The sequence below is a fragment of the Massilia scottii genome, assembly GCF_030846495.1.
In the GTDB taxonomy this organism is placed as follows: domain Bacteria; phylum Pseudomonadota; class Gammaproteobacteria; order Burkholderiales; family Burkholderiaceae_D; genus Telluria_A; species Telluria_A violaceinigra.
On record NZ_JAVCWM010000007.1, the window covers coordinates 230,687 to 285,390 of the forward strand.

The window sequence follows — 54,704 nt, forward strand, 5'->3', positions numbered from 1 at the left end:
TTACGGCCGCCGGGGCTGACTTAAGTGTGACTTATTTAGTACTACAACATCTTAAACCGTCATTTCTGCCATTGGCAGAAATGACTTCCCGCCTGCGCGGGAATGACGGACTTGAGGAAGACGCTTAAACCGCCGGCCCGGTATACCCCAGCGTCGCCGAAATCTGGCTCGCCGTCGTCACCAGATCCTCCAGCCATTCCTCCTGCAAGCGGTCAGCCGGCGCCGATATCGACAAGCCCGCAATCAGCTTGCCCGAATCGTCATGGATGCCCGCCGCCATGCAGCGCACGCCCAGTTCCAGCTCTTCGTTATCGCGCGCATAGCCGCGCGACCTGACCAGGCTCAATTCGCGTTCCAGCTTGCTCAAATCGGTAATCGAATTCTTGTTATGCCCCGCCAGCCCGGTGCGGGTGGCGTACGCCCTGATCGCCTTGGGCTCGTCCACCGACAAAAACAGCTTCCCGGTCGAGGTCAGATGCAGCGGGCCGCGGCCGCCGATCGCGCGCACCACCTGCATGCCGGAGCGCTCCGAAAACGCGCGGTCGATATATACGATCTCATCGCCCTGGCGCACCGACAGATTGATGGTCTGCTGGGTCTTCTTGTGCAGCGAGCGCATGAAGTCGAGCGCCGCTTCGCGCACCGACAGCCGGCTCTTGACCACATTGCCCAGTTCCAGCAAGCGCATGCCAAGGCGATAGGTCCCCGGTTCGACCCGGTCCACGAAGCGCGTGATGACCATGTCATTGAGAATCCGGTGCGCCGTCGAGGGATGCAGTCCGGATACCTTGGACAATTCTTTCAGACTCACAGGATCGGTATAGTTGGCCAGCGCGTCGAGCAGGGCCACCATGCGCTCGATCACCTGAATCGAGGTTTTGGGCGCGTCAACGGTGTCGATTTTCATGATGTGGTTGGTGCAGTGCAGTATATGTCCTTACTTTATACCACAATGTGAAAAGGATTGGCAATTTCCCTGAGACGCGCCGCAAAGATGGCGCATCGGCGGCGGGGCGGGGCATAATGTGCATTACCTGTTATTTTGAAGAGTATCCATGACCCAGCCTGTCAGTGATTTTAAAAGTAAAAGCGGCTTCAAGCGCATTCTGGCGGCGACCAGCTACTCGATCGACGGTTTCAAATCCGCCTGGGCATCCGAACACGCTTTCCGCCAGGAACTGATGGTCGTGGTGGTCGGCGCCATCGTCGCCCTGGTGCTGCCGGTGTCGGCTTTCCAGAAACTGTTCCTGATTGCCGTGCTGGTGCTGGTGCTGATCGTCGAACTGATCAACTCGGCCATCGAGGCCGTGGTCGACCGCGTCTCGCTCGAACGCCATCCGCTGTCGAAGAACGCCAAGGATTTCGGCAGCGCCGCCGTCATGCTGGCGGTCCTGATCGCCATCGCCGCCTGGACCGTGGTGCTGTTCAACCGCTTCTACTAGTTGTAACGACCTGCATTTGAAACGGGGCCGACCAGCATTCCAGCCGATTCTCGGCCGGGAATAACTGCGGCTGAAGGCCCCATCAAACCAGCATTAGCTGCAAATGAACCTGCATTCATCCACCTCGACCTGCTACAGTACGGTTATCCGCGCGCGGTGCCTACAGCGCCAAGTCGTTCACGATGCACGAAGGTCCCGCCGCCGCGATGGCCGCGGTCGCTATGGCACTGACAAGCTCGTCGATGGCCGCCTGGCTGCGCATGGCACGGGCAAGGTTCAGGCCGCCGATTAGGACACCGAGCATCGCCCATGCCCTCGCGCGTGCCGCGGCGTGGTCCTCGGCCTGCAGGCCGCGAGCGACGATGTCGACAATCACATTCATCTTTTCTTCGAACACAGTCTGCATGGCCGAGTCCGCACGGACAAGCTCTGGCGTCAGGGAGGCCATCGCGCACCCGCATTCGAGGTCTTCCCGGTGGGCCTTGCCCATGTAGTAATCGACAAACGCCTTCAGCCAACCGGCGCCGAACTCACGCTGATAGTACGGAATACCGCTGATCACTTCGTCAAGTCCGACACCGAGCGCGACCTCGAAGGCGCCGATCTTCGAGCCGAAGTGCGCGTAGAAGGCTCCCGACGTGACGCCCGCCCCCTTTGCCAGCGCATCCACACCGACACCGGCAAAGCCGTGCTTGCGGAAACCGCGACTGATCGCCTCGGTCACTCTGAACCGCGTTTCGTCCTTGTTTACACCTTTATGTCGCATCGCATCCCTCAATGAATATATCGATCGCTATTTAGCGATTGACAATATAACGATCGTTATTTAATATCCGCATCAACGATCGTTATGTAGCGATCGTTATTTTAACTTAACAGAGAGCCCGTATGCCTATGAAAATTCGCATGGTGTCCGTGAACAGCACGTTCAAGCTAGCCGCCGTCACCGTCCTCGCGACGGTTTTCGGCGCCTTCAATGCCGCCGCCCAAACTACCCCCATTCAACAGGAGAAAAGCATGACCCACAAAGCGTATGTCTATACTGAACTACAACTTTCCATCCCGTTCGAAAACGTGCCGTGGAAGCGCATCAACGACAGCATCAAGAAGCAGCCGGGCTTCATCAACAAGACCTGGCTTGCGGGCGTCGGCAACCATTCCGCAGGGGGACTGTATGCCTTTGATACGATCGACAACGCGCAGAAGTTCGTGACGGGCTACTTTCCGGAAGAAGCACGCAGTTTTGGCGTCGCACAAACGACACGGGTATTCGACGCCGCAGCGACCGAAGCGGCGAGCCGGGAAATGAACTCGGTTCACTATGATGGCAAGATCGACGTCAAGCCCGGCGCCTACGTCTATACGGAAGTGCAGCTGCATGCCATCCCCTTCGACCAGGCTGTGCCCTGGCGCAAACTCAATCCGGTCCTGAAGCGCCAGCCAGGCCTGTTGTCGAAGACCTGGCTGTCCGGTGTGCATAGCGGAACCCCAGGAGGGCTGTACGCGTTCGACACGGTCGAGAATGCCCGCAAGTTCGCGGTGGACTACTTCCCGACGGAGGCGAGCGCTCTGAACGCCGCTTTCTACACCCGAATATTTGATGCGAACGTGACCGAAATCGCGAGCCGGGACATGCACTCGCCGTACTACCGCTAGCCAACTGCAGGTGAAGCCCAGCCTGTGCGCGGGGCTTCTTTTACGCTTACCCATACCGCCAAAGATTGGAGGAACACATGTCGCTCGCCCGCGGGAGGGCGCCGCCGACTATCACAGTCAATTCAGCGCCGGCGTCCCAGGCCGCATGTTGCACACAATGCTAAGGGTGCGGGACGTGGACGTCTCGCCCGATTTCTACCAGCGCATTTGCGGCATGCGGCTGTTGCGGCGCATGGACTTCAGCGAGGGACGATTCACGCTGGCCTTCGTCGGCTAGGGCGAGGAGAACGACAGCACGGTGCTGGAGCTCACGCACAACTGCGACCAGCGTGAATATGCAATAGGAACCGCATGTGGGCATATTGCGATCGGCGTAGCAGATACATTCGCTGCCACGCAGGACGCAGCGGCCGCCAGGCTTCGCACACCGCTGCAGGTCCAACTGCACCTGACACCGGCACTGGAAGCGGGCTACCAGACGGGCGAGAAGCCTGTCATGGCCGCGCTGGTGGAAACCGTGCTGTCTCGCCAGCTAGACGATCTGGAGCCGACCCTGACCCGCCACGGGTACGGGCTGAAGGACATGGTCGAACAGTTCGACGCCAAGCCGGCGGAAATCCGTGCGCTGTTCAACAACAAGCTCGAACCGGCGCGCACTGCGGAGCTGCGCGACCGGATGCTTGCCGCTGGCCTGCCCATCTGATTCTGCCCATGAAATTCAAACAATTTACGATCGCGTCCTGCTTTTCGTCCTTCATGCTGCCGCTCGACTGCCCTGGCATATTAATCAGCAGCGCCAACGATCCGTGGATGAGCGCGCCGCTGGCGCAGCGAACTGATCGAGGAGGGCAGGCTGGGACACATCAATGCGGACTCGGGCCTGGGCGACTGGCGCGCCGGCCAACAATATTTGCAGCGGCTGGCCGAATTGGCGCACAATAGGTTGCTGGCCTTTTCGCCATGATTGACATCCGCCTACTACTTTTGACGAACGATTGGAGATCACAATGAGTTTACGTTTGGGCGATACCGCTCCGGATTTCGAGCAGGATTCTTCGCTGGGAACGATCAAGTTTCACGAATGGGCAGGCGACTCCTGGGTGGTGCTGTTTTCGCACCCGGCCGACTTTACGCCCGTCTGCACCACCGAGCTCGGCCTCACCGCCAGGCTCAAACCTGAATTCGACAAGCGCAACGTGAAAGCCATCGCCCTGTCGGTCGATCCGGCCGAACTGCACAAAACCTGGATCAAGGATATCGAAGAGACGCAAAAAACCGTGGTGGGCTTCCCCATCATCGCCGATGCCGATAAAAAAGTGGCATCCCTGTACGACATGATCCACCCCGAACAGTCGGCCACGGCCACGGTGCGTTCGCTGTTCGTGATCGACCCCAAGAAAAAGATCCGCCTGTCGATCACCTATCCGATGAGCACCGGGCGCAACTTCGATGAAGTGCTGCGCGTCATCGACGCCCTGCAGCTGACCGATGCCTACACCGTGGCCACGCCCGGCAACTGGCGCGATGGGGACGATGTCATCATCCCGCTGAGCGTGCAGGATCCTGAACTGATCAAGCAAAAGTATCCGAAAGGCTACACGGCCGAGCGTGCTTATCTGCGCGTCACGCCCCAGCCGAACAAGTAAAGCCGGCCGCCGCGCGTGCCTTGCGCGGCGAAACGCATAAGCAAATAAGCTTTCCGTTGTTTGAATAACGGCCGAGTCCCTATACCCTTGCGGGTATTCTAGGGACTCATCCATGCAACTTACGTACATCATTTCAGGTTTCGGGGTCGGCCTGCTGGTCGGCATGACCGGCGTCGGCGGCGGATCCCTCATGACTCCGCTGCTGACCTTGCTGTTCGGCGTGTCGCCTTCGGTCGCCGTCGGCACCGACCTCGCTTTTGCCTCGATCACCAAAGCGGCCGGTACCTTCACCCACCGCCTGCGCGGTACCGTGCGCTGGGATATCGTGCGCCACCTCTGCTTCGGCGCCTTGCCGGCCGCCGTGGTCACTACCCTGGCGCTCAAGCAATTCGGCGCCCTGGACAAGGACATCGGCCAGATCATCCGTTACTCGATCGCCGGCTCGGTCATGCTGACCGTGGTTGCGCTGCTATTCAAAGGCAAGATGCTGGCCTGGGTCAACGCCAAGCCCGGGCGCCAGCTGCAGGGCAGGCCGCTGGCGGCCGCCACCATCTTTTCCGGCGCGGTGCTCGGCGTGCTGGTCACGGTCTCGTCGATCGGCGCCGGCGCCATTGGCGCCACCTTGCTCGTCATGCTGTATCCACGCTTGAGTGCGGCCGAAGTGGCCGGCACCGATATCGCCTACGCCGTGCCGCTGACCGCGATTGCCGCCTTCGGCCACTGGTGGCTGGGCTCGATCGACTGGGCCCTGCTCGCCATGCTGCTGATCGGCTCGCTGCCGGGCATTACCCTCGGTTCCTGGGTGGCCAAGTCGGTGCCGGAAGGCTTCCTGCGCGCCTTGCTGGCGACCACCCTGACCCTGGTGGCAGCCAAACTGATCTATTAATCCATGTCCGGACCGCTCTTGCACGGCCACGCCTGCGCCACGCGCGCGCGCAGGGCCGGGTCGGCGGCGACGATCGGGGCCAGCCAGCGCAGCACCGCCGCCGCTTCGTGGCGCAGTTCGGTCCACAGCGCAAACTCGCAGTTCAGCGCCGCGTTGACATACACCCGCACCAGCAGCTCGCGCTCGACCGGTGCCGCCTGCGTGGCGGCGCCCAGGCGCACGTAGGCCGCCACCAGCGCCTGCATGTCGCCGCCGCGCGGCAGCATCGGCGCCGGATCGCACACCTGCGCCCAGACGTGAAAGATGGCGCGCAGCGCCGGCGGCACCCGGACACTGAGCAACGCGTCCGGTGCCCGGCAACTGCCTGCCGCAGCCCGCGCCCCGGAACTCACCTGCAAACGGTCATGTAGGTCCATGCTTCCTCCTGGTCTGTGTCAGTCAGACCGCGCCGGCCCTCACCGGGTTCAGCCGTTCTGGATGGCGTTTGCGTCCGCTCAAACCGCGCATGTCCATGGACTGGCGAACCCGTCGGCCAAATCCTAATAGCCAATCGATCTATGCAAATAAGAAATCCTTCGTTTGCGTTATGAGGTTCAAGTGCGATTATTCCCGCCTATTAGACGATTTTGTAATAAGAGGCCCCATGTCCGCCGTCCATCCCCTTCCGAGAAAAGCGCCGCGCCGGGTCCTGCCCGGCTTCGGGCTGACCCTCGGGTTCACCGTTTTTTATCTCTGCCTGATCGTCCTGATCCCGCTGTCGTCGGTCTTTCTCAAGACCTTCGCCATGACCTGGGAAGCGTTCTGGGAGGTGGTCGCGTCGGAGCAGGCGGTGGCCTCGTATCGCTTGAGCTTCGGCGCTTCCTTCGTTGCGGCGCTGATCAACACGGTCTTCGGCGGCATCGTCGCGTGGGTGCTGGTGCGCTACGAGTTCCCGGGCAAGCGCTTCATGGACGCCCTGGTCGACCTGCCGTTCGCCCTGCCCACCGCGGTGGCCGGCATCACCTTGACCGCGCTGTACTCGAGCAATGGCTGGATCGGCAAGTACTTCACCGAACTTGGCATCAAGGTCTCGTACACGCCGCTCGGCGTGGTGGTCGCGCTCACCTTCATCGGCCTGCCTTTTGTGGTGCGCACGGTGCAGCCGGTGCTGGAAGACCTGGAAAAGGAACTCGAGGAAGCCGCCGCCAGCCTGGGCGCCAACGCCTGGCAAACCTTCACGCGCGTGGTGTTCCCGGCCGTGATGCCGGCCGTGCTGACCGGCTTCGCGCTCTCGTTCGCGCGCGCCACCGGTGAATTCGGCTCGGTCATTTTCATCGCCGGCAACCAGCCGATGATTTCCGAGATCACGCCGCTGCTCATCTACATCAAGCTCGAAGCGTACAACTACGCCGGCGCCACCGCCATCGCCGTGGTGATGCTGCTGGCCTCCTTTGCGCTGCTGTTGGCCATCAATCTGCTACAGGCGTGGACCCGCGCCAGGACGGGGAAAAAATGAGCACCGTGTTCAACCAGGCGGCGTCGCCCGCCGGCAAAGGCGCCGCGCCCAAGCGCCGCTCGCTCAGGGACTGGTTCCTGCGCCGCTCGCACCCGCTCGAACCGGTCTGGGTCAGCCTGCTGCTCAAGCTGGTCGCCTTTGCGTTCCTGACCCTGTTCCTGTTCATTCCGCTGGCCGCCGTGTTTGCGGAAGCGTTCAAGAAGGGCATCGAGGTCTACGTGGCGGCCATCACCGACCCGGACGCCATCGCCGCCATCAAGCTGACCCTGATCGTCGCCTTCATCTCGGTGCCGTTCAACCTGGTGTTCGGGGTGTGCGCGGCCTGGTGCATCGCCAAGTTCGAGTTCCGCGGCAAAGCCATTTTGCTCACCCTGATCGACTTGCCGTTTTCGGTCTCGCCGGTGATCGCGGGCCTGATCTATGTGCTCATGTTCGGCGCCCAGGGCTGGTTCGGCGGCTGGCTCGCCGCCAACGACATCAAGATCCTGTTCGCGGTGCCGGGCATCGTGCTGGCCACCGTCTTCATCACCTTCCCGTTCGTGGCGCGCGAACTGATTCCGCTGATGCAGTCGCAGGGCAACGAGGAAGAAGAGGCCGCGCTGGTACTGGGCGCCTCCGGCTGGAACACCTTCTGGCGCGTGACGCTGCCGAACATCAAATGGGGCCTGCTGTACGGCGTGATCCTGTGTAATGCCCGCGCGATGGGCGAGTTCGGCGCGGTGTCGGTGGTGTCGGGCCACATCCGCGGCGAGACCACCACCATGCCGCTGCACGTGGAAATCCTCTACAACGAATACAACTTCGCGGCCGCCTTTGCCGTCGCCTCGCTGCTGGCAATGCTGGCGCTGGTGACCCTGGCGATCAAAACCTTTGTCGAATGGCGTTTGCGCGAAACGATCGCGTTTCACGCCGAAGCACGCAACATGGAGCACGGATCATGACGATCGAAGTCAGTAATATCAACAAGCGGTTCGGTGACTTTGTCGCCCTCGACAACGTGTCGCTGCAGTTCCCTTCGGGCGAACTGACCGCGCTGCTCGGCCCTTCCGGCTGCGGCAAGACGACGCTGCTGCGCATCATCGCGGGCCTCGAGCATCCGGACAGCGGGCGCGTGCTGCTCGACGGCCAGGATGCGTCGGACCGCCACGTGCGCGAGCGCCAGGTCGGCTTCGTGTTCCAGCATTACGCGCTGTTCAAGCACATGACCGTGTTCGAGAACGTCGCCTTCGGGCTGCGCGTCAAGCCGCGCAAGGACCGTCCGAACGAACAGCAGATCCGCCACAAGGTGCAGCAGCTGCTCGAACTGGTGCAGCTCGACTGGCTGGCCGACCGCCATCCGCCGCAGCTCTCGGGCGGGCAGCGTCAGCGCATTGCGCTGGCGCGCGCGCTGGCGGTGGAACCGCGCGTGCTGCTGCTCGACGAGCCGTTCGGCGCGCTCGACGCCAAGGTGCGCAAGGAACTGCGGCGCTGGCTGCGCCGCCTGCACGACGACCTGCACGTGACCAGCATCTTCGTCACCCACGACCAGGAAGAAGCGCTGGAAGTGTCGGACCAGGTGGTGTTGATGAACAAGGGCCGGGTCGAGCAGCTCGGTTCTCCCGAGCAGGTGTACAACAATCCGGCTTCGCCGTTCGTGTACGGCTTCCTCGGCAATGTGAACCTGTTCCATGGACGCGTGAACGACGGCATCATGGCCAGCGGCGACGCCAGTTTTTCGGTACCGGGCAATGCGTCGGCCACCAACGGGCAGGGGATCGCCTATGTGCGCCCGCACGATCTTGACATCGACCGCTACACGCCGGGCGCCGAGGGCATCGTCGTCAAGCTGCGCCGCGCGCATGCCATCGGTCCGCTGGCGCAGCTCGACCTGGAGCGCGCCGACAATGCCGAATTGATCGAAGCGGTGATCCCCAACGAGCGGTACCGCCAGTTGCAGCTGAAGGAAGGCGAAACCCTGGTGGTGCGTCCGCGCCGGATGCAGGTGTTCGTCGACCAGGGAGCGGCGATATGAATTTCCAACAACTGCGCTCCATCCGCGAAGCGGCCCGGCGCGGCTACAACCTGACCGAGGTCGCCAATGCGCTGTTTACGTCGCAGCCGGGCGTGAGCCGCCAGATCCGCGAACTCGAAGACGAACTTGGCGTGGTGATCTTCGAGCGCAACGGCAAGCGCCTGACCGGGCTGACCGATCCGGGCAAGGGCATCTTGAAGATCATCGACCGCCTGCTGGTGGAGGCCGAGAACCTGCAGCAGGCCAGCATGGAATACGCGGGCCAGAACAGCGGCACGCTGACCATTGCCGCGACCCACACCCAGGCGCGCTATGCCTTGCCGAAGGTGGTGCAGTCGTTCCGCAACGATTTTCCGGACGTGCGCATCGCGCTGCAGCAGAGCGCTCCCGATCATATCGCCGAGTGGGTCCTGTCGGGCAAGGCCGATATCGGCATCGCCACCGAAGGCTTGTCGCAGTTCCCCGACCTGGTGTCGTTCCCGTGCTACCGCTGGAGCCACCTGATCGTGGTGCCGGACGGTCATCCGCTGCTCAATTGTTCGCCGATCCGGCTGGAAGACCTGGCCGGGTATCCGCTCATTACCTACGATGTGGGCTTCACGGGGCGCGGGCATATCGATGCGGCGTTCGCCAAGGCCGGGGTGCGCACCGACATCGTGCTCACGGCGATGGATTCGGACGTCATCAAGCAGTATGTGAGCCTGGGGATGGGCGTGGGGATCGTGGCCTCGATGGCGTTCGATCACGGCCGCGACAAGGGGTTGCGCGCGGTCGAAGCGTCGCATCTGTTCGCGCCCAACGTGACGCGGCTGGCGGTGCGGCGCGGCGCCTATCTGCGCGCGTATGCGTATCACTTCATCGAGCAGTTCGCGCCGGATGTGTCGCGCGCCGACATCGAGCGCGCGCTGGACGCCGACGCCCCGCGCGAAGTGATGTAGCGCGGGAACGACGAGTTACTGATCGCTTGCAAATGCGAATGATTCTCGTTTATACTTGATTTCAGCAAGCCATCCACCCCACGCATAGCCCGCCGCCGTTGCCAGCCACTGCATACCGTCAAGGAAGCATCGTGCCGAGCAAACATCCACAGAATCCAGGCGAACCTTGCCAGCATGTGACGATCGCCGACAGCACCATCGGCCACGTCAGCATCTGCCCCGAGTGCAGCGTATTGCACCTGTCGTTGAACCATGTCTCGGTGCGCTTCACGCCGGAAGCGTTCCGCGCGCTGTCCGGCATGGTCGGCGACGCCCAGGCGCGGCTCGACCACGTAGCCCAGTCCAATGCCGCCGCCGCCGCTGCCGCCGTCATCGACGAAGCGCGCCACGGCCCCAAGCTGCACTAAGGAGACGCGTATGTGCGACCACGATGCCAAGAAGCCGCTCGCGCGGTTCTTTCCCCCTGATGGCGAACCGGCTTCGCGCACCTCGTCGTCGCGCCGCCAGCGCCTGTGGGAGCTGCCGGCCAATACCCACTGTCCGGTGATCGGCGTGTGCCTGCCGCTCGGCGTGCTGCGCAAGCTGGTGAACAAGGGCGTGCGCGGCCAGGCGCTGGCCGATGACTACGAAATCCACGTCGGCGCGGTGGCCGAATGCGCCACCCGCAACCGCATTTCGAACCTGCTGCAGGATGCGCTCGACCAGCGTTACGCGCTGGTGCTGCTGCGCTTTCGCGATGCCCGCAGCGGCGACGCCGTCATGCTGATGTGGCGCCAGGCGATCGCGCAGGGCGACGTGGCCGGTGCCTTCTGGGCCGCGCTGACGCACCCGCGCAGCGACTTCCTGGTGCAGGACACGGTGCTGCGCGAGATGCACATGATCCAGCATCAGGCCGGGGCCACCACGCGCATCGACCATGCGCGTTACCTGGAACTGCAGGAAGAGAATGCGGCGCTGGGGGCCGAACTGGCGCAGGCGCAGCAGCGCCACGTGCGCACGCTGGCGGAGAAGGCGCGCGAGCTGGAACAGGTGCAGGCGCAGTTGATGACTGCGCGCGCCGAGCTGGTGGCGCGCGACAGCAAGTTTGCGTTCCTGCAGGCGGATATGGCGGAACTGAGCGCGTCGGTGCCCGAGCTGGAAGCGCGCACGCGGCTCAAGCAGAAACTGGAGGAGGCGGCGCAGCGCCTGAACGCGCGCGATGCGCAGCTGGCGCAGTTGCGCCAGCAACTGGCGGCGTCCACGCGCCAGCTCGACGCCTTGCAGGCGGCGCGGCCGGTGGATGCGCCGGTGTGCGAGGAAGATGCGGCCGAGGCCATCGCCGCGGCGCAGCTGGCCGACAAGACCTTGTTGTGCGTCGGTGGCAGGAGTGCCAGCGTGGCCAGCTACCGCTGCATGACGGAGGAGGCGGGGGCAAGGTTCGCGCACCATGACGGAGGGCAGGAGCATGGGGCCGATTTGCTCGACGCGAACCTGGCGGCGGCCGATCTGGTGATTTGCCAGACCGGGTGCATCAGCCATAACGCGTACTGGCGTGTGAAAGAGCACTGCAAGCGCACGGGCAAGCAGTGCGTGTTCGTGGAAAATCCGAGCAGTACGAGTTTTTCGAGGGGGCTGCGGCAGATCGCGATATTGGCGGAGGGGTAGGGACAGTGTCCCTACTGTTCCCGCGCCTATATGATCATATACAATGTTAGTAGCAGCCAATGTTCCAACATCGTTTTTCAAGTCGAATGGTGTCGCTTGCCGACACTTCCACAGTCCATGAACTGAGTAACGATGCAATCCTTTTCCCGTGATGAACAGCAACGACTCGCTGCACGCTACCAATACATGACAACCGAGGCGCTTCTCGCTGAAATCAGACTCGCCTTTCCGCCGGTCAAAATGCCTAGGAAATCAGATCTTCGCTTTCATCGAGAAGGGTGCTTCCACTGCGATTACCTCGCGCGAGACCTTGATAAATTCAGGGGGGAACCCGTTGGAGGCGCGGTTATCTGGGTTCTCCATCGGGAACTGTCGTCGTTGTCAGCGAAGGGGTGGGCGTGGGCGCTTCCTCACTACCTGCCGTTCTGCCTCGCATCAGAGGCCGGGTACAATCAAACGGAGACGGAGTTCCTTCTGTATAGCCTCGCTCCATTGGAGAAGTTCGAGGCCGAGACCAGGGTTCACCTCTCGGCATTGAGCAGGCTGCAAGTGACATGCCTGGTCCATTTTGTTGAGTGGCTTAAAGGGCATCCTCATTGGAGTACCTACTGCCCTTCGGAGATCGAGGAAGCCCTGGATTTTCTGAAAAGGATGGAAGCCTGATCTTTTGCTTGAGTGGGACGCTTGCGCGCGGCCCTTTCAGCGCCGTCCCAGCAAGGTCAATATGTAGCGTGTACACGCCGGAAAAACGGAAAAGCAGTGCGTGTTCACGGAAAATCCGGGCAGTACGAGTTTTTCGAGGGGGGCTGCGGCAGGTCGCGATACTGGCTGCATAGCGTCGTTCCCGCCGGGTGCCGCCCTGGTGTGAGCGGCCTTGCTGCTCGTCCGGTGAGAGCGGCGTAAAATGTCTACCCGCGCACAAGGCGTATCCCTTCAAGGAGATTCCTATGGTTGAGCTAGTTGCCAGGGCAAAAATGCCGATTCGCTGCACCGCGACGCAAGCCTTCGACGCTTTCGTCCAGCCTGACCGCATCACAAGTTTCTGGTTGAAATCTGCCAGCGCTCCGCTCGGTCCCGGCGCCCAGGTGGCATGGCAGTTCATGGTTGCGGGCGCCAGCGAATGCGTGAACGTGACTGCATTCGAGCGGCCGCGCCACATTGCGTTCACGTGGACCGGGAGCGGCCTGTTCGTGGACATCAGCCTGGCGGAGCAGGGCGGCATGACCGTTGTCGGCGTCGAGGTCCGCGGTTTCGGGGGTGACGACGCAATGGATCAGATAGTGAACGCCACCGAGGGTTTCAGCATCGTCTTATGCGACTTGAAGGTCTTTCTTGAATCGGGCCGCCCGGCGAACCTGGTCAGGGACAAGGCTGCGCTGATCGAGCGCGCCCGCGACGCCTGAACCAGCTCATATACCGCTGCATGCCGTGACGCAGCGACGGGGCGATCACGCGCCCGGGTTGGTAATGCGCGCGTGGATCGCGTCGATCCCGGCCACCACTTCCGGGGTCAATGTCACCGACATCGCATCGATATTTTCCTTCAACTGGGCCAGGCTGGTCGCGCCGACGATGGTCGAGGCCACGAACCAGCGCGAATAGCACCATGCGAGCGCCATCTGCGTCGGCGTCATGCCATTCGCGCGCGCCAGCGCCGCGTACTCCTTCACCGCCGCCAGCACCGGCGCGCGCAGATAGCGCGGGCTCCACGACGCCGGAAAAATCGTCAGCCGTCCACTGGCCTTGGGATCATCCAGGTACTTCGCGCTCAACTGCCCGAACGCCAGTGGACTGTAGGCCAGCAAACCGACATCCTCGCGGTAGCAGGTCTCGTCCATCAGACTGGTCTCGAAACTGCGCGCGGTCAGGTTGTACAGATTCTGGACGCTGGCGATGCGCGGCAAGCCGCGCATGTCGGCCTGCTTGACAAATTCGCTCACGCCCCATGCGCTCTCGTTCGACAGGCCGATATGCCCGATCTTTCCAGCGTCGATCAGGCTTCCCAGGGCGGCCAGCGTCTCTTCGACCGGAATGGCTTCGCGCTCCTTGGCCGGGTCGAACGCGGTTGCGCCAAAAACCGGCACATTCCGGCTCGGCCAGTGCAGCTGGTACAAATCGATATGGTCGGTCTGCAGGCGCCGCAGGCTGTCTTCCACCGCCGTGCGCAGGCTGGCGGCGTCGAGATTCTGCTTTCCTTCGCGGACCCAGTGCAGGTTCGGATTCGGCCCGGCCGCCTTGGTGGCCAATACGATCTCGCCGCGCCTGCCGCTCTTTTTCAGCCAGCTGCCGATAAAGCGCTCGGTGTCGCCCTGCGTCTGGGGACGCGGCATGACCGGATACATTTCGGCGGTGTCGACGAAATTGATGCCGCGCTCGAGCGCGTAATCGAGCTGGCTGTGCGCATCGGCCTCGCTGTTTTGCTCGCCGAAGGTCATGGTGCCGAGGCAGATCCTGGATACCTCGAGCGGCGTGCGTCCGAGCCTGGTCTTGATCATGGTGCGTTCCTTATGGTCGAAGGGCTTGCGCGCATTCGCGGATCAGGCCCGGTCCTTGATAGATCAGGCCAGTGTACAGCTGCACCAGCGAGGCGCCGAGACTGATCTTCTCTTTCGCATCGGCGCCGCGCATGATGCCGCCCACGCCGATGATCGGCAGCGCGTCGCCCAGTTCCTGGCGCAGCGCGCGGATGACGATGTTCGACAGGTCGTACACCGGTTCGCCCGACACGCCGCCGGTCTCCTGGCCGTGCCGCATGCGGTCGACCAGGCGGTGACTGAGCGTGGTATTGGTGGCGATGACGCCGTCGATCTTGTGGCGCAGCAGGGCCGCGGCGATATCCTTGATCTGGTCGCCGTCGACGTCCGGTGCGATCTTGAGCGCCAGCGGCACGTAGCGCTTGTGCTGGTCGGCCAGGCGCAGTTGCGCATCCTTGAGCCGCATGAGCAGCGCGTCCAGTTCCGAGGCGCCCTGCAGCTGGCGCAGGTTGGCGGTATTGGGCGAGGAGATATTGACCGTCACGTAGCTGGCGTACGGGTATACTTTTTCGAGGCAGTGCAGATAATCGTCGACCGCGTTTTCGATCGGCGTGCTGGCGTTCTTGCCGATGTTCAGGCCAAGCACGCCGCGCTTATCCTGGTAAAACTTCGACGCCTGCACATTGGCCACAAAGGCGTCGACACCGCCATTGTTAAAGCCCATGCGGTTGATCACGGCGCGCCTGGCCGGGATGCGAAACATGCGTGGCTTGGGATTGCCCGGCTGGGCGTTGGGCGTGACGGTGCCCACTTCGATGAAACCGAAACCGAGCGCCGACAGGCCGTCGATGTAGGCGCCATCCTTGTCCAGCCCCGCCGCCAGGCCGACCGGGTTGGGGAAGGTGATGCCCATGACGGTGCGCGGGTCGGGCGCGGGCTTTTTCATCAGACCGGTCAGGCCGATGGCGGCGGCATTGCGCAGGGCGGGCAGGGTGACGTTATGCGCCGTCTCGGGCTTGAGCGCGAACAGCAGGGGACGACCTAAGGCATACAGCAGTTTCTGGGACATGGAGTGCTCGGGTTGGTGCGGGTTCCGGCATTTTACCGTGTGCCGGCGCCGCCCGCCCACAAGCTGCTATCGGTTCAGCAGGCTCCAGATGCCGTCGATGCGCGCTTCGAGCGGGCGGAAGTTGATCTTGTAGGCCATCTTGGGACTTTGCTCGATCCAGTAGCCCAGATACACGAAGGGCAGTTTCAGTTCGCTGGCCTGGGCGATCTGCCACAGCACGTTGTAGGTACCGAAGGAGGCGCCGGGTACGTCGGGATCGAAAAACGTGTACACCGACGACAGGCCGTCGGAGAGCACGTCGATGATCGAGACCATGCGCAGCACGCCGTCCTCGGGATCGCGAAACTCCACCAGGCGCGTGTTGACCCGGCTTTGCAGCAAAAACTGCGCGTACTGGTCGCGGCTGTCCTGGTCCATGCCGCCGCCGACATGGCGCGTGGTCTGGTAGCGCAGGTAGAGCGCGTAGTGTTCGTCCGAAAAACTCAGGTTGGCGACCGTGGCCACCAGTCCCGCATGGCGGGTCCACGCGCGCCGCTGGCCGCGGCTGGGCGCGAATTCGGCGGCGCGCACGCGCACCGGGATGCAGGCATTGCAGCCGTCGCAGTAAGGACGGTAGGTGAAGATGCCGCTGCGCCGGAAGCCATTTTTGACCAGTTCGGAGTAGACGTCGGCGTTGATCAGGTGCGAAGGGGTGGCCACTTGCGAGCGCGCCTGCCGGGCGTCGAGGTAGCTGCACGGGTAGGGCGCTGTGGTGTAGAACTGCAGCGTCGAGAAAGGCAGGTCGTTTAAGTGCGTCATGCAGTCGCTTTCGATACGGCGTGGTTGCGATCGGTGGCCCTGGTTGCTTCCTTGTTATCTATTGTAGCGAAACTTTACGCTGTTTACCGCGTCTGTGTAAATGGCGATCCCGGTTTCCATTCGGCGATGCCCGGTTTGGCGATCGCGTCGCGCAAATGCGCCAGAAACGCGGCGCGCGGGATGGGGGCGGCGCCCAGCGAGGCCAGGTGGCCGGTCTCCTGCTGGCAGTCGATCATGGTCACGCCCTGTCTGCGCAAAAAGGCGACCAGCCATGCCAGCGCGATCTTGGAGCCGTCGGTCACGCGCGCGAACATCGATTCGCCGTAAAACATGCGTCCTATGCACACGCCATAGGCGCCGCCGACCAATTCGCCATCGAGCCAGAGCTCGGACGAGTGGGCGTAGCCCATCGCGTGCAGGCCGGTATAGCCGGCGATGATCTCGTCCGAAATCCAGGTGCCCGGACCATCCTTGCGCGGGGCGGCGCAGGCGCGCATCACGTCCTCGAACGCGCTGTCGAAGCGTACCTGCCAGCGCCCGCCTTCTTCCATGCTGCGCCCGACCCGGCGCAGGGACTTGCGCAGACTGTCGCTGATGCGAAAATCGGCCGTCATCAGCACCATGCGCGGATCGGTACTCCACCACAGGATGGGCTGGCCTTCGGAAAACCAGGGAAAGATGCCGTGCCGGTAGGCGCTCAGCAGGCGCTCGGGCGAGAGGTCGGCGCCGGCCGCCAGCAAGCCCGGCGCGTCGGAGGTGAGCGCTTCGGAGACGTCGGGAAACGGCGAATGGGTTTCAAGCCAGGGGATCATGGCTCAGTCTGGATCGCTGGAGATACGCATCGGGCGCACGATGTCGTGCGTGTGAAAGCCGAAGCCGCCGCCTTCGCGCATCCGGGCGCAATCGGCGAAAAACAGTTCCAGCGTCTTGCGGATGGTGGGGAAGGCCAGTTCCTCCCAAGGAATCTCGTGCTCGGCGAACATGCGCGCGTCCAGGCTTTCGATGCCGGGAGCGAAGTCCAGGCTGCGCAGGCGGGCCAGGTAGAACAGATGGACCTGGTGCACCTGGGCCACGTTCAACAGGCTGAACAGGCTGCCGATGTCGATGTCGGCGCCGGCTTCCTCTTCGGTTTCGCGCACGGCGGCCTCGGCCGTCGTTTCGCTGTTTTCCATGAAGCCGGCCGGCAAGGTCCAGAAACCGTGGCGCGGTTCGATGGCGCGCTTGCAGAGCAGCACGCGGACCTCTTCGCCTTCAGGTTGCCAGACGGGAATGGAGCCGACGACGAGTTTGGGGTTCTGGTAGTGAATCGCCGTGCATTGCTTGCAGACAAAGCGTGGACGGTTATCGCCCTCGGGGATGAGCAGGTCGACGGGATGGGCGCACTCGGAACAAAATTTCATAGGGAATGGGAAGAATGATTTTCGCTTACTTTACACCGATTGCCGGGCCAATGCGGTTCGCGCAGAGGGTAAACCGGGCCTGACGCCCCTGCAGCCGCGTTCGGCTCAGCCCTATCGCACGCCTTGATTGGATTAATATTGCCTAATTACGAAAAGCCCCCTATAATAGCTACATACAGACGCGGGGTGGAGCAGTCTGGCAGCTCGTCGGGCTCATAACCCGAAGGTCACAGGTTCAAATCCTGTCCCCGCAACCAAATACAGCAAGCCGCTGATTCTCTTACAGGAATCAGCGGCTTTCGCTTTTGCGGGTTCGGTATGTGCGCTGGCGTCCATGCAGGTCAGGATGCGCCTCAGACAGACGCCAGCTCAGGCGGCGGTTTTTTTCTTGGTGGTTGTCGCCGCTACCGTCTTGGCCGTCGCCGCATTTCTTTTCTGTGGTTTCAGCGGAAGCTTGCCAGGTGCGGGGGCATCCGCAGGCACCATATCCGTCCAGGGATGAAAATTTGGCAGGGGAATTCTCTTGCCTTCTTTACTAAGCAGCGTGATCTCCAGATCCATTCCTAAAGCATTCACGTAACGTTGAAGCGTGGAAACGTAGATATCTGTTCGTTTTTCCAGTTGGGATACCGCATTTTGCTGAATGCCCAATGTCTTGGCTATTTGCGCTTGGGTCTGCCCGACCGCTTTGCGTAAAACTTCCAGTGAGTCAGCTTGAGCAATCATATTGTCCGCGTACTTCTGTGCTTTGGACTCGATGGCCTTCGTGCGCTCTGGTGGAAGAGTACTCATCAATTCAGCGATGGATTTTCCCATATCATTTCTCCTTCTCTTTCTTGGCCAAGGCTTTCAGGTGTGAGCCAAAACGCGCATCGGCTAAAGCAGTCAGTTTTTTGTAGAACAATTTTTCGTTTTTGCCCTGCTTGTTTGCGGCAGCCAGGATCACTCCTCTACGTTCGGGATCGAAAGCAAATGCGGCACGCCAGATTTGTGTCCCATCCGGGGACGTGAAACGAATTTCCTTCATGTTGTCATATGCCGATTGCTTTAAGGTATCGACCAAGGGCCTGCCGTGTTTCGGGCCCGCAATCTCGATGGCCCTTGCAGCAGCCAATAATTCGTCCTTGATGTCGTCATCCAGTTGCATGAACTCGTGTTGAAATTCTTCATGTAGAGACATCACCCACTTGTCCGGGGGCTGAATCGAGGGCTTTATTCGCGCATTCAAGTATCACCTCCGTGTGATATCACGTCAAGGTGATTGGTAAGGCATCCTTGAACGCGCCAATAAACGGTGTTACTCATGAGTGCCTCCGGACGAGGTGCCGGGCGCCAATCAATTCGGAACTTCCCAATTTATCAGCCTTGTGCACGCGGAGGTGGACGATGTTCTTGTCTGTTGAGGTTGGACAAGAACATCGCCTTATCAGATGATCGAGCGCGCTAGCTCAGGAATGCTGATGCAACGCCGCCATGGCCTGCCCGATGTACGCCTTCATTTCATCGGTGATCCAGCTGCCGATCATCAGCAGCGGCTCCTTCTCGTAAGCGACGCGGACTTTCGCGTGGGTGGCGGGATCGTCGCCGGCGAACGATTGCGACAAGTCGATCCACTCGCGCATCAACTGCCGCACCTGCGGATCGGCCGGTGCGGCGCCGCTCGCAATCGCCTTGCGCACCCGCGCGATCAGCCCGGGCCACTCGTCCATGCGGATGCGGTAGTGCGCATCCATGAACGCAAACTCTTCGGGCGACAGGTATTTTTTGAACATCGCCAGGCGCGACTGCGCGAACGCTTCCTTGAGATACGCCTCGACCTCGGGCGTGACGCCATTCTGCTGGCGCATGGCCGGCTCGCGCGCCTGCATGGCGAGAATGCGCACCATGACATCGGGGTCGCCGTTGGTGTCGCGTTCCATCTTGAGCATCCATTCCTGCGACAGCGTTTGCGCTTCGACGGCCGCCGGCGGCGTGCCGGCGGCGATCATCTGCCTGAAGCGCGCCACCATCGCATCCCACTCGGCGATGCAGGCGGCGTCGCCGGCGAAAAATGGCAGCTGTTTCAGTTCTTCTTTTGAAAAATAAGTATCGACCATCGTCATCAACTCCAGAGTAGTGAGCCACGCGGCCAGGTCGGGCTCCACGCCGGCATCGAGTTCACGGTGCAGCGTTGCCAGCTGCCCGCGCAAGATGCCGGCCTGGTCGATCTGTCGGGTCAGCGCGGCGATCTGCTGCTCCACGATGGTCGACAGGCTCGCGCCCGGATTGGCCAGGAAGGTTCCGATGTCGGCCAGCGACACGCCGAAACGGCGCAGTGCCTGCACCTGGTGCAGGCGGGCGATGTCGTCGCGGTTGTACAGGCGGTAGCCGGCGTCGGAACGCGCCGAAGGGGAGAGCAGGCCGATGCTGTCGTAATGATGAAGCGCGCGCACCGTCAATCCAGACCGTTTCGCCAGCTCGCCTATTTTTAACTTCATCGAATCACTCCTTGTCTTCATGCGTAAGCACAGTGTGGAGTCTGACGTGACGTCAGGGTCAAGCGGCTTGTTGGTCGCCGCGCGGATGCAGGCTGGCCCACAGGTGGGCCGCGGCCATGGTGCGGTGCGGTGCATAGCGCGCCAGCAGCGCTTCGGTGCGCGCCATGTCCGGCTTGGCGTCTTCGCCCAGCAGATGCTGGAACGCCGCGCGGATCGCCACGTCGCCATGCAGCGAACAATCGGCGTAGCCGTAGCCGCGCAGCAGGGCGTAGTTGACGGTCCAGGGGCCGATGCCCTTCACGGCCAGCAGCGAGGCCGCCACCCGGGCCGCATCATTGCTGCGATCGAGCGTCAGTTCGCCGCTGTCGACCAGGTGCGCAAGTCGCAGCAGCGTGTCAGCCTTGGAGCGCGAGAATTTGCGGGTGGTGAGATCGCCGGCATCGAGGCGTGCCACGTCGCGCGCCTCCGGATAGCACCACAAGCCGCTGCTGTGCTGCCGCCCGGCCTGCAAGATGAAGGTGCGGCGCAGCGCAATGGCGAAGGTCAGGTTGATCTGCTGGCCGATGATGGCCCAGGTCAGCGCCTCGAAAATCGTGGCCGACTGCACGATGCGCAAACCGGGCTGGCGCTGCGCCACGGGCCCCAGCAGCGGGTCGCCGGCTACCGCCGCCAGGAAGGGCGCCGGGTCGATGCGCAGCGCCAGGATGTTAAGCAGGGCGTCGTCGATCTGGCGCCGATCATCGGGCGTCAGGGGGCCGTCGGCCCGCACCGTGCAGTGCGCCACGCCGGCGCCGAGGACGATGTCGAGCAACACCGGCACGCCGCCGATCATCACGCCCTTGCGGATGCGCCCCGGCTCGACCTGTTCGGCCACCGCTTCGGTGTCGCGGCTGTGGAAGGCCAGGATGTCGGCGCTGCGGTAAAGCGCCGGAAGGGGGATCGACGTCTGCAAGCGGCTGCCTATTTGCTGTTGGGAGAGGGCGCAACGATAGCACGTGCGCCGAACGGCGTGAATCCGGTCACCAGCGCCGTGCCGGCGATGACCACGGCGGCGCCGGCAACGGTGTGCCAGCCCACGTGTTCGGATAAAAACAGCACGCCCCACAAAATGCCGAACAGGGGACTGAGGAAGGTGACCGTCAGCGCGGAAGTCGGGCCGACCTGCTGTATCAGCTTGAAGTACATGATGTAGGCGATGCCGCTGCAAAGCACGCCCAGCGCGAGCGCGGCGGCCATGATGCCCGGCGTCGGCGCGGCCGGAGCGGGAAAAAACGGCAGCGCCGGAATCACCAGGACGGTGGCGGCCCACATGCTGCCGTGCGCGTTGGCGTACGGTTCGACGGTTTTGGCCGACCTGGCGTAGGTGCTGGCCACGCTGTAGCAGAAGGCGGCCAGCAGGGCCGCCGCGATGGCGAGCGGCGCGCCGGGACGCGCGGTGACGTCGTCGAAGCCGACCAGCAGGGCCACGCCGCAGGTGCCGAGCACCAGGCCGAGTACCTGCTTGCCGGCGATGGCCTGGCGCGACCAGAGTGCGCCGATCAGCGCGCCCCACATCGGCGCGGTGGCGTTCAGCACCGACAGCACGGAGGCCGACAAGGTGCGCGCGGCAAAGGCGAACAGCAGAAAGGGCAGGGCGGAGTTGATGAAGCCGAGGATCAGGTAGTGCTTCCAGTTGGCGGCCAGGTCGAGGCGCTTCTTGAGGATCACGCCGACGATGGCCAGGAATACGGCGGCGAAGGCGACCCGGTATTCGATCAGCACGGCCGGCCCGAGCACCGGCGCGGCGATCCGCATGAAGAGAAAGGAACTGCCCCAGATGGCGGCGAGGACGATCAGGCGAAGCAGATTGGCTGTGTTCATGGATGGATTCCCGGTGCGCCCGTCGCGCTGTGTAACGAAGCGGCATTGTCCAGCGCCGGCGCTGTGCGGGAAACCCGCTTCTTGCGATTACGCTTGCTGTTACATCAGCACCGGCGCGCACACCCCGGTGCCGGCCGGCTCCAGCGCCGCCGCGTGGCGTACCTGCAGTTCGGCCGGCACGCCGTTCTTGACGGCGGTGAGCTCGGCCAGGATCGAAATGGCGATCTCCGAGGGTGTCTTGCTGCCGATGTACAGACCGATCGGCCCATGCAGGCGCGCCAGCTGGCCGTCAGTCAGATCGAACTCCCTGAGCCGCTCGCGCCGCTTGGCATTATTCAGGCGCGAGCCGATCGCCCCCACGTAAAACGCATCGGACTTGAGCGCTTCCATCAGCGCCAGGTCGTCCAGCTTGGGGTCGTGCGTGAGCGCCACCACGGCGCTGCGGTGATCCAGGCGCGACTCGAGCACCAGGTCGTCCGGCATCGTGTGCACCAGTTGCACGCCCGGCAGATTCCAGCCGGAGCGGTATTCTTCGCGCGGATCGCACACAGTGACGTGGTAATCCATCGCCGTGGCGATCTGCGCGAGAAAGCGCGAGAGCTGGCCGGCGCCGATGATGAACAGGCGCCAGCGCGGACCGTGCACGGTGGTCAGCACGCCATCGGCCAGCAGCTGCGCCGCGCCGGCCTGCGCCGCCGTCAACGTGACCGCGCCGGTGGCCAGGTCGAGCCGTCGCGCCAGCAGTTCGTGCGCTTCAAGGCGCGCAAGCAGTTCGTCGATGGCGCTGGCGCTGGATAACGGCTCGATCGCCAGTTCGATGGTGCCGCCGCAGGGCAGGCCGAAACGGTGCGCTTCGTCGGCGCTGATGCCGTAGCTGACCACCTCGGGAATGGTGCGCGTGATGCCGAGCCGGCGCACACGCTCGATCAGGTCATCTTCGATGCAGCCGCCGGAGACCGAGCCGACCACGCGGCCATCGTCGCAAATGGCGAGCGTGGCGCCGATCGGGCGCGGGCTCGACCCCCAGGTCTTGATCACCGTGATCAATTCGCAGCGCCGGCCGGCGGCGATCCACGCAGAGGCGGTCTTTAATACTTCCAGGTCTATGCTGTCCATTGAATCGAATATACTGGCGCTCCTGAATCGAGCACATGGTGGTGGGAAGATGAGCAATGATACAAAAAATGACGATGGCTCGCCGAAGTTCGGGCGTTTGCTGATCGTGCTGGTGGCGGTGGTGGTTTTTTGCGGCGTGCTGACGTGGGTGATGGGAACTTACTTCCCGGATTTCCCGAGCTGAACGCGCTATCGCTTCTTGCGCTTGCAGATCACCTGCAGCGCGCCGTCCGACACGCTGTCGGGCACGATGTCTTCCGGCGCGAATTTTTCGTACTTGAAGTTTTGCGAGACCGGCCCCTTGCCCATCGCCTCGGCGTAGTACACCTGGCTGAGCAAGGTGGTGGTGCGGTCGGCGCATGAATACAGATGCAGGGCCTTCATCGACAGGTACGGCGTGCCTTCCGGCGTGGCCTGCTCCTTCGCGTACGACACCAGCGACCACACCTTGTAGCTCTTGTCGCTGCGGATAATGCTGCTCTTGTCGATGTACGACTGGCTGCCCGCGGCCGATCCGACCTTCACCCACTGCGCGGCGTGCGCCAGCAGGGGGACGAACAAGAAGGCGAACAGCAGCTTTTTCATGGGGCGACCGTTTTTTTCGCGGCCTGCTTGGCCCGGATGTCGGCCGTGGCCTTGTCGATCGCGGCCAGGCGCGCGGCAGTACCCGGGTGGTTGGCGACATAACCATTCAATACCGTGGCTGGATAGGTCGCCGCCAGGCGCTTCCAGAACGCCGGGGCGCCATCGATGCCGACACCGGCGCGCACCAGCAGGTACATGCTGAGCTGGTCGGCGGCGGCGTCGAGTTCGGGCGGCATGGCCTTGATGCCGCCACTGCCGATCAGCATCGACGTATCCGGCCGCACGTTGGTCAGGTTGTCGATGATGCTGCCGATGGTGCCGACGCTGCGCTGCGACGTGGCATGGCCCAGGATGTTATGCGCCATGCCCTTGGCCAGCAGGTACGCGATTTCTTCGTCGCTCTTGGCAAACTGCAGCATGCCGCGCGTGACCAGGACGCGCGAGCCGTCGGCGTAGGAATTGACGTTGTCGGCGTTCCCCAGTTCGATGGCGAAACCGCAGGCGCGCGTGACCGGAACGGTCAGTTCGCGCGTCTTGTCGTCACGCTCGATCTGCAGTGCCAGGCTGGCCTGGCTGGCGACCAGGGGGCCGAATACCGCGCCGACCGTGCTCGATGCGTTGGGGCCGACCGGCAGTGCCTTGCCGCTGGCGGAAATGAGGTTGTCGCCGCGCCGCAGTCCGGCGCGCGCAGCGCCGCTGCCGGCCAGTACGCCCGTCACCTGCAGGCGTTCACCCATGTCGAAGGCAATGCCGGCCGCCTCGTTGTATTCGCCCGGATACCAGTAGCGGTTGCGCGCGGTGAAGCCGAGCAGGTTGCGCGTGGATGCCTTGCACAAGTCGGCGTTGTTGATCAGGAGCGGCGCGGCGATCCGGTACAGGCGTTCCTGCATGGCCGCCATCCTGGTGAGCGCCTCGGCGGCAGCCGCGAGGCGCGGCGTAATCGTGCGCGCGGGTGGCTCCACCGGCTGTTGCGGCAGCGGCGTTGGCGGTGTATCCGTCACGGGGCCGGGCGTGGTGCACGCCGCCAGCAGCAGCGCAATACACAGTGCCGGCACAGCCGGACGCAGACCAGTGAAGCGGGCCATAGACTTCTCCAAATTAGTGTTTTCCGGTGCTGCCGAAACCGCCCGCACCGCGTTCGCTCGTGTCGAAATCGTCGACGATGTTAAATCCGACCTGCACCACCGGCACCACGATCAATTGCGCCAGGCGCTCCATGGGGTTGAGCGTGAAGGCGTTCTGTCCGCGGTTCCAGGTCGATACCATCAGTTGTCCCTGATAGTCGGAGTCGATCAAGCCTACCAGATTCCCCAGCACGATGCCGTTCTTGTGACCCATGCCGCTGCGCGGCAGGATCATGGCGGCGTAACCGGGGTCGCTCACATGAATCGCCAGCCCGGTCGGAATGAGCACGGTGGCGCCGGCTTCGATGGTGATCGGCTGGTCGATGCAGGCGCGCAGGTCAAGCCCGGCGCTGCCCGGAGTGGCGTAGGCCGGCAGCTGGTCCTTCATGCGCGGGTCGAGGATTTTGACGTCGATGGTTTTCATGGTGCGGGTGCTTTTTACTTGAGCAGGGAGCGCTGTTCGATGCGCTTTGCGATTTCTGAAATGAGCTGGCGCGCCAGCGTGAGCTTGTCGGCGCGCGGCAGTACGGTGTGGCCCTGGTCGTCGAACAGCATGATGCTGTTGTCGTCCTGGCCGAAGGTCTGGTGGCCGATATTGCCGACCAAAAGGGGGATGCCTTTTTTCTCGCGCTTGATGGCGCCGTATTCGACCAGGTTCTCCGATTCGGCGGCAAAGCCGACGCAGTACGGCCAGCCCGAAACGGACGTGGTGGCGGCAACCGAGGCGAGGATGTCGGCATTCTGTTCGAACTGCAGGCTGGGCGTGGCGCCGTCGTCCTGCTTTTTCATTTTCTGCGCACTGGCGTTGGCCACGCGCCAGTCGGCCACCGCCGCCACGCTGATGAACACATGCTGGCCGCCGACGGCGTTCATCACGGCGTCATGCATCTGGCGCGCGCTTTGTACGTCGGTGCGGCGCACGCCGTGCGGCGTGGCCAGCGCGGTCGGGCCGGAGATGAGGGTGACGTCGGCTCCCGCTTCGCGCGCGGCGCGGGCAATCGCGTAACCCATTTTGCCGGACGACAGATTGGTGATGCCGCGTACCGGATCGATCGCTTCGAAGGTCGGTCCGGCGGTGATCAGCACGCGCTTGCCCGCCAGGACCTTTGCCTGGAACGAGGCGATGACTTCGTCGAGCAGGTCGGCGGGTTCCAGCATGCGGCCCAGGCCCGTTTCGCCGCAGGCCTGTTCGCCGGCGGCGGGGCCGAAGATGCAAATGCCGTCCGCGCGCAGCTGGGCGGCATTGCGGCGCGTGGCGGGGTTTTCCCACATCTCGACGTTCATGGCCGGGGCGACCAGCAGCGGCACGCGCTGCGGGCGCGCCAGGCACAGGGTCGAGAGCAGGTCGTCGCACACGCCGTGCGCCAGTTTGCGCATGAAGTCGGCCGAGCAGGGAGCGATCAGGATCGCATCGGCTCCGCGCGTGAGGTCGATGTGGGCCATGTTGTTGGCCACGCGCGCATCCCACTGGTCGGTGTGGACCGGATGGCCCGACAAGGCCTGCATCGTCACCGCCGTGATGAAGTGGGTGGCGGCGTCGGTCATGACCACCTGGACCGAGGCGCCCTGCTTGATGAGCGCGCGGCACAGGTCCGCCGCCTTGTAGCAAGCCACCCCGCCCGAGAGGCCGAGCACGATTTTTTTACCCTTCAGGTCCATCGACATGCGCTTTCTCCTTATTGCCGGTTCACGCGCCGCAGTTCGTCGTAGATGAACAGGCCTGCGCCGAGGCAGATGGCGCAATCGGCCACGTTAAAGACGGGGAAGCTGCCGACACCGTTGAGGTAGAACAGCAGGAAATCGACCACGTGACCGTAGGCGACGCGGTCGATCACGTTGCCGATGGCGCCGCCCATGATCAGGGCCAGCGCCCAGCAAAACAGGCGCTGGCCGGCATGGCGCTTCAACAGGTAGACGATGAAGCCGACCGCCAGCACCCCGACGATGGTAAAGAAGTAGCGCTGCCAGCCCGGCTGGTCGTCCAACAGGCCGAATGCGGCGCCCTTGTTGTACGTCAGCGTCAGGTTGAAGAAGGACGTGATGACCTTCTCCTCGCGGAACACGAAGGTCTTCTGGATCGCGATCTTGGTCAGCTGGTCGATCAGGATGACGATGGCCGCGATGCCCAGCCAAGGCATCATGCCGGAGCCGCCTTGCGGCGTGGACGAGAACAGCTGTTTCTTTTTGGTTGCCATGGGGTGGTGTCGTGTTGTTGTTTATGCGAAGGCGCGCTTCTCGCCGCTGCCGAACAAATTGCTGAAGCAGCGGCCGCACAGGCCCGCGTGCTCGGCGTGGCTGCCGACGTCGGCGCGATAATGCCAGCAACGCTCGCATTTCGGCGCGGCGGAGGCGGCCACCACGATCGCTTCGCCGGCATCGTCGGCCACTTCGGCTACCTGGGCCTGCGAGGTGATGAAGACGAATTTGAGGTCGTCGTCCAGGCTGGCCAGCAGGCGGTATTTGTCGCCGCTGGCCTTGATGGTCAGTTCCGCCTGCAGCGACGAGCCGATGGCGCCCGAGACGCGCAATTCTTCCAGCTGCTTGGTGACGTCGGTGCGCACCGCGCGCAAGGTCGTGTATTTGTCCAGCAGGGCGGCGCCGTCGGCCACCTCGGGCAGGGTCCAGAACGTTTGCGTGAAGATGGTTTCGTCGCTGGCGGCAAAGGCGCCGGCGTCGGCAAACACGGCCCACGCTTCCTCGGCGGTGAAGCTGAGCATCGGCGCCATCACGCGCAGCAGGCTTTGCGTGATGTGCCACAGCGCGGTCTGGGCCGAACGGCGCGCCGCGGAATCGACGGCCGACGTGTACAGGCGGTCCTTGAGGATGTCGAGGTAGAAGCCGCCCAGGTCTTCCGAGCAGTAGTTCTGCAGCTTGGAGACGACCGGGTGGAACTCGTAGCGTTCGTAGTGGCTGGCGATATCGTTCTGCAGCGCGGCCATGGCGGCGATGGCGTAGCGGTCGATCTCGAGCAGGTCGGCCGTCGGCAGCGCGTGCTTGGCGTGGTCGAAGTCGGAGGTGTTCGCCAGCAGGAAGCGCAGGGTGTTGCGGATGCGGCGGTACGATTCGGTCACGCGCTTCAGGATCTCTTCGGAGATCGACAGTTCGCCCGTGTAGTCGGTCGAGGCGACCCACAGGCGCAGGATGTCGGCGCCCAGGGTGTCGGAGATTTTTTGCGGCGCCATCGTGTTCCCGAGCGACTTGGACATCTTCTTGCCCTCGGCGTCGACCGTGAAGCCGTGCGTGAGCAGCGCTTTGTACGGCGGGCAGCCATTGAGCATGGACGATGTCAGCAGCGAGGAATGGAACCAGCCGCGGTGCTGGTCCGAGCCTTCCAGGTACAGGTCGGCCGGGAAGTGCGACTGGGCCGCGTGCGAGCCGCGCAGCACGGTCTGGTGGGTGCAGCCGGAATCGAACCAGACGTCGAGCGTGTCCTTGTTCTTGACGTACATGTCGGCCTCAATGCCCAGCAGGTCCTTCGGTTCGATATCGAGCCAGGCATCGATGCCGCGCTCTTCGAACAGCTTGGCGATTTGCTCGAGCAGCTCCGGCGTGCGCGGGTGCAGCTGGCCGGTTTCCTTGTGCAGGAAGAAGGCCATCGGCACGCCCCACTGGCGCTGGCGCGACAGGGTCCAGTCGGGACGGTTTTCGATCATGCCGTGCAGGCGCGCCTGGCCCCAGTCCGGGAAGAAGCGGGTTTCGGTGATGCCCTTGAGGGCCGTCTCGCGCAGGGTCGGGCCGCCGTCTTTCGGCGTGACGTCCATGCCGGCGAACCACTGCGAAGTGGCGCGGTAGACGATCGGGGTCTTGTGGCGCCAGCAGTGCATGTAGCTGTGGTCGAACATCTTCAGCTCGAACAGCGCGCCGGCAGCGGTCAGCGCGGCGCAGATCGGTTTCGACGCTTCCCAGATGGTCAGGCCGCCGAACAGCGGCAGGGTCGAGGCGAAGCGGCCGTCGCCCATCACCGGGGTGAGGATCTCGTCATCCTTCATGCCGTGCGCCTTGCACGAAATGAAGTCGTCCAGGCCGTAGGCAGGCGCCGAGTGGACCACGCCGGTGCCGCTTTCGGTGGTGACGTAATCGGCCATGTACATCGGCGAGAGGCGGTCGAAAAACGCATCGTCCGCGTGCAGCGGGTGCTTGAACGCGATGCCGTCGAACGCCTGGCCCAGGCACGTTGCGACGACCTTGCCTTCGAGTTTGTAGCGCAGCAGGCAGGACTCGGCCAGGTCGGCCGCCAGGATGAGCAGCAGCGGCTTGCCGTCGCGCGTGGTTTCGACCAGCGCGTAGCTCACTTCCGGATTGACGTTGAGCGCCTGGTTGGACGGAATGGTCCATGGCGTGGTGGTCCAGATGACGATGAAACCATCGCCGGCCGGCAGCGCGGGCAGGCCGAACGCGGCGGCCAGTTTGTCGTGCTGGGCGAACGGGAAGCCGACGTCGATGGCCGGATCGCGCTTGTCCTGGTATTCGACTTCCGCTTCGGCCAGGGCCGAGCCGCAATCGAAGCACCAGTTCACCGGTTTCAGGCCGCGGTACACATAGCCCTTGTCGAGCAGGGTACCGAGCGAACGCAGTTCATCGGCCTCGTTGCGAAAGGCCATGGTCAGGTAGGGGTTGTCCCATTCACCGAGCACGCCCAGGCGAATGAAGCCGGCGCGCTGGCGGTCGACCTGTTCGAGCGCGTAGGCGCGTGCCTTGGCCAGCACGTCCGCGGTCGGCAGGTTTTTGCCGTGCAGTTTTTCGATCTGGATTTCGATCGGCATGCCGTGGCAATCCCAGCCCGGCACGTAGGGCGCGTCGAAACCGGCGATGCCGCGCGATTTGACGACCATGTCTTTCAGGATCTTGTTGACCGCGTGGCCGAGGTGGATGTCGCCGTTGGCGTACGGCGGGCCGTCGTGCAGCACGAACATCGGACGGCCCTTGGCCGCCTTGCGCACGCGCTCATAGATTTTCTTGTCCTGCCATTGCTTGACCCAGCCCGGTTCGCGCTTGGCCAGGTCGCCGCGCATCGGGAACGGGGTGTCGGTCATGTTGACCGGGTATTTGCTGACCGGCTTGGCTTCCTTTTTCCCGTCTTTTTTGGCGGCCTGTGGGGCTTGCTGGTTCTGCTCTGGTTTGCTGGTTTGGCTATTGTCGGACATATTTTTCTTCAAGGAGGTGTATCTGGGTGTCTTCGATTGTGACGCAGGTGGCAGCGGGCTGCGGGTGCGGCGTCAAATTCGGTCGGTGGCGGTCAGGGCGGCGGCGCGCCGCGCGAACCAGGCGCGCGCCCGGTCGCTGTCGCGCGCGATCGCGGCGGTCAGGGTGGCCAGGTCGGTGTATTTTTCTTCGTCGCGTATCTTTTCCAGGAATTCGACGCGCACCATCTTGCCGTAGCAGGACTGGGCGAAGTCGAACACGTGCACTTCGAGCAGCACGCGGCCGCTGTCGTCGACGGTGGGGCGCACGCCCAGGCTGGCCACGGCGGGCAGCGGCTCGGGCCCGAGGCCATGCACCTGGACGATGAAAATGCCCGACAGGGCAGGGCGGTGCGCCACGCGCAAATTAAGCGTGGGGAAGCCGAGCGTGCGGCCCAGCTTCTGGCCGTGGATCACGTGGCCCGACATGGCGTACGGGTGGCCGAGCAGCTGGCCGGCCTGGCCGAAGTCGCCCGCGGCCAGCGCGCTGCGCACGGCCGACGAGGAAATGCGCTGGGCGCCGTGCATCACGGTGGGCAGGGTCTCGACATGAAAGCCGTGGCGCTTGCCCGCTTCGACCAGCATGGCGACATTGCCGGCGCGCCGCGCGCCGTAGCAGAAATCGTCGCCGACCATCAGCCACTTGACGTGCAGGCCCTCGACCAGCACGCGTTCCACAAAATCCTGGGGCGAAATGGCGGCGAAGTGTTCGTTGAAGTGTTCGACGATGACGCGGTCGATGCCGGCGTTCGAGAGCGACTGCAGCTTGTCGCGCAGGTTGGCGATGCGGTTCGGGGCTTTCGACAGGTCGCCGGCGCGGCGCGCGAAAAATTCGCGCGGATGCGGCTCGAACGTCATCACGGCCGCTTCCAGTCCCAGGTCGGAAGCGGCGGCGCACACGCGCGCCAGCAATGCCTGGTGGCCGCGATGGACACCGTCGAAGTTACCGATCGTGAGCGCGCAGGGCGCGCGCGCCCGGTCGTTGGGAAGTCCGCGAAAAACCTTCATAGGGTGCTCTTGGGATGACTGTGCATGAACAGGCCAACATAATCGAAACAGCGATTATACGTTCAAAGCTAAAAAGCGCTGCCTGCAAGATGCAGACAGCGCTTTCAGGAGACTACGTTGTCGCAGTGCCGATCAAGTCATTGGATGGTTGATGGCCATGATCCAGTAGCGTGCCAGTTCGGCCGTGCCGTCCTTGCCGCCCACCGTTTTGAGGGTGGAGATGGCTTTGGCTTTCTTGCCGGCGGCGGCGTAGGCCTGGCCCAGGCGCAGCTTGGCGTCTTCCGGACGCTTGAGGTTACCGGCGGCGATGGCTTTTTCCATCAGCGCCAGACCCTTGTCGGCCTGGCCGGCTTGCACCATGGCGTAGCCCAGGCTCACCAGACCGTCGTTATCGGCGACCTTCTCCAGCGATGCTTCGGTGGTGGCGAGGTTCTTGTTGAACTCGGCCAGGGTTTTGTCGGCCAGGTCTTTCAGGCGCTGGTGACGCGGCGCGTCGGCGCCCACCCCGAGGATGCCTGCCTTGTAGCCCTTGTCGACGATCTTGACCGCTTCCGCAGCGGCGCCGTCGCGCAGGACCAGCTGGGCCAGTTCCATGTATTCGCTCGGCTTTTTCAGCAGGTTGTTGGCCAGTTGCAGGCGCGAGACGTCGACGCGCAGGCGGTCGGCGAAGCCAGGTTTGCTGACGATGCGGTTGAGCAGGTCGGCCCAGTAGCTCGCCTTCGGATAGTGGGCGGCGAGTTTTTCGATCGTCGCCACATAGCCTACCTTGTCGCCGCTCTTGTTCTGCAGGTTAGCCATCCATTGCAGCGCTTCTTCCGGCGGGGTGCGGCCGGCTTTTTCGGCGGCGCGCAGGTCCGCTTCGAGCAGCCTGGTGGCTTCGGCGACGTTACCCATCGCCATGTGATTCTGGATCAGGTAGGCGCGCAGCTTCGGGTCGTCGCGCTCCTTGAGCGAACGCTGGATGGCGGCGTTGGCCTTGCCGAATTCCTTGGCGCGCATGTAAATGCCGATCAAGCCTTCGGAGAAATTGGCGCGTTCGCTGGCGGACAGTTTGCCCGAGTCGATCAGTTTTTCGAAGGAGCGGGCGGCCATATCGTAGTCGCCGGCGGTCGAGGCGGCGGCAGCGCGCACGCGTTCGATCAGGTATTGCTCATTGGCGGTCGGGTTTTTGCCGTCGAGCTTGCGCAGTTCGTTCAGCGCATCCTTGGCGCGTCCGGCTTGCATCATTTTCTGGGCAGCCTGCAAAGGACCGCCGATTTCCGCGCGCACGGCTTCAGCTGCATATGCAGTGGACAGACCGAGGACGGGCGTTGCTGCGGTAAAGCCAAGAGCGGCCATGGCGAGGCCGAGGTGTGCGAGACGAAACTTGATCATTGGGAATCTTTCAATCAAAAGCGAAACGGCAGGTTTACCCTGCCGTATCGTCAATTAGCAATAGCGCTTATTGGAACTGTTCGTTACCGACCATGCCGATCTTTTTCACGCCAAGACGCTGAGCAGTTGCCATGACGCCGGCAACATACTTGTACTCGACCAGCTTGTTCGGACGCAGGTGCACTTCCGGCTGATCCGCATCCGGCATAGCCGACACCGCGTTCATCTTCGCTTCCAGGGCAGCGCGGTCAGGGACGACCTCGTTGTTCCACAAAATCGTGCCATCGAAGTCGACGTCCACCGTGATAACCACTGGCGGCGTCGATACGAGTGGAGGCGGAGCGCCCACAGGCATGTTCAGGTTGACCGAGTGGTTCTGTTTCGGAATCGTGATGATCAACATGATAATCAAGACCAACATAACGTCGATCAAGGGGGTCATGTTCATTTCCATCATTGGTTCCGGATCCGCACCGGCGGCGGGGGAACCGACATTCATACTCATGATGTTTCCTTTTCTAATGTTGGAACCCGCAAGGCGCGGGACCGGTGCCGCTGGTCCCGCGCCCTGCCGAAGGAGGGCTCTTAGCGGGTGCCGCCAGTTTTATCTGGTGGTTCCGTGATAAAGCCGACCTTCTGAATCCCAGCACGCTGTGCCGTGAAGATCACCTTGCCGATGAACTCGTAACGCGTCTGTTGATCGCCGCGTACGTGCACTTCAGGCTGCGGCAGCTTGACGGATTCCTTTTTCAGGAACTCGAACAGCTCGGTCGTGTCGTTCAGACGGGTCTGATTCCAGTACATGTCGCCTTCTTTATTGACGACGATGTTCACCGTGGTTGGCTTAGGTTTCAATGCCTGGTTGGTTTCCGAAGGTAACGCGATCTTTTGCAGTTTCAGAACCACCGGGCTCGTAATCAAGAAGATAATCAGCAGAACCAACATGATGTCGACAAGCGGCGTCGTGTTGATTTCTGACATGACTGCATCTTCTTCTCCGCTATCGGAGCCGACGCTCATGGACATGGTGAATTATCCGATCTTTTTAGCGCCGGCAGCACGGCCAGCTTCGCTCGTCGACATGGCACCCGAAATCAGGACCGAGTGAACGTCAGCGCTGAACGAGCGGACATCTTCCATGGCCGACTTGTTACGACGAACCAGCCAGTTGTAACCCAGAACCGCAGGAACCGCAACGAACAGACCGAACGCGGTCATGATCAGCGCTTCACCCACTGGACCTGCAACCTTGTCGATCGATGCGTTACCCGACATGCCGATGGCGGTCAGTGCATTGTAGATACCCCACACCGTACCGAACAGACCGATAAACGGTGCGGTCGAACCAACGGTTGCCAGGAACGACAGGCCGTCCTGCAGACGCGATTGAACTTTGTCGACAGCGCGCTGGATCGACATCGTCACCCAGGTCGACAGGTCGATCTGCTCAAGCAGGGCGCCGTCGTGGTGATTGGTTGCCTTGGTGCCGGTTTCAGCGATGAAGCGGAATGGGCTGCCTTCTTTCAGGGTAGCCGAACCAGCTGCGATCGACGATGCTTTCCAGAACTTGGCCTGGGCTTCTTTCGATTGCTTGAAGATCTTGGCCTGGTCGATCAGCTTGGTGATCAGGATGTACCACGAACCCATGGACATCAGCGACAGGATGATCAGCGTGCCTTTGGAGACGAAGTCGCCTTCTGCCCACAGTGCTTCGATACCGTACGGGTTATGAACCGCTTCTTTTTCGCCTTCTTTGACTGCTGGAGCCGCTGGTGCTTCAGCCGCTGGTGCTTCAGCCGCCGGCGCTGCTGGAGCAGCTGCGTCTGGAGCTGGCGCCGCCGCATCTGCCGCAGGGGCTGCCGCTGGAGCAGGAGCGTCAGCGAAAGCTGGTGCGGAGACCAGCGCTGTAGCTGCTGTAACCGAGAACAGGACAGCCGCCAGTGCAGCGGACAAACGGGTATTCTTAAACATGCTTCCTCCAAATTTATAAAATAATCAGTTCGCTGAACATAATGACAACGAAAATCACAGTAGTGAGACTAAACTGCCGCCTCGGTTCTTAATCCAGCGTCCAGACGTATTGCATTTGCATCCACGCTTGTTCCGGCTTGCCATCAACCATGGTTGGCTTGAACCTGCACTTACTAATACCGGCCTGCGCCGCTTTGTCCAGATCGCGGAAGCCGCTCGACTTCACGATCTTCGAATCGGCGACGCGACCGTCAACACCAATCAGGAAAGACAAGGTTACCGTGCCGGTTTCTTCGTTACGCAGGGAAGCTTTTGGGAACTCCGGTTTTGCGCAAGTGTTGAAATCGGCGACCGCTGGGATGCGGACTGGATTTGGATTAGCCGGCGCTGGTGGTGCAGGAGGCGCTGGGGGTGTCGGGCGTGGCAGTTCCGTCGTGGTCGGCTTGACATTGGTCGCCGTGGCGATCGTGTTCTGCACCGGTGGCGGCTGCTGTACGTTCACTTCGACCGGCGGGATGAATGGAGGCGGAGGCGCCTTCATTTCAGGCGGCGGCGGCGGTGGCGGAACATCCGGCGGCGGAGGAGGTTTGACCTCTTCGACAATCTTGGTTTCCACTGCTTCAGCCATTTTCGTGACCATGCGGGTGCCAAGACCGCTTACGATCCCCCAAGCCACCAATGCGTGAATAGCGATAACGACCGCAATGCCAGTGAAATTCTTCCCGGGGTTCTTATCATGCGAAAAATTCATGCCTGCTTTCTCCAATACCAACTCTTTTTGTTGCTACTAAACCCACAAAACACGACAAGACCTTGAGCCGCATCCGGGACGTCGGCGAATTATACCTACGAATTCTTTTTTTACCATACATTTTTACGGCTCCAAATCGGTTCGATTCAGAGCGTGAAAACGATTGTCAAAGGCCTCGCTAGAGCCGTGACCTGCATCTTCCGGTAAAAAAAGCAATACTAAAATGCTACGTCAATTTGAAGGGCATGCAAAAACGTACAAAATGCATGGAACAATGGATTGAGCCCGTTGTTTCTTACACTTTGCTGACACTCCGCCAAATAGTATTCGACCCCGCCGTGGCGATTATGCTAACTATAGCTAGTTTCATTGAGGGGGGGCGTACTGTTGAAAGCCACGGTTGCGCATCCGGGAACTTGCTGTCGAAAGGCTGGCTGCGCAGCGCCCGCAAGACCGTCATCGCGTCGATGCCGGACCAGTCGGGCGCGCCAAGCTATGCGCCTGGCTAATGACTGTCATCACGTCAGCAATATAGCATATTGATGCGTGCGTACCAGTCTTTTTTGCGCGGACATGGACGATTCTGTTGCGCTCATCTGGTAGGGCCGGGTGGGGAGCCCGGCAGCCGGACTTCCACCGGCTGGCGGATCAGGCGCGGCTGCGCTTCTCGCGCTTGCACTCGAGGCTGCTGAGGATGTTGCCGGACGGGTCGACGGTGTCCAGATGGACATCGAAGCCCCACAGGCGCGCCACGTGCTTGAGCACTTCCTGGGCGTGCTGGTTGAGCGGGCGGCGCTGGAACTGGGTATGGCGCAAGGTCAATGCCCGGTCGTCGCGCGTGTTGACCTGCCAGACCTGGATGTTCGGTTCGCGGTTGCCCAGGTTGTACTGCTCGGCCAGCTGCTGGCGCACGTAGCGGTAGCCGCGTTCGTCGTGGATGGCCGAGATGGTCAGCTTGTCGTTCTTGTCGTCGTCGAGCACGGCGAAGAAGTGGAAGTCGCGGATCAGCTTCGGCGAGAGGTACTGGGCAATAAAACTTTCGTCCTTGAAATTTCTCATCGCAAAGTCGAGTGCTACCCGCCAGTCGGTGCCGGCAATCGCGGGGAACCAGTCGCGGTCTTCCTGGGTCGGCTCTTCGCAGATGCGGCGGATGTCGCTCATCATGGCAAAGCCGAGCGCATACGGATTGATGCCGCTGTAGTACTGGCTGGTGGCGGGCGGCTGGTAGACGACGTTGGTATGGCTTTGCAGGAATTCCATCATGAAGCCATCGCCGACGATGCCCTCTTTATATAGTTCCTGCAAAATCGTGTAGTGCCAGAAGGTGGCCCAGCCCTCGTTCATGACCTGGGTCTGGCGCTGCGGATAGAAGTACTGGGAAATCTTGCGCGTGATGCGCACCATTTCGCGCTGCCAGGGTTCGAGCAGGGGCGCGTACTTTTCGATGAAGTACAGCAGGTTTTCTTCGGGCTCGGGCGGGAAGCGCGGGATCGCGACATCGGCCGCTTCCTCGTCGCGCCGCGGCACCGTGCGCCACAGCGCATTGACCTGGGACTGGGCGTACTCCTCGCGTTCTTTCTGCCGCGCATTTTCTTGCGCCATCGACAGCTTGGCGGGGCGCTTGTAGCGGTCCACGCCGTAGTTCTGCAGCGCATGGCAGGAATCGAGCAGCAGCTCGACCGCATCGATGCCGTGGCGCTGTTCGCACTCGGCAATGTAGTTCTTCGCAAACACCATATAGTCGACGATGGCGTCGGCGTCGGTCCAGGTGCGGAACAGGTAGTTGCCTTTGAAGAAGGAGTTATGCCCGTAAGCAGCATGGGCAATCACCAGCGCCTGCATGGTCAGGCTGTTTTCTTCCATCAGGTAGGCGATGCAGGGGTTCGAGTTGATGACGATCTCGTACGCCAGGCCCATCTGGCCGCGCTTGTAGCTTTTTTCCGTGGACAGGAAATGCTTGCCGAACGACCAGTGGTTATAGGAAACGGGCATCCCGACCGAGGTGTAGGCATCCATCATTTGCTCGGCGGTGATGATTTCGAGCTGGTTGGGGTAGGTGTCGAGGCCGAATTTTTTGGCGACACGGCGGATTTCTTCGTGCGCGTGCTCGATCAGGTCGAAGGTCCACTCCGACTGCTCGGGCAGGGCGCGCGGGTGTTTGGGGTCTCTTGGCATGGCTGTGTTCTCCTGGTGCCGACGAGTTAACTATTTTGGCTGCTTCTTGAATAGTTCACGGAAGACCGGATAAATGTCGGCAGGTGTGACAATTTTTTGCATCGCAAAGTTCGCATGGTGATTCGACACTTCGGCGTACTGCTCCCACAGGTTCTGCGGCGGGCCGTCGGTGATTTCCACATACGTGTAGTACTGGACCGAGGGCATGATGGTGTTGATCAGCAACTGCTTGCACAGCACCGAGTCGTTGTCCCAGTTGTCGCCGTCGGACGCTTGGGCGACGTAGCTGTTCCATTCGCCGCTGCCGTAGCGCTCGCCGATGATCTTGGTCAGCAGGTGCAGCGCCGAGGACACCACGGTGCCGCCCGATTCGCGCGAATGGAAGAATTCTTCCTCGTCCACTTCGGACGCGGCCGTGTGGTGGCGGATGAACACCACCTCGATCTTGTCGTAGGCGCGCTTGAGGAACAGGTACAGCAGGATGAAGAAGCGCTTGGCGGTATCCTTGCGCGTCTCGTCCATCGAGCCCGACACGTCCATGATGCAGAACATCACGGCTTGCGTCATCGGCTTGGGCACCTTGATGCGGTTGCTGTAGCGCAGGTCGAACGGGTCGATGAAGGGAATCGCCAGCAGCTTGGTGTGCAGATGATGAATCAGGCGCTTGAGTTCAACCACGCGCAGGTCGTCGAGCGGCACGCCTTCTTCCAGCAGTGCGATCAGTTCGTTCTCGGCTTCCAGCACGGCCTTGCGCGAACTGCCGCCGACCGCGATGCGCCGCCCCAGCGCCCCGCGCAGCGAGCGCAGCACGTGGATGTTGGACGGCGTGCCCGACATATTGTAGCCGGCGCGCTGGTTCTTGAATTCCGTGGTGGCGGTCAGCTGGGTCTTGACCATATTGGGCAATTCCAGGTCTTCGAAGAAGTAATTCATGAATTCTTCGCGCGAGAGCTCGAAGATGAAATCGTCTTCCGATTGCTGGTCGCTGTTGCCCGCCTTGCCGCGTCCCGATCCGCCGCCGCCCTTGGGCCGGTTGAACTGGTCGCCTTTCTGGTATTCCTTGTTGCCGGGGTTGATGGTTTCCCACACGCCGCCGTGGGCGTGGCCGAAGTTCGGCTCGTTCACATCCTTGACGGGAATCGACACCTTCTCGCCATTTTCAATATCGGTGATCGAGCGGCCCTTGATGGCCCGCCCGACAGCGTCCTTGATCTGGCTTTTGTATCGCCGTAGGAAGCGCTCTCGGTTGATCGCTGACTTGTTCTTGCCTTGCAAGCGTCGGTCGATGAGATAAGTCAAAACGGGCCTCCTGCTTCAAATCCTGGTGTATCTGCACGCCGTGGCGGGCTTTTTCACGGCCCGCCGCCAGGCCGTCTTACGATGACTTGCGCACGCGCAGATACCATTCGCACAGCAGGCGCACCTGCTTGGCGGTATACCCTTTTTCCACCATGCGCGCCACGAAGTCGGCGTGCTTGTTCGCGTCCTCGGCACTGGCCTTGGCGTTGAACGAAATGACCGGCAGCAGTTCCTCGGTATTCGAGAACATCTTCTTCTCGATCACGGTGCGGAACTTTTCATAGCTGGTCCACGCCGGATTCTTGCCGCCGTTGGTGGCCCGGGCACGCAATCCGAAGTTCACGATCTCGTTGCGGAAATCCTTGGGATTGCTGATCCCGGCCGGCTTCTCGATCTTTTCCAGCTCGTTGTTGAGCGAATCGCGGTCGAAACTCTCGCCGGTGTCGGGATCGCGGAATTCCTGATCCTGGATCCAGAAATCGGCGAAGGTCACGTAGCGGTCGAAAATGTTCTGGCCGTATTCCGAGTAGCTTTCCAGGTAGGCGGTCTGGATTTCCTTGCCGATGAACTCGACATAGCGCTGCGCCAGGTGCTCCTTAATATAGGAGAAGTAGCGCTGCTCGGTTTCGGGCGGAAACTGCTCGCGCTCGATCTGCTGCTCCAGTACATACAGCAGGTGCACCGGATTGGCCGCCACTTCGGTATTGTCGAAGTTGAAGACCTTCGACAAAATCTTGAACGCGAAGCGGGTCGACAAGCCGTTCATGCCTTCGTCCACCCCGGCATAATCGACATACTCGTGCATCGACTTGGCCTTCGGATCGGTGTCCTTCAGGTTTTCGCCATCGTAGACCAGCATTTTGGAGAAAACACTCGAATTTTCCGGGTCCTTCAGGCGCGACAGGATCGCGAACTGCGCCATCATCTTCATGGTGCCCGGCGCGCACGGAGCTTGCTCGAGCGACGAGTTGCGGATCAGCTTATCGTAAATCTTGATCTCGTCCGACACGCGCAGGCAGTACGGTACCTTGACGATGTAAATCCGGTCGAGGAACGCTTCGTTATTGCGGTTGTTGCGGAAGGTTTTCCACTCCGATTCGTTCGAGTGGGCCAGGATGATGCCGTCGAACGGAATCGCGCCGAAGCCCTCGGTACCCTTGTAATTGCCTTCCTGCGTGGCCGTCAGCAGCGGATGGAGCACCTTGATCGGCGCCTTGAACATCTCGACGAATTCCATCAGCCCCTGGTTGGCCAGGCACAGGCCGCCGGAGTAGCTGTAGGCATCCGGATCGTCCTGGGCGTAATCTTCGAGCTTGCGGATATCGACCTTGCCGACCAGCGAAGAAATATCCTGGTTGTTCTCGTCGCCCGGCTCGGTCTTGGAAATGGCGATCTGCTTGAGCACCGACGGATAGCGCTTGACCACGCGGAACTGGTTGATGTCGCCATTGAATTCGTGCAGGCGCTTGACTGCCCACGGGCTCGGAATGGTGCGCAGATAGCGGCGCGGAATGCCGTAATCCTCTTCCAGGATGACGCCGTCTTCTTCCTCGTTGAACAGGCCGAGCGGCGATTCGTTCACCGGCGAGCCTTTCAGCGCGTAGAAGGGCACCTGTTCCATCAGCACCTTGAGCTTTTCGGCGATCGACGACTTGCCGCCGCCGACGGGGCCGAGCAGGTAGAGGATCTGCTTGCGTTCCTCCAGGCCCTGCGCGGCATGGCGGAAGTACGATACCACCTGCTCGATGACTTCCTCGGTGCCGTAGAAGTCGCGGAAGGCCGGATAAATCTTGATCACCTTGTTGGCGAAGATGCGCGACAGGCGCGTGTCGTTGCGCGTGTCCACCAGGGTCGGCTCGCCGATCGCGGCCAGCATGCGTTCCGGCGCGCTGGCATAGGTGAGCTTGTCCTTTTTGCACAGTGCCAGATACTCAGAAAGGGAATATTCCTCTTCGCGGGTACGCTCGTAGCGAGCTGCGTAGTTGTCAAAAATGGTCATTTGAATGTCCTTTAATGTGCTGTCACTACTTCACTGTCACTGGCAGTCGTACCGTCGGCGTGCTGTCCAGCCCTGGTCGTTGGCGTACTTTCTTTGAACCGCCGCCGGCATTCCTGTTCCAGTAATTCTGAAACAAAAAACGGATAACGATATTTATTATTTTTACCGGTGTTTCCCGGTGATTTTGCGCGTGCCGACAACGTCTTCTTACGCCTATGAAATTTATTATGTGCCTAATAGTTCCGGAAGTCAAAGTAATGTAGAGTAAGCTGATGTAACGATGTTAAGTGTTTGATTTAAAACGAAAAAACAGCATGTTTGCAGCTTCGGGTGCTGTCTCTTTTTTGCCTTAGATGTTCGTTATGCATGTCGTCTTGATCAAGGTTTCCTGCACTAATGTAAGAAGCACATCGCGGCCATCGGGGGTGATTGGATAGTGCACGAACTCGGCGTCCGATGGCGCACGAAAATCGCCGTTCGTGTCACACATTTTCCACCGCGAACTTTGCGCACGGCGCGCTTGCGGCGTGCGCTTGCGCTACACTGCGCTCTGACGACACACCTATTACCGACGGAGAAAGACGATGCTGAACGACCAGATGAGAAATATTGTGCAACAGATGCCCAAGGCCGAATTGCACATCCACATCGAAGGTTCGCTCGAACCGGCGCTTATTTTTGCGCTTGCGCAAAGAAACGGTGTTTCCCTGGCTTACGGCTCGGTGGAAGAGTTGCGTGCCGCCTATGCCTTCAGCGACCTGCAATCCTTCCTCGACATTTATTATGCGGGCGCCAGCGTCTTGCTCAAGGAGCAGGACTTCTACGATATGACCATGGCTTACCTGGTGCGTTCCCACGCCGACAACGTGCGCCATGCCGAAATCTTCTTCGACCCGCAAACCCACACCGCGCGCGGCGTGCCGTTCGAGACGGTGATCAACGGCATCTGGCGCGCCTGCCAGGACGGCCCCATCAGCGCGACCCTGATCATGTGTTTCCTGCGCCACCTGAGCGAAGACGACGCCATCGCCACCCTGGAAGAAGCCTTGCCCTTCCGCGACAAGATCATCGGCGTCGGCCTCGACTCGTCCGAGCGTGGCCATCCGCCAGAAAAATTCACCCGCGTGTTCGAGCGCTGCCGCCAGCTCGGCCTGCGCCTGGTGGCCCATGCCGGCGAAGAAGGTCCGCCGGCCTACATCGAAACCGCGCTCGACGTGCTCAATGTCGAGCGTATCGACCACGGCGTGCGCTGCCTCGAGAGCCCGGAACTGACCGCGCGCCTGGCCAGGGAGCAGATCGCGCTGACCGTCTGCCCGCTGTCGAACGTCAAGCTGCGCGTATTCGGCGAGATGGAAGCACACAACCTCGTGACCCTGCTCGACGCCGGCCTGGTGGCCACCGTCAATTCGGACGACCCGGCTTACTTCGGCGGCTACATGAACGACAACTTCCTGGCCGTGTTCGACGCCTTGCCGCTTACCGCCGCCCACGCGTGCCAGCTGGCCCGCAACAGCTTCACGGCCTCCTTCCTGGCGCCGGAAGCGAAGCGCGCCTTCCTCGCCGAAGTCGACCAGTTTTTTGCCAGCGCCAGCGCCGGCGCCAACGCCACCATCTAAATCGACCGCCACGCTGCCATGCTGATTCAATCGCTTCGAATGACCGCGCGCGACTGGCGCGCCGGTGAACTGCGCTTCCTGCTGATCGCCCTGATCATCGCCGTCTCGGCGCTGTCGGCGGTGGGTTTTTTCATCGACCGCATGCGCAGCGGCCTCAATCGCGATGCGCACCAGCTGCTCGGCGCCGACCTGCTGGTCAATGCCGACCAGCCGCTCGATCCCGCCTGGCGCGCCGAAGCCGTCAAGCGCGGCCTGGTGCTGGCCGATACGGTGACCTTTCCCAGCATGGCGCAGGCGGGCGAGGGCGATCAGTCGGTGTCGCAGCTGGCGGCGATCAAGGCCGTCTCGCCCGGCTATCCGCTGCGCGGGCAGCTGCGCATCACCACCAGTGTCGACCAGGCCAGCGCCGCGCTGGGCGACAAGACCGACACCACGCCCGCAGCGGGCACGGTGTGGGTCGACCCGAATATTCTCAGCGCGCTCAAGACCGGCGTCGGCAGCCGCATTCGCGTGGGCGACAAGGAATTCACGATCGCCCAGCTGATCGCCTCGGAACCGGACCGCGGCCCCTCGTTCGCCAATTTTTCGCCGCGCGTGATGATGTCCCTGGCCGACCTGGCTGCGACCAACCTGATCGACAACGGTTCGCGCGTCACCTACCGCCTGCAGGTGAGCGCACCGTCCAACAACGACACCAGGAACGTCAAGGCATTCGAAGAATGGATCACGGCGCGCATCGAAGCGGACAAGGTGCGCGGCGTGCGCGTCGAATCGCTCGAAAACGGCCGCCCCGAAATGCGCGCCACGCTCGACCGCGCCGACCGCTTCCTGTCGCTGGTCGGCCTGCTCTCGGCCATGCTGGCGGCGGTCGCCGTGGCCATGGCCGCGCGCCGCTTCATGCTGCGCCACCTGGACGCCTGCGCCATGCTGCGCTGCCTCGGCCTGACGCAAAACCAGGTCACCATGCTGTACCTGATCGAATTCGCGCTGGTCGGCCTGGCCGGCAGCGCGCTCGGGGTGCTGGTCGGCTTCGGCGGCCACTACGTGCTGATGCAGCTGATCGGCTCCATGCTCAGCACCGACCTGCCGCCGGTCTCGTTCCTGCCGGCCCTGCAGGGCATCGCCACCGGCATGCTGCTGCTGGTCGGCTTTGCGCTGCCGCCGGTTCTGCAATTGCGCAATGTGCCGCACAACCGCGTGATCCGGCGCGAACAGGCCGCGCCCAAGCCGATGGCGCTGGCCACGTACGGCCTGGGCCTGATCGTGTTCGTCGGCCTGATGCTGTGGCAGGCCGGCGACGTCACCCTGGCGCTGTCGACCGCGGCCGGCTTCCTGGGCGGCTTCGCCGTCTTCGCGCTGGTGGCGTGGGGCGGCCTGGCGTTTCTGAAGACGCTGCGCGGCGCGATCGACAACCAGAGCTGGCGCTTCGCCGTCACCTCGCTGCAGCGCCGCCCCGGCGCCACCATCGTGCAGGTGGTCTCGCTCGCGCTCGGCCTCATGGCCTTGCTGCTGCTGACCGTGGTGCGCGGCGACCTGATGACGGCCTGGCGCAGCGCCACGCCGCCGGACGCGCCGAACCGCTTCATCATCAACATCCTGCCCGACCAGAAAAACGAGGTGGCCCAGCGCATCGCCGCCGCCAAGGTCAGCGAAGCGCAGCTGTTCCCGATGATCCGCGGGCGCCTGACCGCCGTCAACGGCAAGCCGATCACCGCCGCCAGCTACGACAACGACAACGCGCGCCGCCTGGCCGAGCGCGAATTCAACCTCTCGACCACGCTCGACATGCCGGCCTCGAACCAGATCGTGGCCGGCCAGTGGTACAAGGATGCGCCGGGCGTGGCCGAAGCCTCGGTCGAACAGGGCATCGCCAAGACGCTCGGCCTGAAACTGGGCGACACCATGCGCTTCGATGTCGGCGGCACCGAGGTCGACGCCAGGGTGACCAGCCTGCGCAAGCTCGAATGGGGCTCGATGCGGGCGAATTTTTTCGTCATCATCAACCCGGCCGCGATGGAGAAAACCTCGCAAACCTTCATGACGGCCTTCCACCTGCCGCCGGCGCAAAGCGGCTTCACCAACGCCCTGACGCGCGATTATCCGAACCTGACGGTGATCGACGTGAGCGGCATCATCCGCCAGTTGCAGGAAGTGCTGGACCAGGTGGTGACCGCGGTCGAATTCCTGTTCATGTTCACCCTGGCCTCCGGGGTGCTGGTGCTGTACGCGGCCTTGATGGGTTCGCAGGACGAGCGCACCCGCGAGTCGGGCCTGCTGCGCGCGCTGGGCGCCACCCGCAAGCAGCTCTCGCGCGCCCAGTGGATCGAGTTCTCGCTGGTGGGCGGGCTGGCCGGCCTGCTGGCCGCGTCGGGCGCGGCCGCGCTGGGCTGGGCGCTGGCCACCTGGCAGTTCAAGTTCCCGTGGACCTTCAGCCCGATGGTGTGGCTGGCCGGGCTGGTGGTGGGCGCGCTGTGCGCCATCATCGGCGGCTGGCTCGGGCTGCGCAATGTGCTGCGCCAGCCGCCGTTGCAGACCTTGCGCGGCACCTAGGCAGGCTCGCCTCAAGGCGCCGCCGTCTCGCATTCGCGCTCGCGCAGGAAGGCCTCGAACGGGTGGGCCGGCTGTTCCAGCTCGCCCGGCGCCAGCGGGAACAGGGCCCAGTAATAGTTGGTCTGCGTCCCGCGGCAGCGCTGCGCGGGCGCGGTCCAGCGGTGCCAGTTCTTGGCGAAATCGCGCGCATACATGCCGTCGCCCTCGCGAAAATACGGCACGATGCAGCGCTCGCGCACCGCCTGCAGGAACGACGGCGGCGCGTCGTTGTCGCAACCGACCTCGTAGTGCGCGTTCATCCCGGCCTCGGTTTCGACCACCATCAGCTGGGCGCGGCCGCGCGCATCGTACAGCAAGATGCCGGCCGGATTCGGATACAGATAGTGTTCCACGATCCCGTGCTGTTCCGCCACCATGCGCACCACCGCCGAAAACGCCGGATCGCTCAGGAAGCTGTGGTTGTGCAGCTCCAGCAGGTCGCGCAGCGGGTCGGAACGGGCCGCGAAATACGCCTGCTGCAGCGACACGATTTCGGCTTCGAGCTTGTCGAGCGCACCGTCATCGCTCTTTTTGATGTAACGGTCGATCAGGCCGCGGTTGAAGGCGTCGACCGCCACCTTTTCGTCGGCCACGCCGGTAAACAGGATTTTCTTGCAGGGCAGGTGGCGCAGCGCCTCGCACAGCTCCAGCCCATCCATCTGCGGCATCGAATAATCGACCACCACCACCGACGGCGTCATGAAGCGCTCCGGCTCGAAGCTGATGCGGTGGATCTGCTCGATGTCGAAGGCCACGTTGCAGCCCTCCATCGGCCCGGGATAGGTATCGTAGCTGGCCGCCAGCCGGCCCGGCTGCGGCTCGCCGTGGGCGCCGATCCAGGCCAGCGCGCTGCTGGTGTCGGCAAAACATTTGCTGGCCAGCGCCGGATCGAGCTGGAAGGCGACGCTTTTCAGGAAGCTGTCGCTGTCGTCGATCAGGACGGTCAGGCTGGGATGGCTGTAAATCGGCAAGGGCATGCTGGACCTTTCATATGGGGTCAATGCGGGGGCGGCGGCGCGGGCATGCGCGGGAATTCGAGCACGAACATGGTGTAGCCAAGCTCGCGCGAGACGCAACGGATGCTGGCCTGCCAGGCATCGATGATGTCCTTGCACAGGGCCAGGCCGATGCCGGCGCCGGAACTCGGTGGGTAAGAATAGAAACGCTGGAAGATCATCGGCAGGTGGCGCGCGGCGATGCCGCAGCCGGTATCGATCACCAGCAGGCGCGGCGTGTCGGGGCGGCCGTCGACGACGATGCGGATGCGTCCCTTGCCGGCCCGGTGCAGCGCCTTGAGCGCGTTGCGCAGCAGGTTGAGCAAAATGACGACCGACAGCTCGTGCTTGCCGGCGAAGCGGAAGTCGGTGCGGATGTCGACGCTCACCGCATCGCGCTGCGACTGCGCCGCGAACGGATAGCGCCGGATCACCGACTCGACCACCTCGCGCATCGACACTTCCTCGGTCGCTTCGAGCTGCTGCTCGACCGCGCTGGCCGACAGCAGGAACAGGTCGATCATGTGGTTCATGTGGCGCACCTCGTACTGGATGCGCGCCATCGCGTCGCCCATCGCCTGCCAGTCCGCCTCGCTGGCCTGGGCCGGCGGCGTGATGCGGCGGTGGATGCCGCGCACATTGGCCTCGACGCTGATCAGGGGCGTGCGCAGTTCGTGCGACACGCTGGCCAGGCCGTGCGCCATGCCGGCCAGCTTCTCGCGCGCCAGCGCCCCGCGCCCGGCCTTGGCTACCGACACCGCGACGATGGTGAAGGCGTAGATCGGCAGCTGTTCCAGCACCGTGTGGCTGAGCATGAAGGCCGGTTCGCCGACCAGCGCAAACAGGGCGCAGGCCAGCACGCTGCCGGTGGCGCAGGCGCTCAGCGCCAGGCGCGTGCGAAAGTGGAACAGCACCGTCAGCGCGATGAGCAGCGACTGGCTCCACACGGCCGAACCGTGATTCATCAGGTACATGAACGCGAACTGGAACGGCAGCACATAGGTCACCGCGATGAACAGATAGGCATTCACGAAGCGCCCGCGCAGCAGGCGCCCGGGGGCCAGCGCCGGCAGGCACAGGGCCGCGCCGATCAGGCGCAGCGTGAGGCTCTCGAACTCCTGCGGGAACCAGTAGGTCCAGATCGAATAATAGGCCGGCATGCCCAGGAAGCCGATCCACGCCAGCAGGATGAAGCGTCCGGTCGCATGGGCGTGGTGACGCTCGTTGTGCACCAGCCATCGCAGCAGCCAATGGAGGATCAATTCGCGCAGACGGTCGGTGAAAAACGGGGCGGGGGCGCTGGCAAACATCATGGAAAGGTTTCCGGACTCGCAGTGGTGGGCTGGAAAGGACAATCTTGACCTATGTTGATATTTTGCAATTTGATATATGTCAAGCTCCATCGATGTTGCAGGAATGTCAAGGAAGGGCGGCACAGAATGGATAATTTTTCCAAGGAGAATTCATGTCTTTTGCTGCCGATCAATTTTCGCCTGCCGTGCGCGCCGAACTGGCCATGCCCTCCTTCGTCACCGGCCGCATGGATGAGCATTACGTGACCCGGGTCGCGCAGTTGCTGGGCGGCGAACATCTGCATGTCTGGACGCCGCCCCAGCCGGGGGCAATCATGTTGGCGAGCAACGACTACCTGTGCATTTCCGGCGAAGCGGCCTTGCTGGAGGCGCAGGCGCGCTGCCTCGTCAGGAACCAGGCGGGCATGCTGATGTCGTCGGTATTCCTGCAGCAGGGCAGCGCCCAGCACCGGCTGGAAGCGAAGCTGGCCGCGTTCATGGGCGCCGAAGACGGCGTGCTGACCCAGTCCGGCTGGGCCGCCAACGTCGGCCTGCTGCAAACCATCGCCGGGCCGGGCGTGCCGGTCTATCTCGACATGATGGCGCACGCCTCGCTGTGGGAGGGCGTGCAGTCGGCGCAGGCCACGGCGCTGCCGTTCCTGCATAACGACGCGGCGCACCTGGAACGCCAGGTACGCAAGCACGGTCCCGGCGTGATCGTCGTCGATGCGCTCTACAGCACCAACGGCAGCGTGGCGCCGTTGGCCCAGGTGGCGCGCATCGCCGCCGACAGCGGCAGCATCCTGGTGGTCGACGAATCGCACTCGCTCGGCACCCACGGCCCGCGCGGGGCCGGGCTGGTGGCGGCGCTGGGACTTGGCGGGCAGGTGCACTTTCGCACCGCCTCGCTGGCCAAGAGCTTCGCCGGGCGCGCCGGCTTCATTACCTGTTCCAGCCATTTCAAGGGCTACTTCCTGTCGGCCTCGCGCCCGGCGATTTTCAGCTCCTGCCTGCTGGAGCACGAACTGGCGTGGTTCGACGCGGCGCTCGACTTCATCGCCGGCGCCGATGGCCGCCGCGCCGCGCTGGCGCGCACCGCGCGCACGGTGCGGGATGGCCTGCGCGCACTGGGCTACAACGTCGACGACGGCAGCGAACAAATCGTCGCGCTCGAAGCCGGGCCGGAACCGCGCACGCTGGCGCTGCGCAAGGCGCTCGAGCGGCGCGGCATCCACGGCGCCGTGTTCTGCGCGCCGGCCACCGCCAAGAACCGCTCGCTGGTGCGCCTCACGCTCAACAGCGGCCTGACGGGCGCGCAGTGCGCGCGCCTGCTCGACGCCTGCGCCGACATGCGTCTGGAGGTCGGCATGGACAGCTGGCCATCCACGCGGCGCCTGCGCCGCCTCACACTGGTCTGACAGCGGCGCGCCCGCTGCGCTATCATGGCGGCATGAGTGAACCACAAACCCTGTATGACGTCATCGGTGGCGCAGCGCGCGTGCGCGAAATGGTCGACCGCTTCTACGACCTGATGGAGCTCGAGCCCGAGTTTGCCGGCATCCGCGCGCTGCATCCGCCGTCGATGGAAGGCTCGCGCGAAAAGCTGTTCATGTTCCTGAGCGGCTGGATGGGCGGGCCGGACCTGTTCGTCGAACAGGTCGGCCATCCGCGCCTGCGCGCGCGCCACCTGCCGTTTGCCATCGGCAGCAACGAGCGCGATCAGTGGCTGCGCGCCATGGCGTGGGCGATGGAAGATATCGGCATCGACGAAGCGCTGCGCCTGCGCCTGATGGAGTCGTTCTACCAGACCGCCGACTGGATGCGCAACCAGCCCGGTTGATGCCATGACCCAGACCGAATTCCTGATCCTCGCCGCGCTGGCGGTTGTCATCATCATTCTGCAGGCGGTACTGCTGCTGCGCGCGCGCGGCGCGGGCGGCGGCAGCAGGGCCGAGCTGGAACGGCTGGAGCGCGAACTGCGCCTGGAACTGCAGGCCGGCGCCCAGGGCACGCGCCAGGACATCGGCGCGACCCTCGCGCAGTATCACGGCGCCACCGTGCAGCAGCTCGACAGCATGCGCCAGCAGATCCACCTGGCCAGCGTCAGCGGGCGCGAAGAGCAGTCGGCCACGCTCAAGCGCTTTGCCGACACCATGCACCAGACCCTGTCGGCGCTGACCGAATCGAACGCCCGGCGCATGCTGGAAGTGCGCGCGACGCTGGAAGCGAAGATCCGCGACCTGCAGAACGATAACGGCGCGCGCCTGGAAGAGATGCGCAAGACGGTCGACGAGAAGCTGCACGCCACGCTGGAAACGCGCTTGTCCGAATCGTTCCGCCAGGTGTCGGAGCGGCTGGAGCGGGTGCACCAGGGGCTGGGCGAGATGCAGCAGCTGGCCATCGGCGTGGGCGACCTGAAACGCGTGCTCACGAACGTGAAAACGCGCGGCACCTGGGGCGAAGTGCAGCTTGAAATGCTGCTCGAACAGGTGCTGACGGTGGACCAGTATGCCAAGAACGTCGAGACCATTCCCGGCAGCGGGGCGCGGGTCGAGTTTGCGATCAAGCTGCCCGGCCATGTCGAGGGCGGCGCGCCGGTGTGGATGCCGATCGACGCCAAGTTCCCCAAGGAGCAGTACGAGCGTCTGCTCGACGCGGCCGACCGGGCCGACGCCGAGGGCGTGGCGCTGTCCGGGCGCGAGCTCGAACGCGCGGTGCGGCTGGAAGCGAAGACCATCTGCGACAAGTACGTCTCGCCGCCGCTGACCACCGATTTTGCGATCCTGTTCCTGCCCACCGAGGGGCTGTATGCGGAGGTCATGCGCAGGCCGGGCCTGGCCGACGATCTGCAGCGCAGCTTGCGGGTGTCGATTGCGGGCCCGTCGACCCTGTCGGCGATTCTGAACAGTTTGCAGATGGGATTCCGTACCTTGGCGCTGGAGAAGCGTTCGTCCGAAGTGTGGCAGGTGCTGGGGGCGGTGAAGACGGAGTTCACCAAGTTCGGCGATGTGCTCACGCAGACCAAGCTGACCCTGGAAAAGGCGGCCAAGAATATCGAGAACGCCGAAGTGCGCAGCCGCCAGATGGCGCGCAAGCTCAAATCGGTGGAGGCGTTGCCGAGCGAAGCAGCGCAGCTGATGCTGGGGCCTGATATCGACAGCGAGGCATAAAGCGCAAGCGCTAGAAAACCGTCATTTCCGCCAATGACGGTTTCGGAGCTAGCGTGCGCTCGAACGGCGCCGCGCGGCACCCAGTACCGCGGCCAGTCCCAGCGCCATCATCATCCATTGTTCCGGCTCGGGCACCGGCACCGCGGGCAGGTTGGTTTCGGGGACGGGCGTCAGGTCGATGCCGGTGGTCGGGCCATCCCTGAACGGCGGGCCGAAGCCACCGGGCCCGATCGGCGGGACCGGAACCCCGCCCTGGTAGCCAATCAGTCCCGGCGGCGTGGTCGTGGCACGTTGCGCAATGGGCGATGTGGGTTCGGCGCTGGTGCCGCGCAGCGCCAGCGCCAGTTCGCTTTCCGGTGGTGGTGGGTCCTGCGACAGCGACATCGACGAACCCGGCCCGCCCCCCTCGGCGCGCCCTCTTGACGGCCCGCTGGTGCCGAGGCGGCGAATGCGGCTCACATTACGGCACACGGTCGGCACCAGGATGCAGTGATCCTCTTCGCAGTACACCAACCCCGCCTGTTTGGTCCTGGCGCTCCATCCGGCGCGCGAGACGCTGCCGCACACGGTGTCTGCGCCGAAATGCATGTCGCGGATCTTCGGTTCGTAGTAGTTCTGGCCCTTGATCGAGTCGCGTCCGATGGTGACGAATTCATCGAAATTGCGGTCGGCCATGCGCTCCTTGAGGCGCGTGCGCACCAGCGGCGGAATGTCGCGGTAACGGTCGACCGCCGCCACCACATCGCCCATGAAGGGGTTCACGCCGGGACGGTCCCAGCTGCATTTCTCGACACGGGTGCTGGACGCTGCCTGGACCGGGTTGGCCGCCAGTATCAGCACCGCTCCCAGCATGAATACGCAGGCCCGCACAGGCCCGGGAACCTTGTAACTTGGGACGGCAATGCTGCTTGCGGGCTTCATGATCTCTGACCAAATTGGTTGGGGTAGAGATTGATATTAGCAAGCAGGCTGGTCCGTTCTCCAATAAAACGTGGCGATACAGGTGATAGTAAATTACTATTAATGATGCTTTTAAGGCATTTCTCCTATGAAAACTCCGTAGAAAGCACAGCAATAAATATGCAAGCTATGACAAATCAGAGTGACTTCAAAACAACAAAAATATCAGAAACACCACGTTTATGCAAATTGGGTGATATTACTCTCATAACAATTTCTGCATTTACCGTGTTTTTAGTTATCAAAATGCACTATTTCTCGTTGTCCGACAGCTTGCATTGTTCAGATCAGGCCGTCGAACAGCATGATGTCGACAAGATCGCCCGCATCGACGTTGCCTTGCTCATCATGCAAGATCACCATGCAGTTCGCCTCGCTCATCGAACGCAGGATGCCGGAGCCTTGCGAACCGGTGATGCGCACGCTCTGCCGGCCATCGTCATCGCGCCCCAGGATACCGCGCTGGTATTCGGTGCGGCCCGGTTTTTTGCGGATGGCGCCGGCCGAACGCACCTTGAGCACCGGCAGCGGCGCCTCGGCGCCCATCATGCGCAGCAGCGCGTCGCGCGCGAAAAAGTAGAACGACACCATCACCGCCACCGGATTGCCGGGCAGGCCAAACAGGAAGGCACTGTGGCCGTTCGAGGCGATGCGCCCGAACGCGAGCGGCCGGCCCGGGCGCATGCCGATCTTCCAGAAGCTCACGTCGCCCAGTTTGGCCATGATCTGGCGCGTGTAGTCGGCCGCGCCGACCGATACGCCGCCGGAGGTGACGATGGCGTCCACGTTTTCGCAGGCATGGCGCAATGCCTCTTCCAGCGCTTGCGGATCGTCGCGCACGATACCCATGTCGACGATCTCGCAACCGAGGCGCGTGAGCATGCCGTGCAGGGTGTAGCGGTTGCTGTCGTAGACGCAGCCGGCGTCGAGCGGCTGGCCGATCGACCGCAGTTCGTCGCCGGTGGAGAAGAACGCCACGCGCAGGCGCCGCGTCACCGGCACCGTGGCGATGCCGAGGGACGCCAGCAGCCCCAGGTCGGCGGGGCGGATGACTTTACCCTTGCGCAGGGCGGCGCTGCCGGCCATCAGGTCTTCGCCCGCGACACGGCGGTTGTCGCCGCTGCGAATCACGCCCGGGGCGATCGTGATGCTGTCAGCGCCGATTGCCGCGACCAGTTCCTGCGGGATCACGCTGTCGCAGCCGGCCGGCATGACGCCGCCGGTCATGATGCGCACGCATTCGCCGCTGCCGGGAACCACGTCGGACGGGCGGCCCGCGAACACGGTGCCCACCACCGCCAGGGTGACCGGCGCACCCTCCAACAGGTCGGCGCCGCGCAGGGCGTAGCCGTCCATGGCGGAATTGTCGTGCGCCGGCACGCTGATCGGCGAGATGATGTCCTCACCCAGCACCCGGTCCAGCGCCGCCAGCAGCGCTACCTGTTCGATGGCGCCGACCGGCTTGATGAAGTCGCGGATGATGCGCTGCGCGTCGCGCACGGGCAGGGCATCGGGGTCGTAGGCGGACAAACAGCTGGTGACGTCGTTCAGGGTCGGCATGGTCATGGTGTGCTTGGGTGAGGGATCATTCAGGTTCGCACTGGCGCAGTTCGTCCAGCGTGTTGATGTTGCGGAAGGCGGCAGCGTCGTCGAAGCGCACGCGTACCACCCTGATGCTGCCGTACCAGCCATCCATGCGCCGTCCGCCGCCGGCAAGGTAGGCTTCCAGCCGGGGCAGGGTGGCGGTCCTGACGAGGGCGAACACGGGCTGCGGCTGGATGCGCGGCACGCCATCCGGTCCGGCTTCGGCGGTTTCGGCCAGCGCCAGGTCGGCGCCGCCGGCATCGAGTGCCCGGTGCAGGCGCGCTACCAGGTCGTGCGGCAGAAACGGCGAGTCGCATGGCGCCGTGACCAGCAGCGGCGTGGCGCAGCGGGCCATGCCGGTGGCCAGCCCGGCCAGCGGCCCCTCGAAACCGGTCAGCTGGTCCGGCCATACCGGTACGCCGAACCCGGCGTAGAGCTCCAGGTTCTGATTGGCGTTGATGGCCACGGTGCCGACCTGCGGCGCCAGGCGCCGCATCACATGCCCGGCCATGCTGACGCCGCGAAAACGCTGCAGGCCCTTGTCGACGTGGCCCATGCGGGTGCCGCGTCCCCCGGCCAGAATCAGGCCGGTGATGTCGTCTGGTAAAGTCATTTAACCGCCGATGTACGACATTTCGACGCGTTTGCCCTCGCGCGGGCCGCCGCTTTGAATGCCGCTGGTGTTGATGGTACGGGTTTCGGAATAGCGGTCGGCACGCACGTTCCACAGCGCGCCGACGGCGGCCGAGATTTCGGCGTCGCTGCGCCCTTCGCGCAGCAGGGCGCGCAGGTCGTGGCCGCGGGTGGCGAACAGGCAGGTGTACAGCTTGCCCTCGGTCGACAGGCGCGCGCGCGAGCAATCCTTGCAGAAGGCCTGGGTGACGCTGGAGATCAGGCCGATTTCGCCGCTGCCGTCGGCGTAGCGCCAGCGCGCGGCGGTTTCGCCGCTGTAGTTCGCTTGCTGCGGCACCAAAGGCATCTCGGCCGAGATGCGGCGCGCCACTTCCGCCGACGGGATCACTTCGGCCAGGTTCCAGCCGTTCGATGCGCCCACGTCCATGTATTCGATGAAGCGCAGGATGTACGGGCTGCCCTTGAAGTGGCGCGCCATGGGCACGATTTCCTGGTCGTTCATGCCGGCCTTGACGACCATGTTGATCTTGATGGGCCCCAGGCCCGCGGCGTGGGCGCAATCGATCCCGGCCAGCACGTCGGCCACCGCGAAGTCGACATCGTTCATGCGCTTGAAGGTGGCGTCGTCGAGCGAGTCGAGCGACACCGTAACCCGGTTCAGGCCAGCATCCTTCAGCGACTGCGCTTTTTTCGCCAGCAGCGAACCATTGGTGGTGAGGGTGATGTCGAGCGCTCGCCCGCTCGGGGTGCGCAGGGCGCTGAGCATGCCGACCAGGCGTTCCAGGTTCTTGCGCAGCAGCGGTTCGCCGCCGGTCAGGCGCAGCTTTTCCACGCCGTGGGCGACGAACAGGCTGGCGATGCGGGTGATTTCCTCGAACGAGAGCAGCGAGGCGTGCGGCAGGTAGGCGTAGTCCTTGTCGAACACTTCCTTGGGCATGCAGTAGACGCAGCGGAAATTGCAGCGGTCGGTGACGGAAATGCGCAGGTCGTGCAGGGGCCGCCCGAGTGCGTCGGCCAGGAGGCCGGTGGGCGCATCGAGCCGCGCGGGGATTGCCGGCGGCGGCGCGCGGCCGTCGCTGAGCATGATAGTTTTTTCAGCCATGCCGATACGATAGCACGAGGCCCGCGACGGCACAGGCGGCGAGCAGTTTGATGGTCCCCACCTTGAAGCGGAACAGGGCCACGCAGGCGGCCGCGCTGATGGCGATTGCCGCGATGTCGACTTGGCCGTTCTGCACGAACACGTGCTGGCCGAAGAACACCGCCAGGCTGACGATCACGCCCACCACCGCCGCCGAAATGGCGGTCAGCGGCGCCGTCATGCGCACATTGTCGCGCGTCGCTTCCACCAGCGGGCCGCCGGCCAGGATGAAGATGAACGAGGGCAGGAAGGTGAAGAAGGTGGCCACGCAGGCACCAGCCACGCCGGCCAGCAGCACGCCGCCCGGGCCGAAAATGGCGTGGCTCCAGGCGCCCACGAAGCCGAC

Annotated in this window: 57 protein-coding genes, 1 tRNA gene and 1 pseudogene (2 of these 59 running past the window's edge); 23 read left to right on the forward strand and 36 right to left on the reverse strand. The window is 63.0% G+C overall.

Annotated features, from left to right (window positions below):
* Positions 1 to 24: the final stretch of a D-alanyl-D-alanine endopeptidase gene (gene pbpG, locus RBA41_RS12275; RefSeq protein ID WP_306624129.1), read on the forward strand. The gene continues 1,056 nt to the left of window position 1, outside the view; 24 of the gene's 1,080 nt are visible here — the last part of the coding sequence; its start codon lies beyond the left edge, outside the window; its stop codon occupies positions 22 to 24.
* Between the two features lie 100 nt (positions 25 to 124).
* Here the strand turns inward: pbpG and RBA41_RS12280 are convergent, their stop codons facing one another.
* Complete coding sequence (locus tag RBA41_RS12280) at positions 125 to 907, reverse strand: IclR family transcriptional regulator (RefSeq protein ID WP_306624131.1); 783 nt, start codon at positions 905 to 907, stop codon at positions 125 to 127.
* A gap of 148 nt (positions 908 to 1,055) precedes the next feature.
* On the opposite strand from RBA41_RS12280, the gene RBA41_RS12285 reads away from it, so the two are divergent.
* Entirely contained in the window at positions 1,056 to 1,442 is a 387-nt protein-coding gene (locus RBA41_RS12285) for a diacylglycerol kinase (RefSeq protein ID WP_306624133.1), read from the forward strand.
* Between the two features lie 160 nt (positions 1,443 to 1,602).
* Here RBA41_RS12285 and RBA41_RS12290 read toward each other — a convergent pair whose 3' ends face one another.
* Positions 1,603 to 2,166 carry a TetR/AcrR family transcriptional regulator gene (locus RBA41_RS12290; protein ID WP_306624135.1) on the reverse strand — a complete coding sequence of 188 codons (564 nt, stop codon included), beginning with the start codon at positions 2,164 to 2,166 and terminating at the stop codon, positions 1,603 to 1,605.
* Between the two features lie 164 nt (positions 2,167 to 2,330).
* On the opposite strand from RBA41_RS12290, the gene RBA41_RS12295 reads away from it, so the two are divergent.
* The 6 genes and pseudogenes from RBA41_RS12295 to RBA41_RS12320 all read left to right on the forward strand — a co-directional run bounded on the left by RBA41_RS12295 (position 2,331) and on the right by RBA41_RS12320 (position 5,630).
* Positions 2,331 to 3,098, forward strand: a complete 768-nt coding sequence (locus tag RBA41_RS12295) for a YdhR family protein (RefSeq protein WP_306624137.1) — start codon at positions 2,331 to 2,333, stop codon at positions 3,096 to 3,098.
* A gap of 145 nt (positions 3,099 to 3,243) precedes the next feature.
* A complete protein-coding gene (locus tag RBA41_RS12300) occupies positions 3,244 to 3,375 on the forward strand; it encodes a VOC family protein (protein WP_306624139.1) in 132 nt (43 codons plus the stop codon).
* A gap of 21 nt (positions 3,376 to 3,396) precedes the next feature.
* Positions 3,397 to 3,801, forward strand: a complete 405-nt coding sequence (locus tag RBA41_RS12305) for a VOC family protein (RefSeq protein ID WP_306624141.1) — start codon at positions 3,397 to 3,399, stop codon at positions 3,799 to 3,801.
* A 123-nt stretch (positions 3,802 to 3,924) separates the two neighbouring features.
* Positions 3,925 to 4,062, forward strand: a pseudogene (locus RBA41_RS12310) (alpha/beta hydrolase); the annotation flags it as partial.
* Positions 4,063 to 4,105: 43 nt separating this feature from the next.
* Entirely contained in the window at positions 4,106 to 4,744 is a 639-nt protein-coding gene (locus RBA41_RS12315) for a peroxiredoxin (RefSeq protein WP_306624143.1), read from the forward strand.
* Positions 4,745 to 4,856: 112 nt separating this feature from the next.
* A complete protein-coding gene (locus RBA41_RS12320; protein ID WP_306624145.1) occupies positions 4,857 to 5,630 on the forward strand; it encodes a sulfite exporter TauE/SafE family protein in 774 nt (257 codons plus the stop codon).
* Here RBA41_RS12320 and RBA41_RS12325 read toward each other — a convergent pair.
* Entirely contained in the window at positions 5,627 to 6,046 is a 420-nt protein-coding gene (locus RBA41_RS12325; protein WP_306624147.1) for a hypothetical protein, read from the reverse strand. The two genes, RBA41_RS12320 and RBA41_RS12325, sit on opposite strands and share 4 nt — an antisense overlap.
* 227 nt (positions 6,047 to 6,273) lie before the next feature.
* Here RBA41_RS12325 and cysT point away from each other — a divergent pair, with 227 nt between their 5' ends.
* From cysT to RBA41_RS12365, 8 genes are all read left to right on the forward strand, one after another.
* Positions 6,274 to 7,125, forward strand: coding sequence for a sulfate ABC transporter permease subunit CysT (cysT, locus tag RBA41_RS12330; protein ID WP_306624149.1), 852 nt, complete (start codon positions 6,274 to 6,276; stop codon positions 7,123 to 7,125).
* Positions 7,122 to 8,066, forward strand: coding sequence for a sulfate ABC transporter permease subunit CysW (gene cysW / locus RBA41_RS12335; RefSeq protein ID WP_306624151.1), 945 nt, complete (start codon positions 7,122 to 7,124; stop codon positions 8,064 to 8,066). The genes cysT and cysW overlap by 4 nt, the downstream gene beginning before the upstream one ends.
* The gene (locus RBA41_RS12340; protein WP_099875513.1) at positions 8,063 to 9,136 is read left to right on the forward strand and encodes a sulfate/molybdate ABC transporter ATP-binding protein; all 1,074 of its coding nucleotides are present in this window, start codon (positions 8,063 to 8,065) and stop codon (positions 9,134 to 9,136) included. Before cysW ends, RBA41_RS12340 begins: the two co-directional genes overlap by 4 nt.
* Positions 9,133 to 10,074 (forward strand): CysB family HTH-type transcriptional regulator, encoded by a 942-nt coding sequence (locus RBA41_RS12345; RefSeq protein WP_306624153.1) that lies wholly within the window; start codon positions 9,133 to 9,135, stop codon positions 10,072 to 10,074. The genes RBA41_RS12340 and RBA41_RS12345 overlap by 4 nt, the downstream gene beginning before the upstream one ends.
* 131 nt (positions 10,075 to 10,205) lie before the next feature.
* Positions 10,206 to 10,481 (forward strand): hypothetical protein, encoded by a 276-nt coding sequence (locus RBA41_RS12350; RefSeq protein ID WP_306624155.1) that lies wholly within the window; start codon positions 10,206 to 10,208, stop codon positions 10,479 to 10,481.
* A 10-nt stretch (positions 10,482 to 10,491) separates the two neighbouring features.
* Entirely contained in the window at positions 10,492 to 11,718 is a 1,227-nt protein-coding gene (locus tag RBA41_RS12355; protein ID WP_306624157.1) for a DUF2325 domain-containing protein, read from the forward strand.
* Between the two features lie 132 nt (positions 11,719 to 11,850).
* Complete coding sequence (locus RBA41_RS12360; protein WP_306624159.1) at positions 11,851 to 12,381, forward strand: hypothetical protein; 531 nt, start codon at positions 11,851 to 11,853, stop codon at positions 12,379 to 12,381.
* Between the two features lie 311 nt (positions 12,382 to 12,692).
* Positions 12,693 to 13,121, forward strand: coding sequence for an SRPBCC domain-containing protein (locus tag RBA41_RS12365; RefSeq protein WP_306624161.1), 429 nt, complete (start codon positions 12,693 to 12,695; stop codon positions 13,119 to 13,121).
* Positions 13,122 to 13,166: 45 nt separating this feature from the next.
* On the opposite strand, the gene RBA41_RS12370 is transcribed toward RBA41_RS12365, so the two are convergent.
* From RBA41_RS12370 to RBA41_RS12390, 5 genes are all read right to left on the reverse strand, one after another.
* Complete coding sequence (locus RBA41_RS12370) at positions 13,167 to 14,213, reverse strand: aldo/keto reductase (protein WP_306624163.1); 1,047 nt, start codon at positions 14,211 to 14,213, stop codon at positions 13,167 to 13,169.
* Between the two features lie 10 nt (positions 14,214 to 14,223).
* Positions 14,224 to 15,261, reverse strand: a complete 1,038-nt coding sequence (locus tag RBA41_RS12375) for a quinone-dependent dihydroorotate dehydrogenase (protein WP_306624165.1) — start codon at positions 15,259 to 15,261, stop codon at positions 14,224 to 14,226.
* Between the two features lie 66 nt (positions 15,262 to 15,327).
* Entirely contained in the window at positions 15,328 to 16,059 is a 732-nt protein-coding gene (locus RBA41_RS12380; RefSeq protein WP_306624167.1) for an arginyltransferase, read from the reverse strand.
* An 83-nt stretch (positions 16,060 to 16,142) separates the two neighbouring features.
* Positions 16,143 to 16,871: a leucyl/phenylalanyl-tRNA--protein transferase gene (gene aat, locus RBA41_RS12385; protein ID WP_306624169.1), complete on the reverse strand. Its 729-nt coding sequence runs from the start codon at positions 16,869 to 16,871 to the stop codon at positions 16,143 to 16,145.
* 3 nt (positions 16,872 to 16,874) lie between these two features.
* On the reverse strand, positions 16,875 to 17,459 hold the full coding sequence (locus tag RBA41_RS12390; protein WP_306624171.1) for an NUDIX hydrolase: 585 nt from the start codon (positions 17,457 to 17,459) through the stop codon (positions 16,875 to 16,877).
* A 180-nt stretch (positions 17,460 to 17,639) separates the two neighbouring features.
* Here RBA41_RS12390 and RBA41_RS12395 point away from each other — a divergent pair.
* Positions 17,640 to 17,716, forward strand: a tRNA-Met gene (locus RBA41_RS12395).
* 112 nt (positions 17,717 to 17,828) lie between these two features.
* Here the strand turns inward: RBA41_RS12395 and RBA41_RS12400 are convergent.
* From RBA41_RS12400 to RBA41_RS12425, 6 genes are all read right to left on the reverse strand, one after another.
* Positions 17,829 to 18,275, reverse strand: coding sequence for a helix-turn-helix domain-containing protein (locus RBA41_RS12400; RefSeq protein ID WP_306624173.1), 447 nt, complete (start codon positions 18,273 to 18,275; stop codon positions 17,829 to 17,831).
* A 1-nt stretch (position 18,276) separates the two neighbouring features.
* Positions 18,277 to 18,606 (reverse strand): type II toxin-antitoxin system RelE/ParE family toxin, encoded by a 330-nt coding sequence (locus RBA41_RS12405; protein WP_306624175.1) that lies wholly within the window; start codon positions 18,604 to 18,606, stop codon positions 18,277 to 18,279.
* 301 nt (positions 18,607 to 18,907) lie between these two features.
* Positions 18,908 to 19,936 (reverse strand): MerR family transcriptional regulator, encoded by a 1,029-nt coding sequence (locus RBA41_RS12410; protein ID WP_306624177.1) that lies wholly within the window; start codon positions 19,934 to 19,936, stop codon positions 18,908 to 18,910.
* A 58-nt stretch (positions 19,937 to 19,994) separates the two neighbouring features.
* Complete coding sequence (locus RBA41_RS12415; protein ID WP_306624179.1) at positions 19,995 to 20,888, reverse strand: DNA-3-methyladenine glycosylase family protein; 894 nt, start codon at positions 20,886 to 20,888, stop codon at positions 19,995 to 19,997.
* Positions 20,889 to 20,896: 8 nt separating this feature from the next.
* Positions 20,897 to 21,796, reverse strand: coding sequence for a DMT family transporter (locus tag RBA41_RS12420; protein WP_306624181.1), 900 nt, complete (start codon positions 21,794 to 21,796; stop codon positions 20,897 to 20,899).
* Between the two features lie 99 nt (positions 21,797 to 21,895).
* Entirely contained in the window at positions 21,896 to 22,912 is a 1,017-nt protein-coding gene (locus RBA41_RS12425; RefSeq protein WP_306624184.1) for an XdhC family protein, read from the reverse strand.
* A 49-nt stretch (positions 22,913 to 22,961) separates the two neighbouring features.
* Between RBA41_RS12425 and RBA41_RS12430 the strand changes: the two genes are divergently transcribed.
* Positions 22,962 to 23,096: a hypothetical protein gene (locus tag RBA41_RS12430; protein ID WP_267876238.1), complete on the forward strand. Its 135-nt coding sequence runs from the start codon at positions 22,962 to 22,964 to the stop codon at positions 23,094 to 23,096.
* A 5-nt stretch (positions 23,097 to 23,101) separates the two neighbouring features.
* Here the strand turns inward: RBA41_RS12430 and RBA41_RS12435 are convergent, their stop codons facing one another.
* The 15 genes from RBA41_RS12435 to RBA41_RS12505 form a co-directional block, all read right to left on the reverse strand.
* Positions 23,102 to 23,497, reverse strand: coding sequence for a surface-adhesin E family protein (locus RBA41_RS12435; protein WP_306624186.1), 396 nt, complete (start codon positions 23,495 to 23,497; stop codon positions 23,102 to 23,104).
* Positions 23,494 to 24,582 carry a M48 family metallopeptidase gene (locus tag RBA41_RS12440; RefSeq protein WP_306624188.1) on the reverse strand — a complete coding sequence of 363 codons (1,089 nt, stop codon included), beginning with the start codon at positions 24,580 to 24,582 and terminating at the stop codon, positions 23,494 to 23,496. The genes RBA41_RS12435 and RBA41_RS12440 overlap by 4 nt, the downstream gene beginning before the upstream one ends.
* A 13-nt stretch (positions 24,583 to 24,595) precedes the next feature.
* Positions 24,596 to 25,045 carry a dUTP diphosphatase gene (dut, locus tag RBA41_RS12445; protein ID WP_166896677.1) on the reverse strand — a complete coding sequence of 150 codons (450 nt, stop codon included), beginning with the start codon at positions 25,043 to 25,045 and terminating at the stop codon, positions 24,596 to 24,598.
* A gap of 14 nt (positions 25,046 to 25,059) precedes the next feature.
* Positions 25,060 to 26,280 carry a bifunctional phosphopantothenoylcysteine decarboxylase/phosphopantothenate--cysteine ligase CoaBC gene (gene coaBC / locus RBA41_RS12450; protein ID WP_306624288.1) on the reverse strand — a complete coding sequence of 407 codons (1,221 nt, stop codon included), beginning with the start codon at positions 26,278 to 26,280 and terminating at the stop codon, positions 25,060 to 25,062.
* A gap of 17 nt (positions 26,281 to 26,297) precedes the next feature.
* The gene (lspA, locus tag RBA41_RS12455) at positions 26,298 to 26,816 is read right to left on the reverse strand and encodes a signal peptidase II (RefSeq protein ID WP_306624190.1); all 519 of its coding nucleotides are present in this window, start codon (positions 26,814 to 26,816) and stop codon (positions 26,298 to 26,300) included.
* Between the two features lie 21 nt (positions 26,817 to 26,837).
* Complete coding sequence (gene ileS / locus RBA41_RS12460; RefSeq protein WP_306624192.1) at positions 26,838 to 29,765, reverse strand: isoleucine--tRNA ligase; 2,928 nt, start codon at positions 29,763 to 29,765, stop codon at positions 26,838 to 26,840.
* Positions 29,766 to 29,837: 72 nt separating this feature from the next.
* Positions 29,838 to 30,809: a bifunctional riboflavin kinase/FAD synthetase gene (locus RBA41_RS12465; protein ID WP_306624194.1), complete on the reverse strand. Its 972-nt coding sequence runs from the start codon at positions 30,807 to 30,809 to the stop codon at positions 29,838 to 29,840.
* Between the two features lie 132 nt (positions 30,810 to 30,941).
* Positions 30,942 to 32,183: a tetratricopeptide repeat protein gene (locus tag RBA41_RS12470; protein WP_306624196.1), complete on the reverse strand. Its 1,242-nt coding sequence runs from the start codon at positions 32,181 to 32,183 to the stop codon at positions 30,942 to 30,944.
* 67 nt (positions 32,184 to 32,250) lie between these two features.
* Entirely contained in the window at positions 32,251 to 32,688 is a 438-nt protein-coding gene (locus RBA41_RS12475; protein WP_306624198.1) for an ExbD/TolR family protein, read from the reverse strand.
* 80 nt (positions 32,689 to 32,768) lie between these two features.
* Complete coding sequence (locus tag RBA41_RS12480; RefSeq protein WP_099875535.1) at positions 32,769 to 33,209, reverse strand: ExbD/TolR family protein; 441 nt, start codon at positions 33,207 to 33,209, stop codon at positions 32,769 to 32,771.
* A gap of 6 nt (positions 33,210 to 33,215) precedes the next feature.
* Complete coding sequence (locus RBA41_RS12485) at positions 33,216 to 34,154, reverse strand: MotA/TolQ/ExbB proton channel family protein (RefSeq protein WP_306624200.1); 939 nt, start codon at positions 34,152 to 34,154, stop codon at positions 33,216 to 33,218.
* A gap of 88 nt (positions 34,155 to 34,242) precedes the next feature.
* Positions 34,243 to 34,905 (reverse strand): energy transducer TonB, encoded by a 663-nt coding sequence (locus RBA41_RS12490; protein ID WP_306624202.1) that lies wholly within the window; start codon positions 34,903 to 34,905, stop codon positions 34,243 to 34,245.
* Between the two features lie 648 nt (positions 34,906 to 35,553).
* A complete protein-coding gene (locus tag RBA41_RS12495) occupies positions 35,554 to 37,080 on the reverse strand; it encodes a SpoVR family protein (RefSeq protein WP_306624204.1) in 1,527 nt (508 codons plus the stop codon).
* Between the two features lie 30 nt (positions 37,081 to 37,110).
* Positions 37,111 to 38,379, reverse strand: a complete 1,269-nt coding sequence (locus tag RBA41_RS12500) for a YeaH/YhbH family protein (protein ID WP_306624206.1) — start codon at positions 38,377 to 38,379, stop codon at positions 37,111 to 37,113.
* A 76-nt stretch (positions 38,380 to 38,455) separates the two neighbouring features.
* Entirely contained in the window at positions 38,456 to 40,378 is a 1,923-nt protein-coding gene (locus RBA41_RS12505; protein WP_099875539.1) for a PrkA family serine protein kinase, read from the reverse strand.
* A gap of 584 nt (positions 40,379 to 40,962) precedes the next feature.
* On the opposite strand from RBA41_RS12505, the gene RBA41_RS12510 reads away from it, so the two are divergent.
* Both RBA41_RS12510 and RBA41_RS12515 read left to right on the forward strand, forming a co-directional pair.
* On the forward strand, positions 40,963 to 41,994 hold the full coding sequence (locus RBA41_RS12510; protein ID WP_306624208.1) for an adenosine deaminase: 1,032 nt from the start codon (positions 40,963 to 40,965) through the stop codon (positions 41,992 to 41,994).
* 18 nt (positions 41,995 to 42,012) lie between these two features.
* Complete coding sequence (locus RBA41_RS12515; protein WP_306624210.1) at positions 42,013 to 44,544, forward strand: ABC transporter permease; 2,532 nt, start codon at positions 42,013 to 42,015, stop codon at positions 44,542 to 44,544.
* An 11-nt stretch (positions 44,545 to 44,555) separates the two neighbouring features.
* Here the strand turns inward: RBA41_RS12515 and RBA41_RS12520 are convergent, their stop codons facing one another.
* Together RBA41_RS12520 and RBA41_RS12525 are read right to left on the reverse strand one after the other, a co-directional pair.
* Positions 44,556 to 45,560 (reverse strand): response regulator, encoded by a 1,005-nt coding sequence (locus RBA41_RS12520; RefSeq protein ID WP_306624212.1) that lies wholly within the window; start codon positions 45,558 to 45,560, stop codon positions 44,556 to 44,558.
* A 20-nt stretch (positions 45,561 to 45,580) separates the two neighbouring features.
* On the reverse strand, positions 45,581 to 46,891 hold the full coding sequence (locus tag RBA41_RS12525) for a sensor histidine kinase (protein WP_306624214.1): 1,311 nt from the start codon (positions 46,889 to 46,891) through the stop codon (positions 45,581 to 45,583).
* Between the two features lie 152 nt (positions 46,892 to 47,043).
* Here RBA41_RS12525 and cqsA point away from each other — a divergent pair, with 152 nt between their 5' ends.
* Genes cqsA through RBA41_RS12540 form a run of 3 tightly spaced genes read left to right on the forward strand, consistent with a single transcriptional unit; the run spans position 47,044 to position 50,040 of the window.
* Positions 47,044 to 48,288 carry an alpha-hydroxyketone-type quorum-sensing autoinducer synthase gene (gene cqsA, locus RBA41_RS12530; protein WP_306624216.1) on the forward strand — a complete coding sequence of 415 codons (1,245 nt, stop codon included), beginning with the start codon at positions 47,044 to 47,046 and terminating at the stop codon, positions 48,286 to 48,288.
* Between the two features lie 32 nt (positions 48,289 to 48,320).
* Complete coding sequence (locus tag RBA41_RS12535) at positions 48,321 to 48,710, forward strand: group II truncated hemoglobin (protein ID WP_306624219.1); 390 nt, start codon at positions 48,321 to 48,323, stop codon at positions 48,708 to 48,710.
* 4 nt (positions 48,711 to 48,714) lie between these two features.
* The gene (locus RBA41_RS12540; protein ID WP_306624221.1) at positions 48,715 to 50,040 is read left to right on the forward strand and encodes a DNA recombination protein RmuC; all 1,326 of its coding nucleotides are present in this window, start codon (positions 48,715 to 48,717) and stop codon (positions 50,038 to 50,040) included.
* A gap of 48 nt (positions 50,041 to 50,088) precedes the next feature.
* Here RBA41_RS12540 and RBA41_RS12545 read toward each other — a convergent pair whose 3' ends face one another.
* From RBA41_RS12545 to chrA, 5 genes are all read right to left on the reverse strand, one after another.
* Entirely contained in the window at positions 50,089 to 50,961 is an 873-nt protein-coding gene (locus RBA41_RS12545) for an MHFG family PEP-CTERM protein (RefSeq protein WP_306624223.1), read from the reverse strand.
* A 321-nt stretch (positions 50,962 to 51,282) separates the two neighbouring features.
* Complete coding sequence (gene moeA, locus RBA41_RS12550; protein ID WP_306624225.1) at positions 51,283 to 52,566, reverse strand: molybdopterin molybdotransferase MoeA; 1,284 nt, start codon at positions 52,564 to 52,566, stop codon at positions 51,283 to 51,285.
* Positions 52,567 to 52,585: 19 nt separating this feature from the next.
* Positions 52,586 to 53,197, reverse strand: a complete 612-nt coding sequence (gene mobA / locus RBA41_RS12555) for a molybdenum cofactor guanylyltransferase MobA (protein WP_306624227.1) — start codon at positions 53,195 to 53,197, stop codon at positions 52,586 to 52,588.
* On the reverse strand, positions 53,198 to 54,319 hold the full coding sequence (moaA, locus tag RBA41_RS12560; protein WP_306624230.1) for a GTP 3',8-cyclase MoaA: 1,122 nt from the start codon (positions 54,317 to 54,319) through the stop codon (positions 53,198 to 53,200). It abuts the gene before it with no gap.
* Positions 54,312 to 54,704 carry the 3' end of a chromate efflux transporter gene (chrA, locus tag RBA41_RS12565; RefSeq protein WP_306624231.1) on the reverse strand. The gene runs 942 nt beyond the window's last position, so only the last 393 of its 1,335 coding nucleotides appear in the window; its start codon lies off the right edge, out of view — the gene reads right to left on this strand; the stop codon is at positions 54,312 to 54,314. Before chrA ends, moaA begins: the two co-directional genes overlap by 8 nt.

What these genes read in the sequence shown, in the direction of transcription:
- RBA41_RS12280 (WP_306624131.1), bottom strand. Translation starts at nt 907, where the DNA reads ATGAAAATCGACACCGTTGACGCGCCCAAAACCTCGATTCAGGTGATC.
- RBA41_RS12285 (WP_306624133.1), top strand. Translation starts at nt 1,056, where the DNA reads ATGACCCAGCCTGTCAGTGATTTTAAAAGTAAAAGCGGCTTCAAGCGC.
- RBA41_RS12295 (WP_306624137.1), top strand. Translation starts at nt 2,331, where the DNA reads ATGCCTATGAAAATTCGCATGGTGTCCGTGAACAGCACGTTCAAGCTA.
- RBA41_RS12300 (WP_306624139.1), top strand. Translation starts at nt 3,244, where the DNA reads ATGTTGCACACAATGCTAAGGGTGCGGGACGTGGACGTCTCGCCCGAT.
- RBA41_RS12315 (WP_306624143.1), top strand. Translation starts at nt 4,106, where the DNA reads ATGAGTTTACGTTTGGGCGATACCGCTCCGGATTTCGAGCAGGATTCT.
- RBA41_RS12320 (WP_306624145.1), top strand. Translation starts at nt 4,857, where the DNA reads ATGCAACTTACGTACATCATTTCAGGTTTCGGGGTCGGCCTGCTGGTC.
- RBA41_RS12325 (WP_306624147.1), bottom strand. Translation starts at nt 6,046, where the DNA reads ATGGACCTACATGACCGTTTGCAGGTGAGTTCCGGGGCGCGGGCTGCG.
- cysT (WP_306624149.1), top strand. Translation starts at nt 6,274, where the DNA reads ATGTCCGCCGTCCATCCCCTTCCGAGAAAAGCGCCGCGCCGGGTCCTG.
- cysW (WP_306624151.1), top strand. Translation starts at nt 7,122, where the DNA reads ATGAGCACCGTGTTCAACCAGGCGGCGTCGCCCGCCGGCAAAGGCGCC.
- RBA41_RS12340 (WP_099875513.1), top strand. Translation starts at nt 8,063, where the DNA reads ATGACGATCGAAGTCAGTAATATCAACAAGCGGTTCGGTGACTTTGTC.
- RBA41_RS12345 (WP_306624153.1), top strand. Translation starts at nt 9,133, where the DNA reads ATGAATTTCCAACAACTGCGCTCCATCCGCGAAGCGGCCCGGCGCGGC.
- RBA41_RS12355 (WP_306624157.1), top strand. Translation starts at nt 10,492, where the DNA reads ATGTGCGACCACGATGCCAAGAAGCCGCTCGCGCGGTTCTTTCCCCCT.
- RBA41_RS12360 (WP_306624159.1), top strand. Translation starts at nt 11,851, where the DNA reads ATGCAATCCTTTTCCCGTGATGAACAGCAACGACTCGCTGCACGCTAC.
- RBA41_RS12365 (WP_306624161.1), top strand. Translation starts at nt 12,693, where the DNA reads ATGCCGATTCGCTGCACCGCGACGCAAGCCTTCGACGCTTTCGTCCAG.
- RBA41_RS12370 (WP_306624163.1), bottom strand. Translation starts at nt 14,213, where the DNA reads ATGATCAAGACCAGGCTCGGACGCACGCCGCTCGAGGTATCCAGGATC.
- RBA41_RS12375 (WP_306624165.1), bottom strand. Translation starts at nt 15,261, where the DNA reads ATGTCCCAGAAACTGCTGTATGCCTTAGGTCGTCCCCTGCTGTTCGCG.
- RBA41_RS12380 (WP_306624167.1), bottom strand. Translation starts at nt 16,059, where the DNA reads ATGACGCACTTAAACGACCTGCCTTTCTCGACGCTGCAGTTCTACACC.
- aat (WP_306624169.1), bottom strand. Translation starts at nt 16,871, where the DNA reads ATGATCCCCTGGCTTGAAACCCATTCGCCGTTTCCCGACGTCTCCGAA.
- RBA41_RS12390 (WP_306624171.1), bottom strand. Translation starts at nt 17,459, where the DNA reads ATGAAATTTTGTTCCGAGTGCGCCCATCCCGTCGACCTGCTCATCCCC.
- RBA41_RS12400 (WP_306624173.1), bottom strand. Translation starts at nt 18,275, where the DNA reads ATGGGAAAATCCATCGCTGAATTGATGAGTACTCTTCCACCAGAGCGC.
- RBA41_RS12405 (WP_306624175.1), bottom strand. Translation starts at nt 18,606, where the DNA reads ATGCAACTGGATGACGACATCAAGGACGAATTATTGGCTGCTGCAAGG.
- RBA41_RS12410 (WP_306624177.1), bottom strand. Translation starts at nt 19,936, where the DNA reads ATGAAGTTAAAAATAGGCGAGCTGGCGAAACGGTCTGGATTGACGGTG.
- RBA41_RS12420 (WP_306624181.1), bottom strand. Translation starts at nt 21,796, where the DNA reads ATGAACACAGCCAATCTGCTTCGCCTGATCGTCCTCGCCGCCATCTGG.
- RBA41_RS12425 (WP_306624184.1), bottom strand. Translation starts at nt 22,912, where the DNA reads ATGGACAGCATAGACCTGGAAGTATTAAAGACCGCCTCTGCGTGGATC.
- RBA41_RS12430 (WP_267876238.1), top strand. Translation starts at nt 22,962, where the DNA reads ATGAGCAATGATACAAAAAATGACGATGGCTCGCCGAAGTTCGGGCGT.
- RBA41_RS12435 (WP_306624186.1), bottom strand. Translation starts at nt 23,497, where the DNA reads ATGAAAAAGCTGCTGTTCGCCTTCTTGTTCGTCCCCCTGCTGGCGCAC.
- RBA41_RS12440 (WP_306624188.1), bottom strand. Translation starts at nt 24,582, where the DNA reads ATGGCCCGCTTCACTGGTCTGCGTCCGGCTGTGCCGGCACTGTGTATT.
- dut (WP_166896677.1), bottom strand. Translation starts at nt 25,045, where the DNA reads ATGAAAACCATCGACGTCAAAATCCTCGACCCGCGCATGAAGGACCAG.
- coaBC (WP_306624288.1), bottom strand. Translation starts at nt 26,280, where the DNA reads ATGGACCTGAAGGGTAAAAAAATCGTGCTCGGCCTCTCGGGCGGGGTG.
- lspA (WP_306624190.1), bottom strand. Translation starts at nt 26,816, where the DNA reads ATGGCAACCAAAAAGAAACAGCTGTTCTCGTCCACGCCGCAAGGCGGC.
- ileS (WP_306624192.1), bottom strand. Translation starts at nt 29,765, where the DNA reads ATGTCCGACAATAGCCAAACCAGCAAACCAGAGCAGAACCAGCAAGCC.
- RBA41_RS12465 (WP_306624194.1), bottom strand. Translation starts at nt 30,809, where the DNA reads ATGAAGGTTTTTCGCGGACTTCCCAACGACCGGGCGCGCGCGCCCTGC.
- RBA41_RS12470 (WP_306624196.1), bottom strand. Translation starts at nt 32,183, where the DNA reads ATGATCAAGTTTCGTCTCGCACACCTCGGCCTCGCCATGGCCGCTCTT.
- RBA41_RS12475 (WP_306624198.1), bottom strand. Translation starts at nt 32,688, where the DNA reads ATGAGTATGAATGTCGGTTCCCCCGCCGCCGGTGCGGATCCGGAACCA.
- RBA41_RS12480 (WP_099875535.1), bottom strand. Translation starts at nt 33,209, where the DNA reads ATGTCCATGAGCGTCGGCTCCGATAGCGGAGAAGAAGATGCAGTCATG.
- RBA41_RS12485 (WP_306624200.1), bottom strand. Translation starts at nt 34,154, where the DNA reads ATGTTTAAGAATACCCGTTTGTCCGCTGCACTGGCGGCTGTCCTGTTC.
- RBA41_RS12490 (WP_306624202.1), bottom strand. Translation starts at nt 34,905, where the DNA reads ATGAATTTTTCGCATGATAAGAACCCCGGGAAGAATTTCACTGGCATT.
- RBA41_RS12495 (WP_306624204.1), bottom strand. Translation starts at nt 37,080, where the DNA reads ATGCCAAGAGACCCCAAACACCCGCGCGCCCTGCCCGAGCAGTCGGAG.
- RBA41_RS12505 (WP_099875539.1), bottom strand. Translation starts at nt 40,378, where the DNA reads ATGACCATTTTTGACAACTACGCAGCTCGCTACGAGCGTACCCGCGAA.
- RBA41_RS12510 (WP_306624208.1), top strand. Translation starts at nt 40,963, where the DNA reads ATGCTGAACGACCAGATGAGAAATATTGTGCAACAGATGCCCAAGGCC.
- RBA41_RS12515 (WP_306624210.1), top strand. Translation starts at nt 42,013, where the DNA reads ATGCTGATTCAATCGCTTCGAATGACCGCGCGCGACTGGCGCGCCGGT.
- RBA41_RS12520 (WP_306624212.1), bottom strand. Translation starts at nt 45,560, where the DNA reads ATGCCCTTGCCGATTTACAGCCATCCCAGCCTGACCGTCCTGATCGAC.
- RBA41_RS12525 (WP_306624214.1), bottom strand. Translation starts at nt 46,891, where the DNA reads ATGATGTTTGCCAGCGCCCCCGCCCCGTTTTTCACCGACCGTCTGCGC.
- cqsA (WP_306624216.1), top strand. Translation starts at nt 47,044, where the DNA reads ATGTCTTTTGCTGCCGATCAATTTTCGCCTGCCGTGCGCGCCGAACTG.
- RBA41_RS12535 (WP_306624219.1), top strand. Translation starts at nt 48,321, where the DNA reads ATGAGTGAACCACAAACCCTGTATGACGTCATCGGTGGCGCAGCGCGC.
- RBA41_RS12540 (WP_306624221.1), top strand. Translation starts at nt 48,715, where the DNA reads ATGACCCAGACCGAATTCCTGATCCTCGCCGCGCTGGCGGTTGTCATC.
- RBA41_RS12545 (WP_306624223.1), bottom strand. Translation starts at nt 50,961, where the DNA reads ATGAAGCCCGCAAGCAGCATTGCCGTCCCAAGTTACAAGGTTCCCGGG.
- moeA (WP_306624225.1), bottom strand. Translation starts at nt 52,566, where the DNA reads ATGACCATGCCGACCCTGAACGACGTCACCAGCTGTTTGTCCGCCTAC.
- mobA (WP_306624227.1), bottom strand. Translation starts at nt 53,197, where the DNA reads ATGACTTTACCAGACGACATCACCGGCCTGATTCTGGCCGGGGGACGC.
- moaA (WP_306624230.1), bottom strand. Translation starts at nt 54,319, where the DNA reads ATGGCTGAAAAAACTATCATGCTCAGCGACGGCCGCGCGCCGCCGCCG.